Genomic DNA, 56,061 nt, shown 5'->3' on the forward strand with positions numbered 1-56,061 from the left:
AGCGGCACCGGGAGCACCGCGACCGCGGGATCGTGCTGGAGGGCTACAGCCCGTTCAAGACCAGCGACCTGGCGGACCCGGTGCTGACCCGGATCGCGGCGGCGCACGACGTCTCGCCGGCCCAGGTGGTCCTCCGCTGGCACATCGACCACGAGACAGTGGTGATCCCGAAGAGCGTCACGCCGGACCGGATCCGGGCCAACGCCGACGTCTTCGAGTTCTCGCTGACCGCGGAGGAGATGCGCGACATCGACGCGCTCGCCTCCGCCTGACCCGTCCCGCCGCCGTATCCGGTGGCGGACGCGCGCCGTCGATGGCGAAAACCTTCAGAGTAGAGAAACCATCCGAAGGGTATCGACATTGACGAAGATGACAGGGTAGCGTCACGGCCATTAATCGATCCTCGTATCTATTTGGAGGACGCCATGGCCCCTGCCCGTCCCGTCCGTCTGCGCCGCCGAGGTCTGCTCGGCGTGCCGGCGCTGGTGGCCGCCGCCGCGGTCGCCGTGGCTGCCCGGCCGGCGCCCGCCGCGGCGGCGCCCGCCGCGTCGAGCCCCGAGTGCCTCGCCGACCTGCTCCACGCCGACGCCAACCTGCTCCAGGAGTCCTGATGGCCACCATTCCCTGGCTCGTGGACGTGCTGCGGGGCGCGGGCGTCCAGGTCGTGACCCACGGCGACTGGCTCAACCGCATGCGACCGGGAAGCTTCAGTCCGATCGGCGTGCTCTGGCACCACACCGCCGCCACCTCGAGCGCCAGCAACCCCCACCCGGCGCTCAACGTCTGCATCAACGGGCGGTCCGACCTGCCCGGCCCGCTCTGTCAGGCGCTTGTCGACTACCACGGCGTGTTCCACGTCATCTCCGCCGGCCGGTGCAACCACGCGGGCACCGCCCGCGCGAGCGGACCGATCCCCGCCGGCGACGGCAACACGATGCTCATCGGCTGGGAGATCGACTACAACGGGGTCAGTCAGCAGATGACGTCGGCGCAGTACAACGCCTCCGTCGCGGCCACCGCCGCCGTGCTCAAGCGGCTGGGCAAGGATTCGAGCTACGCCCGCGGGCACCGCGAGACAAGCACCACCGGCAAGATCGACCCGTCCTTCATCGACCTCAACGTCATGCGCTCCGACGTGGCGGCGAAGATGGCCGGTGGCGGCTCGACGTGGAGCCAGATCGTCGACAACAGCACCGCCGGACGGTTCACCGCCAGCGCGAACTGGGGCACCTCGTCGTACTCCGCGCAGCGGTACGGATCCGACTACCGCTTCGCGAACCCGGTCGCCGCCAGCGACGCCGCCTGGTACAAGTTCAACGTCCCGGCCACCGCGAGCTACCGGGTGGACGCCTGGTGGCCGGCAGTGTCCGGCTACAACGCCAGCACCCCGTACATCGTCGCGACGACGACCGGCAACCAGACCGTCTACGTCGACCAGCGGGTCAACGGCGGGGCGTGGCGCACCCTCGGCACCTTCACCCTGCCGGCGGGCGACGCGAACCGGGTCGCGGTCAGCCGGTGGAGCGGATCCACGGGCTACGTCATCGCCGACGCGGTCCGGCTGACCCGCCTCTGAACCGGGTAGGGGCGGCCGGCAGCGGGAACGGGCGGGTGCCGGCGGGATGCTCCAGGGAGGAAACGGGGGTGTGACCGCTGCGGTCACACCCCCGCCCGTAGCTCAGGAGCGGGTGCAGGCCGCTCCGTTGAGCGTGAAGCTGGTCGGCGAGGAGTACCCCCCGCTCAACGTTCCCTGGTAGCCGAAGCTGGCCGTACCGCCCGGCGCGATCGAGCCGTTCCAGCTCACGTTGCGCGCGGTCACCGACGACCCGCTCTGGTTCACCGTGGCGTTCCACGAGTTGGTGATGGTCTGCCCGGCGGGCAGCGTGTACGCCAGCGTCCAGCCGTTGATCGTGCTCGACCCGGTGTTGGTGATCCGGACGTCGGCGGTGAAGCCGGTGCCCCACGAGTTCGGCGTGTACGTCACCGCGCACCCGCTGCCACCCGGCGGCGGCGTGGAGGGCGGCGGCGGGGTGGACGGCGGCGGGGTGGTCGGGTTGCCGCCGCCGTTGACCGAGGCGGAGAAGTTGGTGACGGCCAGGCCGACACCGCCCTGCCAGGGCTCGAAGCCGGCCTGGATGCTGGTCAGGTACCACGAGTTGGTGATCGCCCCGCGGTTGCGGACGTCGTTGATGAAGTCCAGCACGCTGAAGCTGAGGCTGGAGATCGCCGACGGCGCGACGTACGAGACGACGTTGTTGGAGCCGTTGCTGCCGCGCCAGACCTCCCAGGTGCGGCCGGCGAGGTTGGCCGAGCCGACCGGCGAGCCGATGGGCTGGATCTGGCCCTGGCGGTTGAGCCAGATCATGATCTCCATCTGGTTCACCCCGTCCCGCTTGGGCGTGGGGTCGAGCCAGATGTCGTACGAGGCGTTGTAGGTCGCCCCGCTCACGTACCGGTAGTTGATGCTGCTGTTGGCACTGCTGATCTGGCTGACCTGGATCGGCAGGTTGGTGCCGGGGGAGCAGTTGGTGTAGTGGCAGCCGATGAAGATCGACGGGTACGCGGTCGGCGCGCCGTTGGTCGGGGCGCTGCCGTCCTGCCGGGTGATCTCGAAGCCGGTGTCGGTCACGTTGATGCACTGCTGGGCGCTGGTGCCCCAGCGGTTGTTCTGCACGACGTACCGGCCCTGAATGGTGGTCGAGCCGTACTGCTCGCAGATCTGGGTGTCGGCGGAGGCGGGACCGCCGAGGGCCACGGCGACGATCGACCCGGCGGCCAGCAGGGTCGCGGCCGCGAGGGCCCGGAGTGGACGTTTCATGGTGCTCCTCGGGTGCCGGCGCCGGGCGGCGCCGGACTGGCTCGGTGGGGTCAGGGGCGAGTTCGGGAGCGCTCCCACGCTTGCTCGACACATTTACATCCCTGAAACCCTCGCGCAACTACCCGGCGGCAATCGACCGGAAAGTGAGGTTTGTCACGCCAGCGACGCGCGGACCGCAGGTGATCGTCCGGGCGAACCGGCGAGGTGCGCGAAGGGGTGCCCCGAGGCGGCCGATCGACTCTGGTGTGTCCTGATTGCACCGAGTAGTGTCTTGCCTCCAACGCGTGCCGAACCCCTCCGGAGGCGTACACCACCATGGGTGGCTCTCCCCTGCGCATCCTCGTCGTCGGCGCGGGCATCGCCGGCCTCGCCGTGGCCCGGGCGCTGCGGATGGCGGGCTTCCGGCCCGATGTCACCGAGCGGCTCCCGCCCGGGGAGCTCGCGGACACCGGTCTCTACCTTCCCGGCAACGCGGCCCGGGCACTGCGCCGGCTCGACCTGGACGGTCCGGTCCGTCCCCTCGGCCAGGTGATCCACCGGCAGCTCTTCCTCGACGCCGCGGGCGCGCCGCTCTGCGAGGTCGACCTCGACGCGCTGTGGGCCGGCGTCGGCGAATGCCGGGCGCTGCTCCGCGCCGAACTGCACCGCGTCCTGCTCACCGGCGCCGGCGGAGCCGTCCGGCACGGCGCCGAGGTCCGCGGCATCGACCTGCTCCCGGATGGCGTCGGGGTCACGTTCGTCGACGGCACCGCCACCGAGTACGACCTGGTGATCGGCGCGGACGGCCCGCGCTCGTCGATCCGGGCGCTCGCCGCGCTCGGCGGCCCGCCCCGCCCCACCGGGCAGGTCGTCTACCGGGCGCTGGTACGCGACGGCCCCGCCGTCACCGAGTGGACCGCGCTGCTCGGGCACCGGGCCGGCTTCCTCGTCGTCCCGATCGGGGCGGGCCGGCTGCACTGCTACGCGGACGAGACCGACGACGTCCCGCCGGACGACCCGGTGGCCCGGCTCCGCGAGCTGTTCGGCGACTACGGCGGGCCGGTGCCCGAGGTGCTGGACTGCCTGGAGCAGGTGCACGTCGGCGTCACCGACGAGGTGGAACTGGGCCGCTGGTACCGGGGGCGGGTGCTGCTGGTCGGCGACGCGGCGCACGCCACCGCGCCGACCCTCTCCCAGGGTGCGGCGATGGCCCTGGAGGACGCCGTCGTGCTCGCCGAGTCGCTCAAGGCGGCCAGCAGCGTCGACGCCGCCCTGACGGCGTACGAGAGCCGCCGCCGCCCGCGTACCCGATGGGTGCGGGACCGGACCCGCGACCGCAACCGGACCCGGGACGTGCCGCCGGCGCTGCGCGACCCGCTGCTGCGCGGGCGCGGCGGCCGCATCTTCGGCGAGCACTACCGGCTGTTGCTGGGCCCCCTGTGACCCCGGCCGGCCCGGCGTCCGGGAAGCGCGGGGCGGCCCGGACGCGACGGGTGCGGCAGGTTACCCGACCACCCCGATCGGCGTGGCCACCTGCCGGGGACTATCCTCCTTGCGGATGACGGCCCGCAGAGAACAACGCGTGCCGAGCGGGACAACCCAGAACCGGAGGCCACTCGTGACCACCGTCGCACCCAAGCCGGTCGTGACCCGGCCCTGGCCGGTCCGAGAGCCGGTCAAGGGGTCGGCCATCGCGCGGCTGCTGCGTACCACGGACGCGAAGCAGATCGGGATCATGTACATGGTCACGGCGTTCGCGTTCTTCATGATCGGTGGCCTGATGGCGCTGATCATGCGGGCCGAGCTGGCCCGGCCCGGGCTGCAGTTCCTGTCGCCCGAGCAGTTCAACCAGCTCTTCACCATGCACGGCACGATCATGCTGCTGTTCTTCGCGACGCCGATCGTGTTCGCCTTCGCCAACTACGTCGTGCCGATCCAGATCGGCGCGCCGGACGTCTCGTTCCCGCGGCTGAACAGCTTCGCCTACTGGCTCTACCTGTTCGGCGGCACGATGGCCACCGCCGGCTTCATCACCCCGGGCGGCGCCGCCGACTTCGGCTGGTTCGCCTACGCCCCGCTGAGCAACGTGGAGCACTCCCCCGGCGTCGGCGCCAACATGTGGATCATGGGTCTGGCCATCTCCGGCCTCGGCACCATCCTCGGCGCGGTCAACATGATCACCACGATCCTGACCCTGCGCGCGCCCGGCATGACCATGTTCCGGATGCCGATCTTCACGTGGAACATCCTGGTCACCAGCCTCCTGGTGATCCTGGTCTTCCCGCTGCTGGCCGCCGCGCTCTTCGCGCTCGCCGCCGACCGGCTCATGGGCGCCCACGTGTACGACCCCGCGACCGGCGGGCCGATGCTCTGGCAGCACCTGTTCTGGTTCTTCGGCCACCCCGAGGTCTACATCGTCGCGCTGCCGTTCTTCGGCATCATCTCCGAGATCATCCCGGTCTTCTCCCGTAAGCCGATCTTCGGCTACAAGGGCCTGGTCGCCGCGACCATCGCCATCGCCGCCCTGTCGATGAGCGTCTGGGCGCACCACATGTTCGCCACCGGCCAGGTGCTGCTGCCGTTCTTCAGTTTCCTGAGCTTCCTCATCGCCGTACCCACCGGCATGAAGTTCTTCAACTGGATCGGCACCATGTGGCGGGGCCAGATCAGCTTCGAGTCGCCGATGCTGTTCGCGATCGGCTTCCTGGTGACCTTCCTCTTCGGCGGTCTCACCGGCGTGCTGCTGGCCAGCCCGCCCCTGGACTTCCACGTGTCCGACTCGTACTTCGTGGTGGCCCACTTCCACTACGTGCTGTTCGGCACCATCGTGTTCGCCGTCTTCGCCGGCATCTACTTCTGGTTCCCGAAGATGTTCGGCCGGATGCTCGACGAGCGGCTCGGCAAGGTGCACTTCTGGCTGACCATGATCGGCTTCCACACCACGTTCCTGGTGCAGCACTGGCTGGGCAGCGAGGGCATGCCGCGGCGGTACGCCGACTACCTGCCGGACGACGGCTTCACCACGCTGAACATGATCTCCACGGTCGGCGCCTTCATCACCGGTGTCTCCACGCTGCCGTTCATCTACAACTGCTGGAAGTCGTACAAGGCCGGCCCGGTGGTCGAGGTCGAGGACCCGTGGGGCCACGGCAACTCGCTGGAGTGGGCGACCAGCTCGCCGCCTCCGCTGCGGAACTTCGACCGGATGCCGCGGATCCGCTCCGAGCGGCCGGCCTTCGACTACAAGTTCCCTGAGCTGGCCGCCGGCGGCCAGTCGCTGGCCGGCCCGCCCGAGGGCGGTGCCAAGCCGCTGACCAGCGAGTCCGACGGTGGCGCGAGCTACCAGGAGGACGTGGCGAGCGACGTCGACCGCCGCTGACGCCCTCCACGACGTACGACGGGCGCCGTTCCCCCCGGGGGGAGCGGCGCCCGTCGCCGTTCCTGCCGGTGGGCGACCCGGGGTACGGCATCCCGCGCCGTCGACAGCCGGAGACAGCACGAGATGCCGCAAGCCGAGTCGATCAACGGGTGCGGTGTGGCCCCCCCCGGGTCCCGCTCCCGCAGCCCAGGGGTGCGGGAGCCGGCGTCAGGCGGCCGGGGTCAGCTCGGGCTCGGGTGCCGGCTCCGCGGCCGCGACCGTCCGGCGGCGGCGCAGCTGCACCGGGATCACGGCCAGGGCGACCAGGCCGCCGATCACACCGGTCACCGCGAAGCCCCACGCCGGGGCGGACGCGTCGATGACCGCTCCGGCCAGCGGGGCGCCGACCGCGATGCCGACCGTGATCGCCGAGGCGTGCAGGCCCATCGCCTCGCCCCGCGCGTCGGCGGGCGCCAGCCTGCTCACCGCGTCCGAGGTGGCGGCGAGGGTCGGGGCGCAGAGCAGGCCGGCCGGGATCAGGGCCAGGCAGAGCAGCCACCAGCTCGCGCCGCCCAGCCCCACCGGGATCGTGCACAGGCTCAACGCCGCCATCAGCGCCAGCGGCGACCAGGACCGGGTGACCGCCCCGTACGCGAAGCCACCGACAAGTGAGGCGACCGCCCACATCGCGAGCACGGCGCCGGTGAAGCCGACGTCGCCGTTGTCCCGTAGCACCGCGATCACCGCCACGTCGGCGCCGCCCAGCACGAGCGTGGCGGCGGTGCTGACGGCGAGCACGGCGAGCATCCGGGGCGTGAGCCACTCCCGCCGCGGCACCTTCCGTCGTGGGCCGGTCGGCTCGACCGCGTCGCGGATCGGGGGGTTGAGCAGGAAGAGCCCGACGCCGGCGGCGACGATGCCGGCCCCCACCAGGTAGAGGGTGGTGCGGGCGGAGATGGCGGTGACCGCGGCGGTGGCGAGGGCCGGCCCGATCATGAACGACAGCTCCACCGACATCGAGTCCAGCGCGTACGCGGGCCGGCGGCGCTCCGCCGGCACCATGGCCGCGATGGACTGGCGGATCACCGAGAAGATCGGCAGCGCCAGCGAGCCGGCGAGAAAGGCGGCCGGGAGGAGCAGCGGGTACGGCAGCATCGGCGCGGTGGACCAGAACACCGCCTCGGCGACACCGGTCAGCACGAGCACCGGGCGCAGGCCGCGCCGGTCGACCAGGCGGCCCAGCAGCGGGCCGCCGATGGCCGCGCCGACGGTGATCGCGGCACCGACCAGCCCGGCGGCGCCGTACCCCCGGCCGAGGTCCTGGACGACGTAGAACGTCAGGGTCACGCCGGTCGCGGTGAGCGGGACGCGGGCGAGGACCGCCACGAGCAGCAGCGTCCGGAGACCGGGCAGGGCGAGCGCCTCCCGGTAAGGCTTCATGTTCACGTGGGTCCGTACCTCCGCCGGACATCCTCGACCGGAGGTACGACACCCGCCAACGAATCACGACCTCATGCGGCCCTGATCACAGGCTCCCCGTGGGTCGTGACCCCGGCACCCTCGAGCGCCCGCAGCGCCACGTCGGTCGTGTCCGGCGCGACGGCGGCCGTCAGGTCCAGCAGCACCGTGGTGTCGAACCCCTCGCGGGCGGCGTCGAGGGCGGTCGCCCGGACGCAGTGGTCGGTCGCGATCCCGACGATCTCCACCCGGTCCACCCCGTGCCGCCGCAGCCAGTCGGCCAGGCACTCGCCGTCGTCGGCGTGCCCCTCGAAACCGGAGTACGCGGCGGCGTGCTCGCCCTTGTGAAAGATCGCCTCGATCCGGTCGGTGGCCAGCTCGGGGTGGAACTCCGAGCCCGGTGTGCCCACCACGCAGTGCCGGGGCCACGAGTCGACGAAGTCCGGCGGATCGCCGAAGTGCGAGCCCGGGTCGATGTGGTAGTCCTTCGTCGCGACCACGTGGTCCCAGCGGTCCGGCTCGGCGGCGAGCAGCCGGCTGACGCCGGCCGCGACACCGGCCCCACCGGCGACGGCCAGCGACCCGCCCTCGCAGAAGTCGTTCTGCACGTCCACGATGATCAACGCGTTGCCCATGTGACGCCCTTTCAGTCGGCCGGCACGACGGTGACCGGAATGGCCGGGTCGCCGGCGGAGAGCTTCAACCCCTCCCAGGGGATCGAGATCAGGCACTGCCGCAGGTGCTCCCGCGACTCGTCAAGCGTCGGCGGCGTCACCGGCTCGCCGTCGACCACGTACGACCGCTGCAGCAGCCGGTCGTTCGGCTGCCGGTCCGGCACGCCCTGCGGCACGATGATCTCCTCGGTGGCGGTGCCGGTCGGCTTGTGCCGGCGGACCGCCACCTTGCGACCGCCGATGGTGGCCTTGCGTTCGGAGCGCTTGACGACGGCACGCCCCTCGACCTCGACGAGCTTGTAGACCAGGCCGGCGGTGGGGGCGCCGGAGCCGGTCACCACGGCGGTGCCGGCGCCGTACATGTCCACCGGCTCGGCGGCGAGCGCGGCGATCGCGTACTCGTCCAGGTCGCCGGAGACGATGATCTTCGTCTCGGTGGCGCCGAGCGAGTCGAGCAGCTCGCGGGACTGCTGCGCCATGACCGCCAGGTCGCCGGAGTCGATCCGGACGGCCCGCAGGTCGGGCCCGGCCACCGCGATGGCGTTGCGGATGCCCTCGCTGATGTCGTACGTGTCGACCAGCAGCGTGGTCTGCTTGCCCAGCGTGGCCACCTGCGAGGCGAACGCCGCCCGTTCGTCGTCGTGCAGCAGGGTGAACGCGTGCGCGGCGGTGCCCGCCGTGGGGATGCCGTAGCGCTGGCCGGCGGCCAGGTTGGAGGTGAACCGGAACCCGGCCAGGTACGCCGCCCGGGCCGCCGCGACCGCCGCCTCCTCGTGCGCCCGCCGGGAACCCATCTCGATCAGGGCGCGTCCGCGGGCCGCGGTGACCATCCGCGCGGCGGCCGCGGCGACGGCGCAGTCGTGGTTGAGCACCGACAGCACGAGCGTCTCCAGCACCACACACTCGGCGAAGGTGCCGGAGACGGTGAGGATCGGCGAACTGGGGAAGAACAGCTCACCCTCGGCGTAGCCGTCGACGTCGCCGGTGAAGCGGTAGTTCGCGAGCCACTCCGCGGCGGTGTCGTCCACCACGCCGGTACGCCGCAGGAAGTCGACCTCGGCCACGTCGAACCGGAAGTCCCGGATCAGGTCCACCAGCCGGCCGGTGCCGGCGACGACGCCGTACCGGCGGCCGGTGGGGAGCCGGCGGCCGAACACCTCGAACACGCAGCGGCGGTCCGCGGTGCCGTCGCGGAGGGCGGCACTGACCATTGTCAGCTCGTAGTGGTCGGTCAGCAGCGCGGGGCGGAGGTTGCTCACCGACTCAGCCTAGAACCTGCCCCGCGTCACGTTCCGGCCGCGCCGGGACTTCGACGCCCGGTGCTACGCCGCGGCGGGTCCGCCTCCTTCGTGGCCCGGGATCGCCCGCAGCGCCGCGCCCAGCTCCGCGCGCCCGGCGACGCCGAGCTTGCTGTAGATGCGCTGGAGGTGGTTCTCGACGGTGCGCGCGGACAGGTAGAGCTGGTCGGCGATCGCCCGGCTGGTCGCCCCGGCGGCCGCGAGCCGGGCCACCTGCCACTCGCGGTGGGTGAGCGTCGGCGACCCGGCCCGCAGCGCCGGCGTGTGGACCTGGCCGCAGCGCCCGAGCAGCGTGGCGAGCCGCTCCCGGGCACGGCCCGCCAGCGGCGAGCGCCGCTCCCGCAGCAACTGCAGTGCCGTCGCGGTGGCCTCGGCGGCCCACACGGTGAGGTCGTGCTCCGCGAAGTCGTCGGCGACGGCCAGCAGGTCCTCGGCGGCGCCGTCGGCCAGCGCCCGTGCGTGCCGGGCCAGCAGCGGCGGCAGCACCCCGTCGACCTGTTCGGAGAGTTCGCTGAGGCGCTGGGCGACCGTGCGCCGGCTCCCGTCGGAGCAGGTCGGACCGACCGGCGCGCCGGCCTGACCGAGCCGGACCAGGTCGTGCAGCACGTGCACCTCGTGCCCGGCGAAACCGTCGGCGCGCAGCCGCTCGGCGACCTCGGTCAGGTGCTTGACCGCGCCGGGCAGGTCGCCGCCGGCCGCGAGGACCGCGCCCCGGGCCTGCTCCAGCCACGGGTACAGCACCGCCATGCCGTGTGCGTGGGTGCGGTCGGCCTCGGCCATCGCCTCGGCCGCCTGGTCGGCGTCGCCGCGCAACGCCGCCGCCTGGGCCCGCTCGGCCTGGGCCAGGCCCGCGTAGACCCGGCTGGTGGCGAGCACGGCGCACGCGCTCAGGCTGGTCCGCAGCGCGCTGTCGGTCTCGCCGCGCAGCCGCGCCGCGTACGCCTGCAGGATCGCCAGGTAGCCGGTGCCGAGCCGGAAGTCACCGGCGCCGGCCAGGTCGGCGAACTCGTCGGCCACGATGGCGTCGATGCCGACCAGGTCGCCGGCGAGGGCGAGCCGGGTCCCCCGGGCGAGTTCCAGCGCCAGTTGCAGGTACGGCATGTCGGCGCGCCAGTGGGCCGCGGCCGCCTGCACCAGGTCGATGGCGGCGGCGCTGCGACGCAGCTGCCCCTGGACGGTGTGCAGGTACGCGATGGTGCACCGGGCCAGCTCGCGCGAGGCGACGCTGGCGGCGGGCCGGTCCAGCACGGTCTGCCCGAGCCGGAGCGCGGCGGTGGTGTCGAGCCCGTGCAGCCGCATGATCGCCTCGAAGGCGAGGAGCCGGGCCTGCGCGGCCGAGTCCCGCAGCTCCGCCGCCTGCGCCGCGATCTCCTCCACCGTGGACTCCCGGCTCAGTCCCCAGTAGCTGACCATCCCGCGTACGGTGAGCCAGCGGCTGCGCCGCCGGTCGTCGCCCAGGTCCGCGGCGACCGCGTCGAGCACCTCGATGGCCTCGTCCGGGCGGTCGGCGAACATCAGGATGGTGGCCAGCAGTTCGGCCGCGTCGAAACCGCCGCCGGCGTCGAGCGCCGCGCGGGCCAGCCGGGTCGCGAGCGGCACGTCGTAGCGGGTGAACGCCTGGACGGCGGCGCCGAGCAGCATCGTCTCGTCCTGGGCGGTGCCCGACTCCAGCCGCCACACGGCCACCCGCAGCAGGTCGTCGCGGCGCCGGGTGCCGACCTCCTCGAGCAGCTGGGCGAGGCGCGCCTGCAGGCGGCGGGTGCGGCTGACCGGGCACTGCCGGCGGATCACCTCGCCGTACAGCGGGTGGGCCAGCCGGACGTCGAGCCGGCGGTCGTCGCGGACCACGGTGATCAGGCCGCGCTCCTCGGCGGTCTCCACGTCCGCCGGCTCCACCGCCTGCTGGAGCAGGTGCAGGCCGAGCGGCTCGCCGAACGCGGCCAGCTCCACCGCCGACCGCACGCCCGGGGTGAGCTGCCCGATCCGGGTGTCGATGAGGTCGGTGAGGCTCGGCGCCAGCTCCAGCCGGCCGGTCCACTTCCACACGCCGTACGTGCTGGTCAGCTCGCCGGTGCCGGAGGCGGCGTGGACCAGCTCGCGCAGCAGCAGCGGGTTGCCGGCGGAGAGCCGCCACAGCCGGTCGGCGGAGCCGGCGTCCACCGGCCCCTCGAGGATGGCCGCGAGGAGCCCGGCGGTGTCGTCCGGGTCCATGGGGCTCAGCTCGGCGTGGTCCACCAGGTCGTCGGTCCAGAGTGCCCGGATCGGCAGCGGTATCTGTTCGCCGTTGCGCAGGGTGCCGACCACGATGGCGTTCTCCGAGCGGGCGACGAGGTGCACGAGCGCGGCGGACGGCGGGTCCAGCAGGTGCGCGTCGTCGACGGCGAGCACGATGCGGCGGCCGGCGGCCTGTTGCTGCAGCACGTCCACCGCCCAGCGCAGGATCCCGGCGGGCGACAGGCCCTGCGGCTGGTCGGCCGGGAGCACCTGGACCAGCCCGCCGAACGGCAGCGCCGCCGTGGTGGCGCTGGCGGCGACGAACCACACCGCGTACCGGTCGCGGGGCAGCGCCTCCACCCCCTCCCGGAGGAGGCGGCTCTTGCCGATCCCGGCGCTGCCGCTGAAGAAGAGTCCCCGCCCTTCGGCACCCGTGACCGCCGCCGACAGACGGTTGAGCTCGTGGGTACGACCGACGAATCTCCACCGACTCATTCGCGCAGCATATCGACGTGATTCCGTATGTGCACGGTCCGTCACGCACCGAAGTTGAGTAGTGTCGTCATTACCCGTGAGTAGACCGGGTGTTCCGATCGCGTCCCGGTTCGCCCGTACTCTTCCGGCATCCGGGTCCGCACACCGGGAGTTCCACGTGGCCGGCACCGCCGACCACCAGCACTGGGAGGCCGCCTGTGACGTCGGGTCCACTCCCTGCGGTAGACGTGTCGGGCGAGCCGGCCGACAGCGCCGACCTGCCGCACGGCCGACCGCTGCCGGCCCGGTCGGGCGCGCCGGCGCCGGGCGCCGAGGAGCCGCTGGGTGTGGTGGCCGCCGGTCCCGCCGGCGCCGGTCGAGCCGGGCTGCTCGCCGCCCTGCTCCAGCTGGATCCCGCCATGCTCGCGGTGCCGGCCGGCAGCTGGCTGCTGGTCCGCCACCACCGGGTGCCGCGCCGGGCCGCGTACGTGCCCGGCTACCGGCAGCCGCACTCCTACGGCGCCGACCGCCTCGCCGCGGGGCCGGCGCTCGCCCGCCCACCACGCCGGGTCGAGCTGAGCGTGCCGGAGCCGTTGCTGAGGCACTTCACACTTGTCGACACGCCGGACACCGGCGCCCTGGGCGCGGCCGGCGGGCGGGTGCTGCTGGACGCGGCGGGCCGGGCCGGCGCGGTGCTGTTCGTGATCGCGGCCGACCAGGCGTTCACCGCGGCCGAGCTGCACCTGCTCGGCGATCTCGCCGGGGCGCGGGTAGAGGTCTTCTTCGCCGTGACCCCAGCCGCGGGCGGCTGGGCGCCCGACGGCCCGCCGACGGAGGACACGGGGGCGTCCGTCCGCGCGGCTGACGCCGGGTCCAGCGGAGTCGCGCCCGCCGACGCCGTGGACCCGGCCGCCGTCGCCGTGGCGGCGCACCGCGCCGCGCTGCTCGCCGCCGTTCCCGGCCTCGCCGCCGCCCGCTGGTACCCGGTCGGTCCGGACGGCGTCGACGACCTGCGGCGGGGCCTGGTGGGCTGGGCCGCCGACGAGGGGCTGCGCCGGGGCAGCGCCACACCTCCGGTGCTGCCCGGCCAGCACGGCCGGGTGCCGGTGCTGCCCGAGCCCGGCCCCTGGGCCGACCAGCTCGAGCGGCAGGCCCGACTGGCCGCCCGGCGGATCCGTCAGCACCTGGCCCTGGAGCTCGCCAACACCCACCTGCGCGTGGTGCAGGAGATCGTCTTCGGTGTCGGCTGCGCCGGCCTGCCGCAGCTGCTGGACCGCGAGATGGAGGCGCTGTCGCTGCTGGCGACCGCCGAGTGCGACGACGCCGTCCGGGCCCTCATCGCCGAGGCGGCGGGCCGGGTGTTCGGCGTGCCGGTGGCGGCCGGCGTCCGTCGGCGTATCGCCAACGCGGTGCACTGGGGACTCGCCGACCATCCCTCCGGCGAGGAACTGGACCGGGTGTTCCTGGTGACCAGCACCGGCGGCGTGGCCGGGCTGACCGGCGTCGGCGCGACCGACGCACTGACCGGCTACCCGGGCGCCGTACGGGACGAGGTGCTCCCGCCGGTGGCGGTGGCCCTCTCCGGCGGCTGCTGGCAGCACTGGCGCATTCCGGGCAACGACGACCCGAACGTCGCCCGGGCCTGGGCCCAACGGGCGCTACGGGAGGTCGAGCTGGAGTTGACCCGCGAGGTTTCCCGACGCTTCGAGGTGATCCGGCTCTCGCTGGGCGCGGTGCTCGCCGATGCGGTCGACCACGGCATCCTCCTCGCCTGAGGCCGGGGTGGCCGGCACGGGCGCCGGTGGTGGCGGTGCCGATCCGCGACCGGCCGGCGTTCCGGTTCCTCGGTTCGCCGGATCCGGTGGCACGATGGGGGGCATGGCGGCTCCGCAGGTTGCACCGGTCGAGACGCCGGACACCGACGAGGTGCCGGCTGCCGACCGGCCGTGGGTGACGATCGTGTGGGACGACCCGGTCAACCTGATGACGTACGTGACCTGGGTCTTCCAGAAGCTCTTCGGCTACAGCCGCGAGAAGGCCGAGCAGCTCATGCTTGACGTGCACCACAAGGGCAAGGCGGTCGTCTCCACCGGTGCCCGGGAACGGATGGAGCACGACGCGTCCCAGCTGCACGCGTACGGCCTCTGGGCGACGGTGGACCGGGCGTGAGCGGGCGTCAGCGAGTGAACAGTCAATCCAGCGCGGTGGTGCCTCAGGGCGGCACGGAGCGCAGCGGAGTGCCGTCATGAGCATGTTCCGGCGGCAGGGGGACCGCTACGTCGCCACGTTCGCGGTGGACGAGGTCCGGGTCCTGCGCAAGGTCGCCTCCGAGGTCGTCGGTCTGCTCACCGACGGGTTCGACCACTCCGACCCGGTGGTCGTACGGCTCTTCCCCGACGCCTATCCGGAGGACGCCGCGGGCACCGCCGAGTTCCGCCGGTACACCGAGGGCGACCTGAAGACGGCGAAGATCGACCAGGCGGGTGCGATCCTCGCGGCACTGCCCGGCGAGGCCGGCGGGGAGGTCCGCCTCGACGCCGAGGCGGCCGAGGCGTGGCTGCGGGCGCTCAACGACGCCCGGCTGGCGATGGGTGTCCGGTTGGAGATCAAGGACGGCACCGATCTCGGCGCCGAGCTGGACGACGCGGTGGCCGAGGACCCGACGTCCAGCCGGGTGTTCCAGCTGTCGGTCTACGCGTACCTGGGATATCTCCAGGAATCCCTGCTCAACGCCCTGATCGACTGATCCGTGACGGCCGCCACCTCGCCGGGCCGCGCGGGCAGGCGCTAGGCTTGTCGGCGTGCTGAGCATCGACCGGTCGATCGTTGACGCGATCGTCGCCCACGCGCGTCGGGACCACCCCGACGAGGCGTGCGGCGTGGTCGCCGGTCCCGCCGGCAGTGACCTGCCCACTCGGCACATCCCGATGGAGAACGCCGCCCGCTCCATGACGTTCTACGAGTTCGACTCGATGGAGCAGCTGCGGGTGTGGCGGGAGATGGACGACCGGGACGAGGAGCCCGTCGTCATCTACCACTCGCACACCGCCACGGAGGCGTACCCGTCGCGCACCGACATCTCCTTCGCCGGTGAGCCCAACGCGCACTACCTGCTCGTCTCCACCCGTGAGCCCGACACCGAGGAGATCCGCTCCTTCCGGATCGTCGACGGCGTGGTGACCGAGGAGCCGGTCCGCATCCTGGACGCCGGGGTGGACCCGCACGCCGTGCAGTCCTACATGTTCGGGCAGAGCCCGGCGACGGTCGACTACGAGTGTTCCGGCCGCTGACCCCAGCGCCGTAACACCCCGCCACGTCCCGTCACCATCCCGGCACACCCGATCAAGGAGCACCGCACCATGGCCATCGAGGTTCGCATCCCCACCATCCTGCGCAGCTACACCGGCGGCGCGAAGGTCGTCGAGGGCACCGGCGACACGCTGGGTGACCTGCTCACCGATCTGGACGCCCGGCATGCCGGCCTGAAGGCGCGGCTGGTCACCGACGCCGGCGCGCTGCACCGCTTCGTCAACGTCTACGTCAACGACGAGGACGTCCGCTTCCTCGGCGCGCTGGACGCCAAGCTCAACGACGGCGACAGCGTGACCATCCTGCCGGCCGTCGCCGGCGGCGCGTTCGGCTTCGCGGCGGCGGCCGCGATCGCCCAGCACGGTGCGGCGGCAGCCGCGGCGCGCGGCGCGTCGGTCGCCGCTCGCTGAGGGCGGGCCGACATGGCGAGGTACGACAGCCTCCTGGACGCCTGCGGCGGCACGCCCCTGGTCGGGCTGCCCCGGCTCTCGCCGACGGTGCCCCACGGGGCGCCGCCGGTGCGGCTGTGGGCGAAGCTGGAGGACCGGAACCCGACCGGCAGCATCAAGGACCGGGCCGCCCTGTTCATGGTCCGGGCGGCCGAGGAGTCCGGCCGGCTCCGGCCGGGCGACACGATCCTGGAGCCGACCAGCGGCAACACCGGCATCTCGCTGGCCATGGTCGCGAAGCTGCGCGGCTATCGGCTGGTCTGCGTGATGCCGGAGAACGTCTCCACCGAGCGGGTGCAGTTGCTCCGCATGTACGGCGCGGAGATCATCTTCTCGCCGGCGGCGGGCGGCTCCAACCAGGCGGTGGCCACCGCCAAGCAGATCGCCGCCGAGCACCCCGACTGGGTGATGCTCTACCAGTACGGCAACGACGCGAACGCCCGCGCCCACTACGAGACCACCGGCCCCGAGCTGCTGCACGACCTGCCCACGATCACGCACTTCGTGGCCGGGCTCGGCACCACGGGCACGCTGATGGGCACCGGGCGGTACCTGCGGGAGAAGGTCGACGGCATCCAGGTCGTCGCTGCCGAACCGCGCTACGGCGAGCTGGTGTACGGGCTGCGCAACATCGACGAGGGGTACGTGCCGGAGCTGTACGACGCGAGCGTGCTGACCCGGCGTTTCTCCGTCGGCACGCGCGACGCCGTGCTGCGTACCCGGCAACTGGTCGAGGTGGAGGGGATCTTCGCGGGCTTCTCCACCGGGGCGATCCTGCACGCCGCCCTGGCGGTGGCGCACGAGGCGGTCCGGGAGGGGCGCCGCGCCGACGTGGCCTTCGTGGTCGCCGACGGCGGCTGGAAGTACCTGTCGACCGGGGCGTACGGCGGCACCCTCGCCGACGCCGAGGACGCCCTGGAGGGGCAGCTCTGGGCCTGACCGGGACCGGGAGAGGGTGTCACGTTCGTGACATCTTCCCGTGGATGATTCATGCGCTCCCGTGACCGCGCGTAGGCTGCGCAGCGTGGCGTACGCGGCGGTGGAGATCATGCTTCGCGGTGCGACGGCCGGCGCGGACACTACGCATCGCGACAGCGAGATGACTCGATGCGACTGACCGTTCTGGGCTGTGCCGGGAGCTTCCCCGGGCCCGAGGCCCCCTGTTCGGCGTACCTGGTGGAGGCCGAGGGTTTCCGGCTCCTGGTCGACTTCGGATCGGGGTCGCTGTCCACCCTCCAGCGGTACGTGGGGCTGCACGCCCCGGACGCCATCCTCCTCACCCACCTGCACTGCGACCACATCTTCGACGCCGCTCTGTACGTGGTGGCGCGCCGGTACGCCCCCGAAGGCCCGTACCCGCCGCTGCCGGTGTACGCCCCGTCCGGTGCGCCGGACCGGCTCGCCGCCGCGTACGGGCAGGAGGACGGGACCGTCGAGGACGTGTACCAGTTCTACGCCCTCGAGCCGGGTACCTTCCCGATCGGCCCGCTGACCGTCACCGTCGACCGGGTCAACCACCCGGTGGAGACGTACGGCGTCCGGCTGGAGCACGGCGGCCGGGTGCTCTGCTACTCGTCGGACACGGCGCCGTGCGACGCCCTGCTCCGGCTGGCTCAGGACGCCGACGTGTTCCTCTGCGAGGCGAGCTACCTCGACGGGGTGGAGAACCCGCCGGACCTGCACCTGACCGGCCGGGAGGCCGGCGAGGCGGCCACCAAGGCGGGCGTCGGCCGGCTCCTGCTGACCCACCTGATCGCGGCCTGGGGCAGCGAGGCGCACACCGTCGCGTCCGCCGCCGCCGCGTACGCGGGCCCGCTCGACGTGGTCCGGCCGGGCGCGAGCTACGAGATCTGAGCCCGCCGTAGCCGGCTCTTGCCGAACTGTTTCCCCGACGGTCAGAAGGCCGTCGTCCGCCGCACCCGCGGCACCCGCACGGTGGGGGCATGCGGATCGCCATCGTGACCGAGTCGTTCCCGCCGGACGTGAACGGCGTCGCGCACTCGGTGGTCCGGGCGGCCGAGCACCTCGTCGCACGCGGCCACGAGCCGGTGGTCATCGCGCCCGCCCCGCCCGGTGCCCACCGGCACGAGCCGGACCGCTACCCGTACCCGGTGGTCCGGATCCCCAGCGTCCCGCTTCCGCGCTACGACGGCTTCCGGCTGGGTGTGCCGACGTCGGCCCGGCTGACGAACGCGCTGCTGTCGGCCGCCCCCGATGTCGTCCACCTGGCCAGCCCGTTCGTACTTGGTGCACGGGCCGCGGCACTGGCCGCGCGGCACGGGCTGCCGACCGTCGCCGTGTACCAGACCGACGTCGCCTCGTACGCCCGCGCGTACCGGGTCGGCTGGGGCGAGGCAGCGGCCTGGCGACGGCTGCGCGAGATCCACAACTCCGCCCGCCGTACGCTCGCGCCCTCCACCCGGGCCGCCGCGGACCTCATCGCCAACGGTGTGCAGCGCATCTGGCTCTGGCGCCGCGGTGTCGACGCCGAGCGCTTCCACCCCGCCAACCGCTGCCCGGTGCTGCGGCGTGCCCTGGCACCCGGCGGCGAGCTGCTCGTCGGCTACGTGGGGCGGCTGGCCCCGGAGAAGCGGGTCGACCTGCTCCACGCCACCACCCGGCTGCCCGGCGTGCGGGTCGTGGTGGTCGGCGACGGCCCGGCGCGCCGCCAACTGGAGCGCGCCCTGCCCGATGCCACGTTCCTCGGCGTGCGGCGCGGTGCGGACCTCGCCCGCCTCTACGCGAGCTTGGACGTCTTCGTGCACACCGGCCCGCACGAGACGTTCGGGCAGACCCTCCAGGAGGCCCTCGCCAGCGGCGTACCGGTGGTGGCACCGGCGGCCGGTGGCCCGATCGACCTGGTCGAGACCGGGGTGACCGGGACGCTGGTGCCGGCCGGTGACGCGGCGGCGCTGGCCGGCGCCGTGGCGGACCTCGCCGCCGACCGGCCGCGCCGGCTGGCGTACGGGCTCGCGGCGCGCGCCGCGGTCAGCCGGCGGAGCTGGGCGACCGTCGGCGACGAGTTGATCGGCCACTACCGGGCGGTCCGGTCCGCCGGGGCGCTCGACCTGCCGACCGCGTCGTGAGCGGCCTGCGGATCGTCCGGCTGGCCAACTTCGTCACCGGCCGCTCGGGCGGGCTGCGCACGGCGCTGCGCAGTCTCGGCGTGGCGTACCGGGCCGCCGGGCACGACCCGGTGCTGGTCGTGCCCGGTGCGCGCGACACCGACGAGCGGCACCCGTGGGGGCGGGTGATCACGCTCGCCGGCCCCCGCGTGCCGGGGACCGGCGGGTACCGGGTGCTCACCGACCGCACCCGGCTGGCCCGCGTGCTGGCCACGCTGCAGCCGGACCGGCTCGAGGTCTCCGACCGGTCGACGCTGCGCTGGACGGGCGACTGGGCCCGGGCGCACGGCGTGCCGTCGCTGATGGTGTCCCACGAGTCCCTGACCGGGCTGCTCGGCGAGTGGCGGGTGCCGGCGGTGCTGGGGCGCCGCATCGCCGACCGGCTCAACCGGGAGACCGCCGGGGCGTACGACCGGATCGTGTGCACGACCCGGTGGGCGGCCGAGGAGTTCGACCGGATCGGCGTGCCGGTCGAGCTGGTGCCGCTCGGCGTCGACCTGGCGACGTTCCGGCCGGAACGGGCCGACCCGACCCTGCGCGAGCGGTACGCCGACCCCACCGAGGTGCTGCTGGTGCACTGCGCCCGGATGTCCGTCGAGAAGCGACCGGAGCTGGCCGTGGAGGCGCTCGTCGAGCTGCGCAACGGCGGGGTGCCGGCGGTGCTCGTGATGGTGGGTGACGGTCCGCTGCGACCGGCCCTGATCCGGCGGGCCGAGGGGCTGCCGGTGGCGTTCACCGGATTCCTGCCCGACCCCGCCGCGGTCGCCGCGCTGCTCGCCAGCGCCGACGTGGTGCTGGCGCCCGGCCCGGTGGAGACCTTCGGCCTGGCCGGGCTGGAGGCGCTGGCCTGCGGCACGCCGGTCGTGGTCAACGCCGCCAGCGCGTTGCCCGAGGTGGTGGGCGCCGCCGGGCTCGCCGCGTACGGCTCGGCGGTGTCGCTGGCCGCGGCGGTGACCCGGCTGCTCGACCGCCCCGAGGCGGAGCGCCGCCGGGCGGCCCGTGCCCGGGCGGAGGAGTTCGGCTGGCCCGCCTCGGCCGCCGGCTTCCTGCGCGCACACGACACCCTGCCTTTCGGCCGGTCGAGCGGGTGCGGCGCACCGCCTGAGCCGGTCAGGACACCCCGGGGCGCTTCGATCACGGCACCACATAGGGTGCAGGCATGGCGCGACCTGACGGGCGGCTGCCCGACCAACTCCGACCGGTGGCCCTGACCCGAGGCTGGAGTACCCATCCCGAAGGCTCCGTGCTTGTGGAGTTCGGGGCCACCCGGGTGCTGTGCACCGCGAGCGTCACCGAGGGGGTGCCCCGCTGGCGCAAGGGCTCCGGGCTCGGCTGGGTGACCGCCGAGTACGCGATGTTGCCGCGCGCCACGAACACCCGCTCGGACCGGGAGAGCGTCCGGGGGAAGGTCGGTGGCCGGACACACGAGATCTCCCGCCTGATCGGCCGCAGCCTGCGGGCGTCGATCGACCTGAAGGCGCTCGGCGAGAACTCCATCGTGCTCGACTGCGACGTCCTCCAGGCCGACGGCGGCACCCGCACGGCGGCGATCACCGGCGCGTACGTGGCGCTGCACGACGCGGTGAGCTGGCTGGCCGCCCGCAAGGCCCTGGCCGGGAAGCCGGAGAAGGTGATGCACCGCTCGGTGGCGGCGGTCAGCGTCGGGGTGATCGCCGGCGAGCCACGGCTGGACCTCAACTACGACGAGGACGTGGCCGCCGAGGTCGACATGAACGTGGTCTGCACCGGCACCGGCGAGTTCGTCGAGGTGCAGGGCACCGGCGAGGCGGGCGTCTTCGCCCGCGAGCAGCTCGACGCCCTGCTCGACCTGGCCGTCGCCGGCTGCGTGGAACTGGCCGAAGCCCAGCGGAAGGCTCTCACATGAACAAGGTCCTGCTCGCCACCCGGAACCGGAAGAAGCTCATCGAGCTGCAGCGCATCCTCGACGGGGCGCTGGGCGCGCACCGCATCGCGCTGATCGGCCTCGACGACGTCGAGGCGTACCCGGAGCTGCCGGAGACCGGCCTTACCTTCGGGGAGAACGCGCTGATCAAGGCGCGGGAGGGGTGCCGCCGGACCGGCCTGCCCACCGTCGCGGACGACTCCGGGCTCGCCGTCGACGCCCTCAACGGCATGCCCGGCGTGTTCAGCGCCCGGTGGGCCGGCAGGCACGGTGACGACCGGGCCAACCTCCAGCTGGTGCTCGACCAGGTCGCCGACGTGCCGGACGAACACCGGGCTGCGTCGTTCGTCTGCACGGTGGCCCTGGTGCTGCCCGGCGGCAAGGAGCACCTGGTCGACGGCCGGCAGCCCGGCCGCCTGCTGCGGGCGCCGCGCGGCGAGGGCGGCTTCGGCTACGATCCGATCTTCCTGGGCGACGGGCAGGACCGCACGAACGCCGAGCTGACACCCGAGGAGAAGGACGCGGTCAGCCACCGCGGCAAGGCGCTCCGCGAACTGGCAAAGCTGATCGCGAAGGTGCTCCCGCCGGCCGCCGGCTGAAGCATACGTCCGCTCGAGAGCCTGTTCGCCGGATTGCCCTGCCGGGTGCGACCATCGCAGGGGGCACCGGCTGGCAATGGTGGAGTCGCCCGGCCGCTGCGGCGTGGTCGGGCGCCGTGGAAGGGACGGGATGAGTCGGTTCTGGATGCGTGGCGCCGTCGCCGCGTTGCTCGCCGTGGCAGTGGTCGTCGTCAGCGCCGGCTTCCTGGCCACGAGGGGGACCGACCGTCCGGCGGAGGGCGCGACGGGTGCCTGGGAAACGGTGGCGGTCGACGCCGGGCCCCTGCCCACCACGCGCGACGGCCGCAGCGGCTTCGTGCATCCCGGCATCCTGGTCAGCGCACCGCAGCTCGATTTCGTGCTGGGCAAGGTCCGGGCCCGGGAGGAGCCGTGGCACTCGGCCTGGCTCGAGGTCGTGCGCAGCCGGTATGCGGACCTGTCCTGGCGTCCCGAGCCTGTCGCCACGGTCGAGTGCGGCTTCTACTCGAATCCCGACCGGGGGTGCACCCGGGAGGCCGAGGACGCGATCGCGGCCTACACCCACGCACTGCTCTGGGTGTTCACGCGCGACGGCCGGTACGCCCAGAAGTCCGTCGAGATCCTGGACGCCTGGTCGGGTGCGCTGAAGCGGCACACCAACTCGAACGCGCCGCTGCAGGCCGGCTGGTCGGGGGCGATGTTCGTCCGGGCGGCCGAGCTGATCAGGCACACCTACCAGGGGTGGGCACCGGACCGGCTCGCCCGGGCGGAGGAGATGTTCCGGACGGCGTTCCTGCCCCTGGTGCTGGGCGAGCTCAAGGGCTACCGGGCGGGCAACTGGGGTCTGATCATGCTGGACGCGGCGGTCGGTATCTCGGTGTTCCTTGACGACCGTCCCTCGTTCCTCAAGGCGGTCGAGACGTGGCGCCTCCGGCTCCGGTCATACGTCTACCTGAGCAGCGACGGAGCGCTCCCCAAGGCGTCGCCGGACGACACGTACACAACACAGCAGCTGGTACGGCAGTGGAGTGGACAGACCCGGTTCGTCGACGGGCTGGCACAGGAGACCTGTCGCGATTTCCTCCACACCGGCTGGGGCCTTTCAGCCGCGGCGCACGTCGCGGAAACCGCCTGGATCCAGGGGCTCGACCTGTACGCCGAGGCCCGTGAGCGGCTCACCGCGGCGCTGGAGCTGCACGCCGGCTTCGACCTCGGCGAGCCGGTCCCGTCGTGGCTGTGCGGGGGCAAGCTGACCCTCGGTATCCACCCGATGCCGGAGGTCGCCTACAACCACTACGTGACGCGGGTGGGACAGCCCCTCCCGAGGACCGAGCAGGTGATCAAGGCGAACCGGCCGGCGGGGCCGGCCTTCTTCTACGCCTGGGAGACCCTGACGCACGCCGCGAACCCGCGCTGAGCCGACCGTCGCCGGCACGGGACGTCGTATGGAAGATCGATTCGGTACGCTCACCGCCGCCATGCCGCTGCGGTCGCAGCGGTCGCAGACCCCTTCCGCACGGCCGTAGCGAGGATCAGTGAACGTCTCCAGGGACACGCCCCGCGGCGCTTTGCGGCCCGAGATCCAGGCACTTCGGGCGCTCGCGGTGCTGCTGGTGCTGCTGTTCCACTTCTGGCCGCACCGCATCCCGGGCGGATATGTCGGCGTCGACGTCTTCTTCGTCATCAGCGGTTTCCTCATCACCGCGCACCTGGTTCGGGAGGTGCAGACGTCGGGCTCGGTACGCCTCGGCATCTTCTGGGCCCGCCGGATCCGCCGTCTGCTACCGGCCTCCCTGCTCGTACTCGTCGCGACCGCGGCGGCCGTCTTCGTCTGGGTGCCGCAGCTCTACTGGCCGCAGATCCTCCGCGAGATAGCGGCGGCGACGCTCTACGTCGAGAACTGGCAGTTGGCCCACGACGCCGTCGACTACTTGGCTGCGGAGAACGTCCGGTCTCCGGTGCAGCACTACTGGTCGCTCTCCGTGGAGGAGCAGTTCTACCTGGTCTGGCCGTTGCTGATCGTGGCCGCGGTCGTCCTCGCGCGCCGGCTCCGGCGGACGGATCCGATGCCCGCGATCCGCGCCACGCTGGCCGTCCTGGTACTGGCCTCGTTCGTGTACTCGGTCTACCAGACGTCGGCGAACAGCGCCGCCGCCTACTTCGTCACGCCGACCCGGGCCTGGGAGTTCGGGGCGGGGGCCCTGCTGGCGACGCTGCCGATGTTCGGTCGCGCAGCCGGCGACCGCACCCGAGCCGCCGTCTCCTGGCTGGGACTGCTGCTGATCGGCGTGGCGGCGTTCGTCCTCAGCGCCGGCACCCCGTTCCCCGGCTACGCGGCGGCGCTGCCGGTCGTCGGCACGCTCTGCGCCATCTGGGCAGGCGCTCCCGATCTGCGGTGGGCACCGTCGGGGTGGATGGGACTCGCGCCGGTGCAGCGGCTCGGTGACTGGTCGTACTCCGTCTACCTCTGGCACTGGCCGCCCATCGTGGTCTTCGGCTTGGCTACCGGTGACGTGATGCGATGGCCGGTGAAGCTCGCCGTCATCGCCGGCGTCATCGTGCTGGCAGCGCTGACCAAGCGCCTCGTGGAGGACCCGGTCCGGTTCCGCGCGTTCGCCGGTGCGCGCCGGCTGTGGCCGCAGTACGCCGCTGCCGCCGTGTCGATGGTGATGGTCATGTCCGTCGTCGTGCTCGGAAACCGGCAGATCGAGCAGAGCAACCAGGCGACCAGTTCGCGCTTCGAGCAGTTGCTGGCCGTCGGCAGGCCCTGCCTCGGGGCGGACGCCCGGTTGTCCGCCGCACGCTGCCCGGAGGGCGGCCTCGGTGGCGAGGTGTTCCCCGAGATGTCGATGTTGACCAAGGACACCGGCTTCGCGTACCGCTGCTACGACCAGCAGCCGGGGGCCCAGTTGACCTCCTGCCGAATCGGCTCTCAACGGCCCGACGCAACGCGGGTCGCGCTCGTCGGTGATTCGCACGCGGCGATGCTCATTCCGGCGATCGAGGGGCACCTCGACACCCGCAACTGGGCCGTCGACACGTACGTCGCCCGCGGGTGCATCTGGGCGAAGGTGGACGCCGGTGACGAGGCTGACCCGTGCTACGCGCGGCGACACGCCATGATGCAGCGGCTGGGCGGCGACCCCCGGTACGACCTCGTGATCGTCAGCGGGCGGCGCAACGCCAGCGGGGACCGGCGAACGGCGGAGGGGCAGATCCGCGCGTACCTGGAGGCGTGGCAGCCGGTGCTGGCGCGGGGGACCAGCATCGTCGTGGTGGTGGACAACCCGCGGCTCGGTGAGGACGACCTGGGCTGCCTTGTCGACGATGCCGCCAATGGCGGGGATTCCACCCGCTGCGCTGTCGACCGCAAGGTCGGCCTCGGTATCCGTGACGCGCTACAGGAGGCCGCGCGGCGTACCGAGGGCCGGGTTCGCGCGGTGGACCTCAGCGACCTGTACTGCACCGAGACCCGGTGTCCGCTGGTGATCGGCAACGTGATCGTCTACCGGGACTCCCATCACATCACCGCGTCCTACGCGCGAACCCTCGGTCCGCATCTCGTCGAGCGAGTCGCCGCCGCCCGCGAGTCTTGACTTCCGCCGTCAACGGGCGCGCGATTCGGGCCGAAAGGGTTCTCGAAGTCGCCTGTGTGACGGTGGCGTTGCTGCGCCAGAATCCGCGGCCCACTGCATGATCACCGGCTGGCTGAGAGGGCCGTCGGTCGTTCTGACCTTCCCGTATAGTGCCCCGAGAAGTAGCGCGAGGAGATCGTGAAATGGACAATTGCCTCAGAATTCGGCGGCCTGGGTACTGCATGATGGCCGACGCCTGATGAGTGACACCGCATCGTTCTCCGCCCGCGCCGGGCACCGTCTCTCCGGTGGCGAGCCGGCCGGTCGCTCCCGATGGTCGTCGGCTGCAGAGTTCATGGCGATCCTCGCCCTCGCGCTGATCGGCGTGAAACCGTTCTTCGACCTGTTCGGCAAGAAGGTCCCCGAGGACACCGTGGACTCCGGCATGGTGGCGACGGCGATCGGGGCCCTTCTCATGGTGGGCTCGTACGTCGCGGTCGCCGTGGTATCGAGGCGACTTCCGAAGCCGTTGGCCCCGGGGCTCGTAGCGCTGATCCTCCTCGGCCTGTTCTCCGTCTTCGGCCTGCTCGCCGTACCTGGCCGGGAAAACTTCCTGGAGGTCTTCACCACCGCCAACGTGGACCAGATCTTCGGGCCGTACATCCGGCCGGAGAACGGGGTCGTCACGCAGGCCGCGCAACTCGCCGTCGGGTTCGCTCCGCTGGCGTTGCTGGCGGTCCTGTTCGTCAAACCGGCCTGGTTCTCCACCAGCCGGCTGCGTTGGATCCTCCTGTTGGTGGTCCTCGGCGCCGTCGCGCACTGCGTCGTCGCCTGGCTGCAGGTCGCCGGTGTCGTGCCGTACACGTACTTCTTCAACGAGCCGACCGGCAAGATCGGGCGGGCGTCGGGCGGCTACTTCCACCCGGCGTCTCTGGGCCGCCTGCTCATTTTCGCGGTGTTCATCCTCTACGCCGCCGGTGACCGGCTGCGACTCAGGACGTCGGTCCGCTACCTTCTCCTCGCCATCATGGTCGCCACGGCGGTCGTCAGCACCCACCGGATGACCGTCGTCAGCATCGCGATCGTGATCGTGGCGTTCGAGGCGCGCCGGCTCCCCGAGCTCGTCGAAACGATTTCCAACCTGCCGTTCCGTACCGCCGTTTGGGGGGCGGTCGGCCTTCTCGCGCTGGTGCTCTTCGCCGCGGTCCGATGGGGGTCGTTCGTGCTCGACCGGGTGCTCTACGTCGCCACCCGGGTCGGTTCACTGAATCCGACCAACGACCAGTTCCTGCACGGTCGAGGGCAGATCTGGTTCCGCATAGCGGAGGCGTGGCAGGACGCCACACCGGACATCTGGCTCTTCGGGCTCGGCTACGAGCCGTGGAACACGCACAGCGATCCGCTACGGATCTTCGTGGTCTGGGGGCTGTTCGGGGTCGCCCTGATGGCCCTGATCTTCGTCAACCTCTGGCGGGTGACGAGGCGTGTGGTGGCCGTCGAGGCGCGTTGGCTGCTGACGCTGCTGTACGTCCTGCTGGGGGTTGCCGCCCTCACCCAGAAGCCGACGTCCTACTCGTACTTCATGTGGTTGTTCTTCCTCTGCGTAATGTTGATCGTCGTGTCCTTTCCCCGGATGGACACGCCGGCCGTTACGGCAACCGAAACGGTTGGTGAGCACAAATGAGCAGGCCGTTGTTCATTTCCTGGAAGCGTTACCAGCGTCGTTCCGACGTGCTCGCCGAGGCGCTTGGTGCCGAGATTGTGTGGCGTCCGCACCGGGCGTCCGGAAAGCTCCTCCGTCCCTACGACTACTTTGCGCACGCCACGGAGGATCTGAAGCTGCTCCGGGCCCGCCGGCCGCCGTTCGTGGTCGTCCAGGCCCAGCCGCACCTGCCCGCCCTGGCGCCGAACCTCGCCCGGGTTCCGTACGTCGTCGACGCGCACAACGGGCAGTTCCAGTCGTGGTGGCGCAAGGTGCCCGGCACCGAAGCGATCCTGCGCGGGGCCCGACTGGTCCTGACCCACACCAGGGAGGCCGACGAGATCGCCCACGACGTGTTTCCGGGCCTGCGCACCCTGGTCGTGCACGACCCGCTCCGGGAGATCCCGCCGGCGCCACCGCGCGACTGGGTGTTCGTCGTCGCCACCGCCGCGCCGGACGAGCCGATGGAGGTCCTGTTCGACGCGATCGAGGCGCTGCCCGAGGTGACCTTCGCGACCACCGCGCCCCTGCACCGGCTGTCCGCGCCGCTGCGCGAGCGCGCCGAACGCCTTCCCAACCTCACCACCTTCGGTTTCCTCGACCTGCCCGACTACGAAGCGACCGTCGCCGCGGCGCGCGCCGTCGTCGTGCTGACCACCCGGGAGGCCACTCAGCCGAGCGGCGCGTGCGAGGCCCTGAGCGCGGGGCGTCCGCTGGTCCTCTCCCACACGCGCACGACCGAGGCCCTGTTCGGGAGTTTCGCCACGCTCGTCGACAACCGGGCCGACACCTTGGCGGCCGGGGTTCGGAAGGCGCTCGAGGAGGATGCCGGAATGGCGGGGCGGCTCGCGGCAGCGCGCCGGGCCTGGCTGGACCGGACAGAGGTCGAGCTGGCGGCGCTGAGATCGCACATGTCGGCCGGAGCGGCCCGATGACGTGCGCACCGTGCACCGGCGGCGGCGTCCGGTGATCGGAGTCGAGCCGCCCACCGGCACGCGGCCGGCGGCCCGGTCCGGCGGCGGGATGGCGCGGCGGCTCCGGCAGCTGGGAATGCTCGCCGCCAGCCAGGCGGGTGTCACCGTGATCGCCTTTGCCACGCAGGTGCTGCTCGCCCGTAGTTTGCCGCAGGCCGAGTTCGGCGCGTTCATGTCGGTCATCTCGCTGGTGACCCTGGCGGCACCGCTGGCGATCTTCGGGGTCGCCGACTTCTGGTTGCAGTGTTTCGGACGCGAAGGGCCCGAAGCGTTCCGCTGGGTGCGGCCGTCCATCGTCCTGGTCATGGTCAGCTCCGGCCTGCTGGTGGCCGCGCTCGTCGTCTGGGGGCTGGTCGAACGGGACGATTCCGTGAGCGGTGGCCTACGGATCGCGCTCGCCCCGGTCGTTCTGGCGCTCGTCGCCATGGCTCTGTCCGGTGCCGCTCTGCAACTTCAGGGCGCCTACGGGAAACTTTCGACGCTGCAGCTGGCGCCGCAGGTCGGTCGACTCGTCGTGGCCCTGCTGACTGGCCTGTTCGGGCTGTCGGCGCTGATGGCGGCGCTGGGCTACGCCCTGGTGGCGACCGTGACGGTGGTCATGGGTGCGCTGGTGATCGCGCCGTTGTGGCATGGCCGGGCGGCCCTGGAGGGCCACGGGACGGCGCTGCCACGTCCGGCGCCCCCGCCGCGGGCAAAGGAACTCGTCACCGGTACCGGCCTGTTCCTGCTCGGCAGCCTTTTCTACCAGCTGGGCATGAACCTCGGCGTCGTCGCGTCCGCCGAGTTCCTGAGCACGGAGGCCGCGGCCGTACTGGCGGTGCCGATGACGCTGTTGACCGCGATCTACCTCCTGCCACGCATCGTCTACCAGCAGTACTTCTTGGCGAAGCTGCACCGCTGGTCCCGATCCAACCGTGCCGCCGTGCTCATCGCGTACCGGGCTGGCACGATCGGGATGATAGGTCTCGGGCTGCTGATCGGCGTACTGGTCGCGATCGTCGGCCGGTACGCCATTCCGTTGGTCTTCGGTGCGGAGTACCGCACCTCGGTCCCGGTGATGGCCGTCCTCGCGCTCGCGATCCCCCTCCGCTTCGGCGCGGCCAGCGTCGAGTCGCTGCTGACCAGTAGCGGGCTGGTGCGGCAGAAGGTGCGGTACCAGGCGCTGGGCGCGGCCGCGTACCTCGCCGCGCTCGCCACCGCGATCCCCCTGTTCGGCGTCGCCGGCGCCGCCTGGGCGACGGTGCTGTCCGAGGCGATCCTGCTGCTCCTGTTCTGGTCCACGGTGAGGCGGAGGGTCGTGGCCGGTGCGGCACTGCCGTCCTGGGCGGAGATCCGGCGGACGTTCGCGGGAGGCTGAGTCAGCGGGAGCGGACGGGCCGGCCCCTCCGGGCCACCACCGGTCAGGCCAGCGGGCCGACCTCGCGCTCGATTGCGGCCCGCAGGTCGGGGCCGGCGACCACCGCGCGGGCGGCCTCCAGCACCGGGGCGAGGAAGACGTCCGGACCCGGCTCGCCGGCGGCCCCGCCCAGCGCGGCGATGGCCGCCCGGCCGGCCGGGGACGGGGTGAGCGGCGCCCGCAGCTGGAGCCCGCGCACCGCGGCGAGCAGCTCCACCGCGAGCAGGCTGGTCAGGTTGTCCAGGACGGTGCGCAGCTTCTTCGTCGCCGCCCAGCCCATCGACACGTGGTCCTCCTGCATGCCGCTCGTGGGCAGCGAGTCCACCGAGGCGGGCGCGGCGAGGCGGCGGTTCTCCGCGACGATGCCCGCCGCCGTGTACTGGGCGATCATCAGCCCGGAGTTGACCCCGGCATCGGGGGAGAGGAACGCCGGCAGGTCGCGGGACCGGGTCACGTCGAGCAGCCGGTCGACCCGCCGCTCGGCGATCGCCCCGACCTCGGCGGCGGCGACGGCCAAAAAGTCGGCGGCGAAGCCCAGGGGCGCGCCGTGGAAGTTGCCGGTCGACTCGACCCGGCCGTCGGGCAGCACCACCGGGTTGTCGACCACCGAGACCAGCTCCCGGCCGGCCACCTGGCGGACGAAGTCCAGGGTGTCCCGGGCCGCGCCGGCAACCTGCGGCGCGCACCGCATCGAGTACGCGTCCTGCACCGCGTGCGCCAGGTCGTCGCGGTGCGAGTCCATCACCGCCGAGTTCTGCAGCAGCCGGTGGATGTTCGCCGCCGAGGCGGACTGGCCGGGGTGCGGACGGATCGCGTGCAACTCGGGGAGGAACGGGCGCTCCGACCCGAGCATCGCCTCGATGGCCAGGGCGGCGGTGACGTCGGCCATCGCGAACAGGTGCGCGGCGTCGTCCGCGGCCAGCAGCAGCATGCCGAGCATGCCGTCGGTGCCGTTGATCAGCGCGAGCCCTTCCTTGGCGGCCAGCTCGACCGGCGCGAGCCCGGCCCGGCGCAGCGCCTCGGCGGCCGGGACCCGCTCACCGGCCGGCCCGAGCACCCAACCCTCGCCCAGCAGCACCATCGCGCAGTGCGCCAGCGGCGCCAGGTCACCGGAGGCGCCCAGCGAGCCGTGCTCGGGCACCCACGGGGTCACGTCGTGGTTGAGCAGGTCCACAAGCGCCTCCGCGACCAGCGGCCGGACCCCGGACCGGCCGAGGGCCAGGGAGCGTACGCGCAGCAGCATCATCGCCCGGACCACCTCGCGCGGCATCGGGGCGCCCACGCCGGCGGCGTGCGAGCGGATCAACGCGTGCTGGAGTTCGGCGCGCCGCTCGGGGGCCACGAACGTGTTCGCGAGGGCGCCGAAGCCGGTGCTGACGCCGTAGACCGGGCGGCCCGCGGCCTCGATGCCGTCCACGATGGACCGGCTGGTGGCCATCGTCTCGATCGCGGCCGGGTCGATGACGACCTTGGCGCTGCCGCGGGCCACGGCGGGCACGTCGGCGGCGGAGATCCCGGTGGGCTGGATTACTACGGTCATTGCGGTACTCCGTTGTGCAGGACCTGGCGGATCAGTGGAACCCCCGGCCGGTAGGCCAGGTGCAGGTGGGACGGCGCGTCGAGGATCATCAGGTCGGCGCGCGCGCCCGGCGTCAGCCGCCCCACGTCGGTGCGGCGCAGCGCCGCGGCACCGCCGGCGGTCGCGGCCCACACGGCCTCCGCCGGGGTCATCCGCATCTCGCGTACGGCCAGCGCGACGCAGAACGGCATCGACGACGTGTACGACGACCCGGGGTTGCAGTCCGTGGCCAGCGCCACGGTCACGCCCGCGTCGAGCAGCCGACGCGCGTCCGGGTACGGCGACCGGGTGGAGAACTCCGCGCCGGGCAGCAGCGTGGCCACCGTCGCGGTGTGGCCGCCCTCGGCGCACATGCAGTCGACCCGGGTGGCCGCCAGCGCGTCGACGTCGGCGTCGGTCAGGTGCGTGCAGTGGTCGACGCTTGCCGCACCCAGCTCCACGCCGAGCCGCACGCCGGGGCCGGGACCGAGCTGATTGGCGTGCACCCGCACGCCCAGCCCGACCGCCTGCCCGCAGGCCAGGATCGCCCGTGCGTGGTCGACGTCGAAGGCGCCCCGCTCGCAGAACACGTCGATCCAGCGGGCGTACGGCGCGGCCGCGGCGAGCATCGGCCCGCAGACCAGGCCCACGTAGTCGTCGGGCCGGTCGGCGTACTCGCCGGGAACGACGTGCGCCCCGAGGAACGTGGTGTCCTCGCTGAACTCGCCGGCGATCCGCAGCGAGCGGGCCTCGTCGGCGACGGTGAGGCCGTACCCGCTCTTGATCTCGATCGTGGTGGTGCCCTGCCGCAGCGCCTCGCCGCGCAGCCGGCGCACGGTGTCGCGCAGCTCGTCGTCGGAGGCGGCTCGGGTCGCGCCGACGGTGGTCCGGATGCCGCCGCCGGTGTACGGCTCGCCGGCCATCCGGGCGGCGAACTCGGCGGCCCGGTCCCCGGCGAACACCAGGTGGGCGTGGCTGTCCACGAAGCCGGGCAGCACCGCCGCCTGACCGGCGTCGATCCGCCGGTCGGCGGCCGGCGCGTCCCGGGCCGGCCCGACCCAGGCCACCAGCCCGTCCTCGACCAGCAGCGCGGCGTTCCGCCGCACGCCCAGGGCTCCCGGTCCGTCCGGGGCGTTGGTCACCAGCTCCCCGATGTTGTCGACAAGCAGGCTGCCCGTCATGAGGTGACCTCCTTGACGGCGTCGTGCAGCTCGGCCGGCACGTCGACGGTGAGGTGCCGGCCGTCGCGCACCACGACCCGGCCGTCCACCACGACCTGGGTGACGTCCGCCGCGGTGGCCGCGAAGAAGGCGCCGACCGCGGGTACGCCGGCGGTCCGGACACCGTCCAGCCGTACGGTCACCAGGTCGGCCCGGTCACCGACGGAGAGCCGGCCCGCGTCGCCCCAGCCGAGCGCGGCGTGCCCGGCGACGGTGGCGGCGGTGACCAGCTCGTCGGGGGCGAAGTGGCCCCGGCGGCGGGTACGCAGCCGCTCGTCCAGCTCCACCGCCCGCGCCTCCTCGAACAGGTCGACCACGGCGTGGCTGTCGCTGCCCAGGCTGAGCGGGCTGCCCGCCTCGGCCAACCGGCGCGCCGGCCCGATCCCGTCGGCAAGGTCCCGTTCGGTGGTGGGGCAGAGGCAGACGCCGGTGCGGCTGTCGCCGAGCAGCGTCACGTCGGCGCCGGTCGGGTGGGTGGCGTGGACGGCGGTGGTGTGCCGGCCGAGGACCCCCCGGTCGGCCAGCAGGCGGGTCGGGGTGCAGCCGTGCGCGGCCCGGCAGGCGTCGTTCTCGGCCGGCTGCTCGGAGAGGTGGACGTGCAGCGGTACGCCCCGGCGGTCCGCCCAGCCGGCGACCGTGGCCAACTGCCCGGCCGGCACCGCGCGGACCGAGTGGATCGCCGCGCCGACCCGCGCGTGCGTGTCGTCCGGCGCGAACCCGTCCACCCGCTCGGCCCAGCGCAGCGCGTCGCCGTCACCGAACCGGGTCTGCGGCCCGACCAGCGGCTCGCCGTCCACCGTGGCGGTCAGGTAGCAGGTGTCCAGCAGGGTGATCCGGATGCCGGCGTGCGCGGCCGCCTCGACCAGTGCCGCGCCCATGGCGTTCGGGTCGGCGTACGGGATGCCGCCCGGGCCGTGGTGCAGGTAGTGGAACTCGCCGACGCAGGTGATCCCGGCCAGCGCCATCTCGGCGTACGCGGCGCGGGCGAGCGCGAGGTAACTGTCCGGGTCCAGCCGCGCCGCGACCTCGTACATCCGGTCGCGCCAGGTCCAGAAGTCGCCGCGCCCATCGTGGGTGCGGCCACGCAGCGCCCGGTGGAAGGCGTGCGAGTGGGCGTTGGCGAGCCCGGGCAGGGTGAGCCCCGGCAGGCGTACGGCGTCGTGCAGCACCTCCACCCCGGCGGCGGGGGCGGATCCGCCGACCAGCGGCGTGACGGCCGTGATCCGGCCGTCCTGCGTCTCGATCAGCACGTCGGGGGTCGGTTCGGCGTGGTCGGGCAGCCAGGCGTACTCGGCGAGCCAGCGGGTCGCGGTCATGCTGACAGCGTCCCCGGGAACGGCGCCGTCCGCTCGGAGCGCCGGGTCACCGGCATGTCAGCTCCTCCAGCACCCGGGCAAGCGCGGTCACCCCGGCTGCGCAGTCCTCGTCGGTCGCCGACTCGGCGGGGGAGTGCGACACCCCGGTCGGGTTGCGCACGAAGAGCATCGCGGTGGGCAGGTGTCCGGCCAGCACCCCGGCGTCGTGGCCCGCCCCGGTGGGCAGCACGGGGGCGTCGAGCAGCGTGGCGAGCCGGTCGGCGAGCCCACCGTCGAACGCCACAAGCGGGGTCGCCGACTCCTCGGTCAGGGTGACCGCCGTACCGTCGCGCCGCGCCCGCTCCGCGGCCTTGTCCCGGACCGCCCCGACGAGACCGGCGAGGGTCTCCGGTTCGGCCGCGCGGGCGTCCAGCCAGCCGGTCACCTTCGCCGGGATCGCGTTTGTGGCGTTCGGTTCCACGGCCACCCGGCCGACCGTGGCGTGCGCGCCGCGCAGCCGGGCCTCCTTGTTGGCGGCGAGCACCGTGAACGCGTAGGTGAGCATCGGGTCGCGGCGGTCGGCCATCCGGGTCGTACCCGCGTGGTTGCCCTCGCCGGTGAAGTCGAACCGCCAGCGGCCGTGCGGCCAGATCGCGCTGGCCACCGCGACCGGCGCGTCCCGCTCGACAAGCGCGCGACCCTGCTCGACGTGCAGTTCGGCGAAGGCCGCGAAGCGGCCGAGCAGCTCCGGCCGCGCACCCGCCGGCCGGTCACCCAGCGCCTCGGCGAAGCTCACGCCGTTCACGTCACGCAGCCCGGCCGCGCGGTCGACGTCGAGCGCGCCGGTGAGCAGCCGCGACCCCAGGCACGGTACGCCGAACCGGGCACCCTCCTCCTCGACGAACGCCGCCACCGCGAGCGGCCGGACCGGCGCGACGCCCGCCGCGCGCAGCTCGTCCACCGCGAGGAAGGCGCTGACGATGCCGAGCGGCCCGTCGTACGCCCCGCCGTGCGGCACGGAGTCGAAGTGGCTGCCGGTCAGCACCGCGTCGCCGGCCGTCGGGTCGCCCCACCAGGCGAACAGGTTGCCGTTGCCGTCGTCGGTCACCGGCATGTCGCGCCGGTCGGCCTGGGCGCGGAACCACGACCGCAGTTCCAGCTCCGGTTCGGTGAGCGCGTAGCGCAGGTAGCCGCCACTGCGTCCGTCCCGGCCGATCGGGGCGATCTCGTTCCACAGGGCCCGGAACCTGTTAAGAGGGGACCCTTCCTCTACCGGATGCGTTAACAAGGGGCCCTTCCTTACGCCTCGGTCATCGGGACGCGGACGTTTGTGCGCTCGGCGACGTCGCGGGCGGCGTCGTAACCGGCGTCGACGTGGCGGATCACGCCCATCGCCGGGTCGTTGGTGAGCACCCGCTCGATCTTCTGCCCGGCCAGCGCGCTGCCGTCGGCGACGCAGACCTGGCCGGCGTGGATGGACCGGCCGATGCCGACGCCGCCGCCGTGGTGGATGGACACCCAGGAGGCCCCGCTCGCGGTGTTGACAAGCGCGTTGAGCAGCGGCCAGTCGGCGATCGCGTCGGAGCCGTCGGCCATCGCCTCGGTCTCCCGGTAGGGGCTGGCGACGCTGCCGCAGTCCAGGTGGTCCCGGCCGATCACCACCGGGGCGGACAGCTCACCGGAGGCGACCATCTCGTTGAACCGGACGCCTGCGGCGTCCCGCTCGCCGTACCCGAGCCAGCAGATCCGCGCCGGCAGGCCCTGGAACGCGACCCGCTCGCCGGCCATCCGGATCCACCGGGCCAGCGACTCGTTCTCCGGGAACAGGTCGAGGATCGCCCGGTCGGTGGCGGCGATGTCGGCCGGGTCGCCGGAGAGCGCCGCCCAGCGGAACGGGCCCTTGCCCTCGCAGAACAGCGGCCGGATGTACGCGGGGACGAAGCCGGGGAAGTCGAAGGCGCGCTCGTATCCGCCCAGCTTCGCCTCGCCGCGGATCGAGTTGCCGTAGTCGAAGACCTCCGCGCCCGCGTCGAGGAAGCCGACCATCGCCTCGACGTGCTTCGCCATCGACGCGCGGGCCCGGTCGGTGAACTCGGCCGGCTTCGCCGCGGCGTAGTCCCGCGCGTCGGCCAGCTCGACCCCCTCCGGCAGGTACGACAGCGGGTCGTGCGCGCTGGTCTGGTCGGTGACGATGTCGATCTCGACGCCGCGGGCCAGCAGTTCGGGGAAGACCGTCGCGGCGTTGCCGACCACGCCGACGCTCAGCGCCCGCCGGTCGCGCTTCGCGGCGAGCACCCGCCGCACCGCGTCGTCGAGGGAGTCGGCGACCTCGTCCAGGTAGCGGTCGTGTACCCGGCGATCGAGCCGGGAGCGGTCCACGTCCACGATCAGGCAGGCGCCGCCGTTCATGGTGACGGCGAGGGGCTGCGCCCCGCCCATCCCGCCGCAGCCGCCGGTGAGGGTCAGCGTGCCGGCCAGCGAGCCCCCGAAGCGCTTCGCGGCGACCGCCGCGAAGGTCTCGTACGTGCCCTGGAGGATGCCCTGGGTGCCGATGTAGATCCAGGAGCCGGCGGTCATCTGCCCGTACATGGTCAGTCCGAGCTGCTCGAGGCGGCGGAACTCCGGCCAGGTCGCCCAGTCGCCGACCAGGTTCGAGTTGGCCAGCAGCACCCGGGGCGCCCACTCGTGGGTCCGCAGGACCCCGACCGGGCGGCCGGACTGCACAAGCATCGTCTCGTCGTCGCGCAGGTCGGTCAGCGTCCGCACCAGGGCGTGGTACGACGGCCAGTCGCGTGCCGCCTTCCCGGTGCCGCCGTAGACCACCAGGTCCTCTGGGCGCTCGGCCACCTCCGGGTCGAGGTTGTTCATCAACATCCGCAGGGCGGCCTCCTGCGGCCAGCCACGGGCGGTGCGCTCCGGGCCGCGTGCGGCCCGGACCGGCCCGGCGCCGCGGACTGCTTGATTGGGCTGCGTCACGGACTCTCCTCCTAACCGAGGAACAACTGACGACGGGCGGCGGAGGCTTCGAACGCCTCGAGCCGGCGTTGGGTCTCGGCGGGCGCGGCGTCGCAGATCGCCTGGAGCAGCACCATGGCCAGGGTCATCGGGGCGGTGTGCAGGTCGAACACGAGCTGCGCGCCGACGGCGGCGGGCAGCACCACGTCGGCGAGCTCGCCGGCCGGGCTGACCGGCGAGTCGGTGATGGCCACGACGGTCAGGCCCGCGTCGCGGGCCTCGCGCAGGGCGTCCAGGGTCTCCCGGGGGTAGCGGGGCAGCACGAACGCGAGCAGCGCGCTCGCGCCGGCCTGGGCCGCCTGTTCGAGGCGGTCGGTGAGCAGGCTGCCGCCGTCGTCGAGGACCCGCACGTCCGGGTGCACCTTCGCGGCGAAGTACGCGAAGTACGCGGCCAGCGGCGCGGCGGCCCGCAGGCCGAGCACCGGCAGCGGGCGGCTGGCCGCGAGCAGCTTGCCGGTGTCCGCGATCCGCTCCCGGTCGGCGAGCCGGTCGGCGAGCCGGTCCAGGTTGCCGATCTCGGCGCGTACCGCCTGCTGCAGTTCGTTGCCCACGTCGGGCCGGCCGCCCGGCGCGGTGGCGGTCAGCTCGCGCAGGCGGCGGCGCAGGGCGGGGTAGCCGTCGTGGCCGAGCGCGATCGCGAACCGGGTGACCGACGGCTGGCTCACTCCGGCCAGCTCGGCCACCTCGGCCGCCGACAGGTACGCGACGGTCGGCCCGTGCTGGACGAGGCAGTGCGCGATGCGCCGCTGGGTGGGGGTGAGCCGGACCCCCTGGAACAGGCCCAGCACCCGGTCAGCGGGTGCCGCGACAGTTCCGTCATTCATGTCATGACTCTATGCATGAAAACTTTCACGAAGCAACCGGTCCGTCCGGATGCCGGCCGCCGTACGGCCGGTGGCCGATGCGCTCGCCGACGGCCGGTACTATCCCGCACGGCGGTTCAACGGAGGAGTGCTCATGCAGCCGGAAGGCCCCTACAGGTTCACCCATTCGCTGGGCGGATCTCCGGTGGGAAAGGCGTGGGCCGCCATCGACGACCAAGGCCGCTTCGTGACCGTCGCGGTGCTGGACGCCGCCGTGGCCGCGTCTCCCGGCTGGCGTGAGGCCTTCACCGGGGTCGCGGATTCGCTGGCGCAGGCCCCGGACGGACTTGCCTACACGTACGCCGACTTCTCGGCCGAGAGCCCCTGGGTCGCCTACCCGGCTGAGGCGGGACCCGGCGCGGAGAAGCTCTTCCGCGCGCTCGGTGTGGAGTACACGCCGGTCCCGACGGCCGTGTCGCCCACCTCGGCCCCGCCGCGGCCGGTGTCCGGCGCACCGCAACCCGTGTCCGGTCCGCCTCAGCTGCCCTGGGCGATGCAGGCCGGGACGATCCCGGCCCAGCTGTCGGCGCCGCAGCCGGTCTCGCCCGCGGCGGGTCCGGTGCGGCCCACCGTGAGCCCGTCGTCCGGACCGCCGTCGGACCCCCCTCCGTACGAACCGTTCACCGCCCCGGTCCGTCGCATCCAACCGTCTGCGGTGCCCAAGCGGCGAACCGGTCTGTGGGTCGGCGTCGCCACGGCGGTCCTCGTGCTCGTCGCCGCCGGCGGCGGCCTGGTCTACCTGGCCGGGTCCTCGGACGACCAGCCCGACCCGTCGGCGGCCGCCGTCCCCACCGCCTTCCCGACCGTCGAACCGGTGAACGCGGCCATCAAGCCTTGGGCCTCCGTCCCCCCGTACAGCGCCCAGGAGCGGGCACTGGCCGTTGCCTCGCCGTCGCTGGTGTTCCTCGAGGTGGTCGTCACCGGATACCTCCGGGATCGGACCACGAACGCGCCGCTGCGCGACGCGCCCGTCAGCTTCAACCGCCGGTGCAGCGGCTTCGCAGTGACGCCGAACGGTCACGTCGTCACCAGCGCCTCCTGCGCCAAGCCGGACGAGGCGACCGCTCGCCAGGCCGCGCTCGACGCGCACGCGCACGCCCTGGTCCGGGAGAACAAGCTGGCCGCGAACCAGATCGGCGGCTTCGTCCAGGCGAACCTGGCCAAGACCCGTTTCACCGGCACCGATCCCGCCGCCGAGCCGGCCAGCAAGGTCAACGGGCAGTCGAACTATGCCAAGGGGGGTGCCGTCCAGCCGCAGGCGATCCCGGGCGAGGTCGTCGGCGCCAGCGCACCGGACGCGGGCAACACGGCTCTGGTCAAGCTGTCCCGGGAGGGCCTGCCGGCGGTGGAACTGACTGACTCGGCCACCATCGAGGTCGGGGGTTCCCTGCTCATCGTCGGTTACGACAGCGCCGACGCCGACGTCTACTGGCCACGGGCCCGACTGGTCGTCGTCACCGACACCGAGCGTCGGGGCTCGTCGCCGGTCTACCGGATCAACGGCGACGCAGGTCGCGCCGCCTACGGCGGGGTGGCGCTGGACCCGACCGGACGCGTCGTCGGCATGCTCGACGTGGACCCGTCGCGGGCCGACAAGGCCAGTCGGCTGGTGGTGCCCGTCGCTGCGGCGCTCGGCACGCTGGGCGAGTCCGGGGTGAAGAGTCAGATCAGCGACTCCGACCGGCGTTACCGCGCTGGGCTGGACGCCTACTTCTCCGGCGACGAGGCGGCCGCCGTCTCGCACTTCGATCAGGTCGTCACGGCGGCGCCGGCCAACGTGCTCGCTCAGGCCTACCGTCAGAACGCCGTGGAGCGTCAGCGGTTGAAGGGGGACGACACGTCGACCGGATCCTCCGGCCCGGGCCTCCTCCTGGCCGGGCTCGTCGGGGCTCTGATCGTCGCGCTGCCTCTCCTGGTGGTCGTGTTGCTGCGGCGGCGTCGGTACGGCCGATGAGTCGGGGAACGGGCGCCCCTAGCGGCGACCGGAGTGGGCCGGCCATCGCGTGGAATCGCCCGCCTGGACATTTATTGCAGGAACTGTCCCGACCCGGAGCGTCCGCCGTACGCAATTGCGGCGAGTGGGATTGGAGCCGCCTTCACCGCACGGTTCTCCGCTGATCAGGAATCGATCCTTCGGTGCGTATCGGACGGGCCGAAGCGGCGCGCACTGTGGATGGTGGTGCGCACATCTTTCGTGTCCTATACTCCTGGCTGTTGCGTAACGGTGTCGATTTGTGTCAATTCTGTGACGCTGATCCGCGCGCTCCGTCGGCAGCTGGATGTGCAGTGCGTGACCTTAAACGGGGGTAGTCGAATGACCGACTTGTCGGATCACTCTGGAACGCCGACGCCGAGGTCGGGTTCCTCCATTCGTCGTCACGTCGCGACAAGAACTGGCATCTCGCTTTCATCCGTTCGGTTGTCCGGACGTCGTCTGAATGGATCCCGCCGCGTGCCGAACGGCGCTCGTCGCTGATGAACAACCACCCATTCTGGACCCGGCCGTCCCCAGCGATCGACCCCGTCGGGGTGGTCGAGGGGGAAGGCTCCAGCATCGACGCTCCCACCGTGCCGGCCATGGCGCCGGTCGTCCCGGCCATCTCCGTGTGCATCGCCGTCCGGGACAGGCCGGAGCTGCTGGTGAAGTCGATCCGGAGCGCGCTGTCCGGCACCTTCCAGAACTTCGAGGTCGTCGTCGTGGACGACGGCTCGGCCACGCCCGTCCGAGGCGCTCTGGTCGAGGCGGGGCTGCTCGCCGACTCGCGGGTCCGGTTGATGAGTCAGGCACCTTCCGGCATCAGCGCGGCACGCAACGTGGCGCTGCGGGCCGCGCGTGGCAGGATCGTCACCGTCCTCGACTCGGACGACGAGCTGACCACGGACGGGCTCGCGCGGATCGACGAGTTCGTCGGCCGGACGGGTGCCGTCTGGGTCTACACCGACTACGAGGAACTTGCCGGCAGCATCCGGCGGATCATCCGCCTTCCGGAATATCCCAGCCCTCGGCGGATGCTCTGGTCGGTGCTCGTCCGGCCTCGCCTGCCCTTCAAGCACTCGGGTATGTCGATCGACCGGGAACTGCTGTTGAAGCTCGGCGGGTACGACGAGCGGATGCCCATAAAGGTGGACGTCGAACTGGTCCTGCGGGCCTTGAGTAGAGGCGTGCACCTGCAGCGGCTGTCGTACCCGGTCGTCCGCTTCCACCGGCACGACAGCAACATCAGCCGCCGGCGGCTCGCCGGCCTGGTCGCGTGGCGGAAGATGATCCGGAAGTACCGCCCGTCGCGGGTGCCCGGGCTGGCGTTCGGACTCGTCGTGGTACGCGCGGTCAGCGAGATCGGCAAGTGGCTCGTGACGGCGGCCGGGCGGTAACGCTGTGCTCGCCGCAGTCTGACCGTTGGTGACGGACGCGGTGGTTTCGCGACCGGCCTCCACTCTCGACCGCTCCGCTACTAGGCAGCGCACGTGTTAACGCTTATCGTGCTCGTCGCGATCTCCGCCGGGGGCACTGTGTGAAAGGGAAGGTCGTGTCCGCACACACGCAGTTACTCTCCACCGTCGTGCCGCAGCAGTCGCGGTACGACCCGGACCTGGGCGTCATCACGCCCCCGTCCAACGGCATGGCCCGGTCGGTGTTCGCCCGGCCCGTGGCACCGCGCGCCCGGTGGCGTCGTCGGTACCTGGCCTGCCTGCTGCTTGTCGACTTCGTCACCGCCCTGGCCGCCAGCCACACCGTGGCCACGCTCTCCGACAAGGCCGACGCCGGCTTCTGGGACCAGCGGGTCCTGGGCGGCGCGGTGAGCGCCTTCGCGCTGGTGGTGAACGTCGTCGTGCCGCTGTTGTGGATGACGATGCTCCTGGCCGCCGGCGCGTACGACCGGCGCGCGCTCGGCCGCGGCACGGAGGAGCTCAAGCGGGTGGCCCGCGCCAACGTCGCGATGGCCGCCAGCGTGTCGTTCCTCGCGCTCGGCTTCAAGAAGGACGTCTCCCGCACGACCGTCGCCGCGATCATCCTCGCGCTCCTGCTCTACACGCTTGTCACCCGGGCGGCCGCGCGGGTCGTGCTGCGCCGCATCCGGCGCCGCACCCATCGGGCGTCGCAGAAGGTGATGCTTGTCGGGCGGCTCTCGGACGCGCTGGCGCTGCACGAGGTGATGACCCGCAACCCGGGCGCCGGCCTGCACCCGATCGCGATCCACCTGCCGCACCATCCGAGGCCGGGGGAGCGGGTCACCGCTCCGGTGCCCGTCTACGTCGGATGGGACCTGGTGCCCCTGGTGCAGCAGCTCGGCGCCGACACGATCGCCGTCTGCGGCCCGGCCAGCCTCGAGTCCTACGAGCTGCGCCGACTGGCCTGGCAACTGGAGGGCAGCGGCCTGGACCTCGTCGTCGTTCCGCAGGTCACCGACGTCACCGGCCCGCGCATCCACGTCCGGCCGATCGAGGGCCTGCCCCTGCTGAACGTCGAGGAGCCGAAGATCTCCGGCCTCTCGCTGCTCGCCAAGAGCCTCATGGACTCGCTGTCGGCACTTGTCGGCCTGGTGCTGCTGAGCCCCCTGCTGCTCGGCATCGCGGTGGCCATCAAGCTGACCGACCGCGGGCCGGTGCTGTTCCGGCAGACCCGGATCGGTCACCAGGGGCGGGCCTTCAAGGTCTGGAAGTTCCGCACCATGTACACCGACGCCGAGCAGCGGCTGGAGGCGTTGCGGGAGTTGAACGAGAGCGACGGCCTGCTGTTCAAGATCAAGGAGGACCCCCGGGTCACCCCGATCGGCCGGCACCTGCGCGCGCTGTCCCTCGACGAGCTTCCGCAGCTGGTCAACGTGCTGCTGGGCCAGATGTCGCTGGTCGGCCCGCGGCCACTTCCCACGGAGGACGACGACTACCGGGGCGACGTGCGGCGGCGGTTGCTCGTCCGGCCCGGCATCACCGGGCTCTGGCAGATCTCCGGCCGGTCCGATCTGACCTGGGAGGACGCCGTCCGCCTGGACCTGCACTACGTCGACAACTGGTCGCTCGTCTACGACCTGGCGATCCTCTGGCGGACGGCAAGCGTCGTGCTCGCCCGCCGCGGCGCCTACTGAGGCGCCTGCCGATCGGTGTTCCGGCGGCGGGGCCTCACCCGCCGCCGGTCCCGTCGAACGTCCGTCACTTGCCGGCGGCGAGGATCTCCCCGACCGCGTCGCGGCGGACGGCGTCGTAGAACGACTCGGCCTTCTGCGGATTGGCGAACACGACGCTCTCGCTGCCCACCCGGCCGGTGCCCTTCGTCGGGCTGGTCAGGAACGTCAGGTTGCTGCCCCGCAGGCCCCGCAGGTCGGTCGCCATGCCCACCAGGGACATGCTCTCGTCCACCGACACCGCGCTGGACGTCGCCTTGACGAAGGAGTTCAGCCGACCCGGGTTCGTGACGATGCCACCGGAGACCGCCTTGTCGAGGATCGCCTTGATGACCTGCTGCTGGTGCCGGATGCGGGCGAAGTCACCGTCGGCGAACTGCTTGCGTTGCCGCGAGTAGTCAAGCGCCGCCTCGCCGTCCATGTGCTGCGTGCCCTTCTGGAAGTTGCGGAAGGGCGGGTGGATCGAGGTGAAGTTCTTGTCCACGTTGATGTCGACACCGCCGAGCGCGTCGATGATCTCTTTGAAGCCGGCGAAGTCGACGATCATCACGTGGTCGACCCTGACCTTGGTGAACGCCTCGACGGTCTGGACCATCAGCGGCACGCCGCCCCACGCGTACGCGGCATTGATCTTGGCGTCCCGGCCGCCGTGCCGACCGTCCTTCGACCGCGGGACCGTCACCCAGGTGTCGCGGGGGATGGAGACGAGCTGGGCGCTCGACCGGTCCTTGGGGATGTGCGCCAGGATGATGGTGTCGGTGCGGGAGCCGCCGGTGTTCTCCGGGTCCCGCGAGTCGCTGCCCAGGATCAGCATGTTCAACGCGCCCTTGGTGACCGCCTGTGGCCGCCCCTCCTCCGGCACGTCGGCGAACGCGTCCACCCGCTCGATGCCGGACTCCACCGACCGCAGGTACAGGCCACCCGCGACGAGACCGCCGCCTCCGACCAGCGCCAGCACCAGGAAGCTGATGAGGAGGACCTTCTGCCAACGCGGGCGCCGCTTGCGAGGCTTGCCGATGGGTCCCTGATTCCGGTCGGAGTCGAGAACCTGGGTCTCGGGCTCCGCGTACGACTCGCGATATGGCATGGCGTGATGCTACTGACTGCGCCTCGCGCCCACGTACCCCCGTCCGGGCCCGGATCGGTCGCCTGATGAATGAAAACCTTCCCACCAGCGGCCGCCCGCCGATCACCGGTACACGGGGGACGGTGTCGGCGTGGCATCGTAGGCCGGTGCGACTGAGCGCGATCCACACGTACCCGGTCAAGGGCTGTCACCGGCGCGACCACGACGACGCCCAGGTGCGGCCCTGGGGCCTGGCCGGCGACCGGCGCTGGATGATCGTCGACGCCGCCGGCACCGGTGTAACCCAGCGTGAGGTGGCCGGCCTCGTCGCGCTGCGGGCGGAGACCCGCGACGGCGGGCTCCGCCTGCACGCCGCCGGCCACCCCGACCTCGACGTCGCTGAGCCCGCTGGCGGCCAGCCGGTCCCGGTGCGCACCTTCCGCAGCCGCAAACTGCCGGTCCCGGCGCTCCCCGCCGGACCGGCCGCCGACGCGTGGGTCAGCGCCCTGCTCGACCGGCCGGTCCGCCTGGTGTGGCTGGCCCGGCCGACCCGCCACATCCCCGCCGGCGACCGCGAGCACGACACGGGCGACCAGGTCAGCTTCGCCGACGCGTACCCGGTGCTGCTCGCCAGCACCGCCTCCCTCGGCGCGCTCAACGGCTGGCTCGCCGAGGCCGGCGAGCCACCGGTGCCGATGGCGCGATTCCGCCCCAACCTCGTCGTCGACGGCGCGCCCGCCTGGGCCGAGGACGCGTGGGTCGGGCGGCCGCTGCGCATCGGCGGCGTCCGCTTCCGCGCCGCCGGCCCGTGCGACCGCTGCGTCGTCACCACCACCGACCAGGAGACCGGGGTACGCGGGAAGGAGCCGCTGCGCACCCTCGGCCGGCACCGCAACGTGCGGCAGAAGCTCCTGTTCGGACTGCACCTCGTACCGGTCGACACCGGCCGGGTGGCGGTCGGCGACGAGGTGGTCGTCACCGCGTGACGCCCGGTTCAACATTCCCTTAGCACCCTTGCCCGCCGGCTCGGCGGTGCGGCAGCATCGACCGCCGTGACCGACGCCAGCACCCACCCGCCCGCCACCGGCAGGCCCCTCCGCCGGTCGCGGCGTGGCCGCTGGCTCGCCGCGGTGGGCGCCGCCCTGCTCGCCGGTGCCCTCGGCCTGACGCTCACCCTGCGGGCCGGTGCCGTTCCCGCCTGCGCCGCCCCGCTCCGCGACGGTCTCGCGCCGCCCGCGGCGGGAGTGCCGAACAAGGGCAAGGCGACGTTCTACGACTCGAAGGGCGCCGGCGGGAACTGCTCCTACCCGGCCGCGCCGGCCGACCGCCGCTACGTCGCGCTCGGTCCGAGCGAGTACGCCGCCGGTGCCGCCTGCGGCGGCCACCTCGACGTCACCGGGCCGAAGGGCACGGTCCGGGTGCTCGTCATGGACCAGTGCCCCGAGTGCCCGCCCGGACACATCGACCTGTCCCGGGAGGCGTTCGCCCGGATCGCCGACCCCGTCCAAGGCGTCGTGCCGGTCACCTACCGCGCGGTGGCGGACCCGCCGCTGCCCGGCCCGCTCACCTTCCGGATCAAGGAGGGCTCGTCGCGGTGGTGGTTCGCCGTGCTGGTCGCCGACCACGGAAACCCGCTGCGCGCCGTCGAGGTGCGGCAGGGCGGCCGGTGGCGGGCGGCGGACCGGCAGGACTACAACTACTGGGTCGTTCCGGACGGGGCCGGCCCCGGCCCGTACACGATCCGGGTCACCGACACCCGCGGTCACCGGGTCACCGCCGCCGGGATCCGGCTGGCGCCGGGAAAGGTCCAGCGCGCCGACGTCCGGATGTACGGTCGCAGCTCGGCGACGCGCTCGCCGGCCGCTTCACGCCCCTCGACGCCACGGCCGACTGTGGTCAGCGCCGCGCCGACCCCGTCCGCGGTAGCCACCACGACCGGGAGCGCGGCGCTCGCTCCCGCGGCCGCGTCCACCCCGGGCTGCGGGGACTGACCGGGCATCCACGCGTGGCCCGACCTAGCCGCCGGTCAGGTCGAGCCACATGAAGATCTCGTCCCGGTCGTCCCCGGGGCCGACCCGGAGCGCGCCGGGCAGCCGCCCGACCTCGCGGTAGCCCAGCCCTCGGTAGAACCCGTCCAGGCCCAGCCCGTCCCGGACGGTGACCTGCAGCGCCGCCAGCCCCATCCGGCGGCCGATCCGCTCCGCCTCGCGCATCAGGTCCAGGCCGTAGCCGTGGCCCTGCGTGTCCGGATGGACCATCACCCGGGTCAGCACCCGGTAGTGGGTCTTCAGGTGGAACCGGTTTTCGGTGAAGATCGCCATCGCGACCAGCCGCTCGCCCGCGAAGCCGAGCAGCAGCCGGTCCGGACCGTCGGCGATCCCCGCGAGAGTCGGGTCGGCGATGGTACGGACGTCGGCGGCGGTCACCGGTGCGACGAAGCCGACCGCGCCACCGGCGTTGGTGACGTCGACCCAGAGCGCGACGATCGCCTCGCGCAGCTCCGGCGTCAGGTCGGGGTCGAGGACGAAACGCAGGCTCACGCCGGCCATCCTGGTCGGTGGGGGCAGTTCGGGGCTCGCGATCGTGACGAGACCGACAAGGTTCGACGGGTCAGCGGGGCGTCACCTACGTGTTGAGGCGCGCAAGGCCGAGCACGGCCGGATCGAGGGCAGTTCTTGGTGCGGGAGAGGGGATTCGAACCCCCACGTCCTTTCGGGACAATAGGACCTAAACCTATCGCGTCTGCCGAGTTTCGCCACTCCCGCGGGTCTGTGTGAGTCTAGAGCGTCGCGCCGCAACGGTGTTCAGCCCTGCCGATCGCAGTATGGCTGCCACCCTTCCGTAGCCGAGGTCGTAGGCGCCGTCCGTTGCTGCGCGAACCAGATTGGCCAACCGTCGTGCACCCAGGTCCGGGTGTGCCAGAGCGCTCTGGATGACGATGCGGGCCTCCGGCGAGGGCTGGGACGGGCGACGTCCGCGTTGCGGCGCGGCGGTTCCGGTTGTTCCTTGGCGTCGCACCAGCCGATAGAGGCTGTTGCGGTGGCAGCCGATCAGCCGGGCTGCCTCCGCCCCGGTCAACTCGCCTGCGCCGAATCGGGAAACGATCCTGTTGAGGTCGGCCTCGTTGAGTTGGTTCGTCCGGAGCGGAACAGCGACAGGCGTCGCTTCCGCCGTTGCCGGCTGGTTGCGGCCGGCGTAGGTGTCCGTCTGGCTGTGGCAGTTGGGGCAGAGAAACCGCAGGTTGGGCGGACGGTTGTCGAGGAAGTCCCCGTTCACGTGGTCCACGTGCAGCGTCAGTGGCCGCCCTTGCCAAACGGGTCCGACCTCGCAGACCTCGCATTCCTCGGAAAGGCCGATGAAGGCGAGCGCCCGCCTGAGGCGCGCTCCCGGAATGCGTCGCGCGTTCGGCGGAAGCCGGACGAGCACCTCGTGCGATGGGCGCGACCGGCCGGGCCGGCCCCGGCTGTGGGCCTGGCCGGTGAAGTGTGTCGTGTCGATGCCGAAGTGTTTGAGCCGTCGGCTGATGTGGGCGTGCGAGCCGCCGCTTACGCGTACGCCGAGCAGCCGCATCACCTCGGTGACGCTGTGCGCGGCGGCGGCAGCCTCGGCAAGCACCTCAGGGGTGTACCGGTACCGGACCATGCACGCACCGTAGTGGCCCGGTATGACAGGTCAGTCCAGGCCGAGGTCGCGGCGGAGCTTGGCGACGTGACCGGTCGCCTTGACGTTGTAGAGCGCGCGTTCGATCTTTCCGTCGGCGTCGATGACGAAGGTCGAACGGATCACGCCGGTGACCGTCCGGCCGTACGACTGCTTCTCGCCGTACGCCCCGTACGCGGTGAGCACCGACCGGTCGGTGTCGGAGACCAGCGGGAACGTGATGGCGTCGCGCTCGCGGAACTTCGCCAGCTTCTCCGGCTTGTCCGGTGAGATGCCAATCACCTCGTAGCCTGCGGCCTGGAGCGAGGCGAGCGAGTCGCGGAAGTCGCAGGCCTGCTTGGTGCAGCCGGGGGTCATCGCGGCGGGGTACGCGTACAGCACGACCTTGCGGCCGCGCAGATCGGCAAGGGAGAGCGTGTCGCCGGAGTCGGTGGGGAGGGTGAACTCGGGGGCGGGGTCGCCGGGCGAGAGTCGGGCAGGCGCGGTCATGACCCCGACCCTACCGCCGTCCCAGCCGCCCCGATCGGCGCCCGCACGGTGGTGCCGCAGGGGATCGTGCGGCGGGGTGTGCCGTGACCAACACCGCCCCTTGTTGCCAGATATTGGCAACAGCGATCCACTTCCAATAGGCTGACCGAGCCGGCGTGGACGGGCCCGCCGACCCGTGGGAGGTCACGTGGAAACCCTGGCGATGCACATCTCGAACGGGATCATCAACGGTCCCGTGGCCGCGGTCTTCGCCGCGATCGCGCTGGCCGCGATGGCGTTCGCCGTGCTCCGCGGCCGGCAGGACCTGGACGACCGCCTGGCGCCGATGGCCGGTCTGGTCGCGGCGTTCATCTTCGCCGTGCAGATGCTGAACTTCCCGATCTTCACCGCCGGGGTCAGCGGCCACCTGCTGGGCGGCGCGCTCGCCGCGCTGCTTGTCGGCCCGTGGGTCGGTGCCCTCTGCGTGGCGGTGGTGCTGGTCGTGCAGGCGCTGGTCTTCGGTGACGGCGGGGTGGCGATGCTCGGCCTGAACATCACCAACATGGCGGTCCTCGGCACCGCCGTCGCGTACCTGCTGATCGCCGCCCTGCTGCGCGTCCTGCCGCGCACGCCGGCCGGCCTCGCGGTGACGGCCTTCGTCTCCGCGCTGGTAAGCGTCGTGGTGGCCGCGATGGGCTTCGTCCTGCAGTACCAGCTCGGCGGCACCACCGACCTCGGCGGCAACCTGGCCGGCCTGGCCGGGACGATGGCCGTCTCCCACCTGCTGATCGGCATCGGCGAGGGCCTGATCACCGCGACCACCGTGGTGACGGTCGCGAAGGTCCGGCCCGATCTCGTGTACGCGCTACGCGCCCTCAAGCCGGCCGCGCCGGCGCCCGTCCCGGCTGTCGGAGGTGTCCGGTGAAGAAGCGGTCCTGGGGTTTCCTCGTCGGCGGGCTGCTGGTCGCCCTGCTGCTGGCCGGTGTGGTGAGCAACTTCGCCTCGTCGCACCCGGACGGGTTGGACTCGTCGCTGCGGGAGGGCTGCACGTTCGACGCCGAGGACAACATCACCGGCGGTAACTGCCCGGCGCAGCAGGAGAAGGAGCACGAGATCGGCGGCCCGCTGGCCGACTACGGCATCGCCGGGGTCGACAACGACTTCCTCTCCACCGGGCTCTCCGGCGTCCTGGGCGTACTGCTGACCTTCGCCGTGGCCGGCGGCGCGTTCTGGCTGGTCCGCCGCCGAGGCACGCCGGCCGCCGAGGCCGAGGCGCCGGAGCGCGCCCCGGCCGGCCGGGCGTCCTGAGGGTACGGCGATGGGCGCCGGGCACACCCACGTGCTCTACCGGGAGTCCGACTCGCCGGTGCACCGGCTCCCGCCCGAGGTGAAGATCGCCGCGATGGTGGCGTTCACGCTCGCCGTGGTCGCCACCCCCCGCGAGGCGCTCTGGGCCTTCGGGGTGTACGCGGTGCTGGTCGCGGTCGTCGCCGCGGCGGCCCGGGTCGGCCCCGGTTGGCTGCTGCGCCGGTCGCTGATCGAGCTGCCGTTCGTGCTGTTCGCGTTCGCCCTGCCGTTCCTGGGTACGGGCGAGCGGGTGGCGGTGCTGGGCCTGCGGCTGTCCGAGGACGGGCTGTACGGCGCTTGGAACATCCTCGCCAAGGGCACCCTCGGCGTCCTGGCGTCGCTGCTGCTCGCCGCGACCACCACGACCCGTGACCTGATCGTCGGGCTGGACCGGCTGCGCTGCCCGCAGGTGCTGACCCAGATCGCCACCTTCATGCTGCGCTACCTGGAGGTGCTGGTCGGCGAGGCCCGGCGGATGCGGGTGGCGCGCGTTTCCCGGGGCGACGACCCGCGCTTCGTGTGGCAGCTGCGGGGCTTCGCCGCCGGGGTCGGCGCCCTGTTCCTCCGCGCGTACGAGCGGGGGGAGCGGGTGTACCTGGCGATGCTGTCGCGCGGCTACACCGGGCGGATGCCGGTGGTGTGGCAGGGCGCGGGCACGGCGACGGCCGGGCAGTGGCTGGCCGGGGCGGCCGTGCCGGTCGTGGCGGCCGGCGTCGCCGCCACCGCGCTCGCCCTGACATGATCGGAGGCGTGCGGCCGACGACTCCCAGCCTCGAGGTCCGTGGTGTGCGGTACGCGTACCCGGACGGGCACGTGGCGCTGCACGGCGTGGACCTGACGGTGCCGCGCGGCGACCGGGTGGCGCTGCTGGGCCCGAACGGCGCCGGCAAGACCACGCTTGTGCTGCACCTCAACGGGATCCTCACCCCCACCGAGGGGAGCGTGACCGTCGGCGGGCTGACGGTCAGCCCGGACCGGGCCACCCTGGCCGAGGTGCGCCGCCGGGTCGGCATCGTCTTCCAGGACCCGGACGACCAGCTCTTCCTGCCCACCGTCGCCGAGGACGTGGCGTTCGGCCCGGCGAACCTGGGCCTGCGCGGCGCCGAGCTGGCGGCCCGGGTGGACGAGGCGCTCGCCGCCGTCGGCATGGGCGAACACCGGGACCGCGCGCCGCACCACCTGTCGTTCGGGCAGCGCCGCCGGGTGGCGGTGGCGACCGTGCTCGCCATGCGCCCGGAGATCCTGGTGCTCGACGAGCCCTCCTCGAACCTCGACCCGGCCGCCCGCCGGGAACTGGCCGAGATCCTGCGCGGCCTGCCGGTGACGCTGCTGATGGTCACCCACGACCTGCCGTACGCGCTGGAGCTGTGCGACCGCTCGGTCATCCTGGACGCCGGTCGCATCGTCGCCGACGCCCGCACCGCGGACCTCCTCTCCGACGAGGCCCTGCTGACCCGCCACCGCCTGGAGCTCCCCTACGGCTTCACCCCCCGCCCCACCCCCCGCTGACCTGCTCAGGGTCGATCATGGAGTCATGGTGCCCGGTAGGAGCCGATTCAGCCGCGTTCGTTCCCCACCACAACTCCATGATCGACGGCGGCGCTCCGGGCGCTCCGGGACGTGGCGTGGAGGCGGAGGGTGCCGGCGGCCAGGGCGCCGGCTCCGGTGGCCAGGGCCGCGGCGACCAGGATCCGCCCCGTCGTCGCGGGCCAGGGGAGCGGGGCGACCGAGCGGGCGAAGACCGCCGCGTTGGCGACGCCGGCGAACAGGGCGAGGCACGCACCGGCGAGCGCGACCGCGAAGTCGGCCGCCGGCCGGCGGGCCAGCGCGTACACCCCGGCGGCGATCGCGCCGAGACCGGTCAGCAGCGGCCACACCTGGCCGCCGAGCAGCCCGGTCAGCAGCCCGCCGACCCCGTCCGCCCCGGCGTCCAACTCGCGCCCCACGGCGTACGCGACGGCCGCGCCGCCACCCGCCACCAGCAGCACGCCGACCGCGGCCAGTGCCCGCGCGCCCGGTGCCGACGCGGCGCGGAGCAGCCCCAGCGCCCCGACCGCCAGCAGGCCGAGGGTGGTGGCCACCCACCAGGTGTACGCGTCCGGCGGAGGCACCCAGTCGAGCGTGCCGCGGACCTCCACCACCTGAGCGTCGACCCGCAGCGGCACCGTCCAGTCCCGGACCCGGTGCTCCCGGTCCGGCGCGGCCCGCACCTGCGGCGGCGGCGCGGACTCGCGCCACAGCGCCCGTTGGTCGTGCCAGCGGACCGTCGTCGAGCCGTCGACCCGCCGCCAGTCCGGTGGGGCGGCCGGGTCCGCCTCGGCGGGGATCCGGGTGTCCCCGGCGAGGGTGCGGTTCAGGTACGTCGCCGGGGAGCGCCGGTTCTCGTACACCCCGTCCGGGCCGACCCGCAGGTACGGCTCGCCCGAGTAACCGATCACCTCGACCGGCCGGTCCCCGGTGTTGGTCAGCTCCAGCCGTGCGCCGGCCTCGACCGCGCGTACCGTCAGCCCGGGCCGGGCCGGCGTGACGGCGGTGACCTCGGTGCGGTAGTCGGTGCCGGCGGGGGCGTCGGCGCCGTGCGCGGCGGCCGGCGCGGCCAGCGCGAGCGTCGCGACGATCGCGCCGGCGAGCGCCGTGCCGGCCCGGACGACCAGGGTACGGATCAACTCGCGGCCTCCACCGCCGCCCGGATGCCCTCCGGGGAGCGGTCGGCGACGGGCTGCCCGTTCACCAGGATGGTCGGCGTGCCGGTGATGTTCGCCCGGCTGGCCTCCTCGGTGACGTGCTCGGTCCACGGCAGGTAGGTGCCGTCGCGGACGCAGGAGCCGAAGCTGTCGCGGTTCAGGCCGAGCTCCACTCCGATGTCGATCAACTGGTCGTTGCTGAGCTGGGCGCCCCCCTCGGGCGGCTGCCGCTCGAACAGCACCTCGGTGAACTCGCGGAACTTCCCGCCCGCCGCCGCGCAGCCCGAGGCGGCCGACGCGCGGGTCGGGTACTCGGTGGTGGAGAAGCGGTTCAGGTAGGCGACCGGGTGGAAGACCACCCGCGCCTTGCCCTCGTCGGCGAGCTGGTCGATCGTGTCGCCGCTGGCCTGCTGGAACTGGGCGCAGGCCGGGCAGAGGTAGTCCTCGTAGAGGTCGATCGTGACCGGCCCGGAGCCGTAGACGATGCCGGTGCCGGCGTCGTTGGCGCCCGGTGGCGCGGTGAACTCGTCCGAGCGCTGGCTGGAGTAGAGGCTCCAGCCGATCCCACCGGCGATCACCAGCACGAGGACAGCCGCCACCGACACCCACAGCGTCCGCTTGCGGCGCCGCTCCCGGGCCAGTTGCTCGCGGACGACCCGGGCGGCGTCCTTGCGTCCCTTCCGACTACTCATCCTCGTCCTCCACGGCGGGATCGCCCGTCAACCAGCCGTCCACCGAGAACGGGGTGCGGGGCCAGATCAGCAGGAACCCGGCCAGCGCCAGGAATCCCAGGTCCCGGAGGATCTCCGGGAGGTAGCTCGGGGCCTGCCCCTCGGCGAGCTGGCCGCCGCTGCCGAAGCAGCCGCAGTCGATGGCCAGGCCGCGCGACCAGGCCGAGACGATGCCGGCGATGAAGACCACGAGCAGCGCCGCGGAGACGCCGGCGGTCAGTCGCGTCGCCAGCCCGAGCAGCAGGAGTACGCCGAGCGCCAGCTCGACGAACGGCAGCGCGGCGCCGATCACGGTCGCCACGTCGTACGGGAAGATCTGGTACGCGTTCACCGCTCGACCGGACGCCGCCAGGTCACCGACCTTGGAAGCGCCCGCGAGGAGCCACACGGCGGCCAGACCGAGGCGGGCGGCGATGCCGATCCAGGGGCGTACGGCAGGCCAGCGGGGGGTTCGGGTGCTCGGCAGGGTCACGCTCATTTGTCGCTCCCCGGCGCGCTGAGGTTCCCGTTCCGCCCCCGGGTCGCGGGCGCGGCACGGCGGAGCTGCGGCCTCGTCACGGTCCTACCCGGCCAGGGCGCCGTCGACCGCCTCGACCAGGTCGGCGCGGGCCCGGGCCACCCGGGACCGGATGGTGCCGACCGGCACCCCCTCCACGGCGGCGGCCTCCGCGTACGACAGGCCGAGCAGTTGGGTGAGCACGAACGCGCCGCGCCGCTCGGCGGGCAGCCGGCGCAGCAGGTCGGCGGCGCCGAGCTGGCCGGCCGGGTCGGGGTGCGGCCGGCCGGTCCACGCGTCCGCGGCGAGCCGGGCGTCGAGGCGGCGGCGCCGCACCACCGTGCGCAGGTGATCGGCGCAGGTCCGGCGGGCGATGCCGAGCAGCCACGTCCGCGCCGAGGAGCGGCCCTCGAAGGCGGGCAGGGCCCGGAACGCCCGCAGGTACGTCTCCTGGGTCAGGTCGTCCGCGGTCTCCGGGTCGACGAGCGCCGCCACGAAACGCCGTACCTCGGCCTGGGTGAGCCGGACGAACGCGGCCTGGGCGACCGGATCCCCGGAGCGGGCGGCGAGCGCCTGCTCGGTGGCGCGGGCAGGCCCGTCGACGCCGCCGGCCGGGCCGGCGGGTGCGGTGTCGCGCGGGGCGGGGATCACGACAGACCAGGTTACGCCGCGTAAACTCCCGCGGGAGGGTCCTTCGGCCCTTCCATGGCCTGCGCCACGTCGGGAACTTTTCTCGGCCACCGGCCGACTACCCGCTCGTGAACTGCGACGACGTACGCGAGGTGCGGTCGGCGTACCGGTCCTGGCCGGCCCGCGCCGCGCAGGTGACCCGGTCGGCCCGGGTGCGGCCGACCGTGCCGGACCTGACCGCCGCGGCCTTCGTGCCGGTGCGGCCCGGGCTGGGCACGGCCGGGCGTTCTGGGCGAGCATGACCGGCATGACTGCCGCCCTCCGTCGTTGGCTCGCCCGGCTCACCACCGCCGCCGGTCTCCTGGTCGTCCTCGTCGCCCTGCTGGTCGCCCCCGCCGGCCCCGCCAGTGCCCACGCGGTGCTGGTGAGCAGCAGTCCGGCCTCCTCGGCCGTGGTGCCGGACGCGCCCTCCGAGGTCGTGCTCACCTTCAGTGAGTCGGTCCGCAAGGTGCCGGGCAAGATCCGGGTCATCGCGCCGGACGGCTCGCGGGCCGACCGGGGCGAGCCCTCCTTCGAGGGCAGCGTCGTCGCGATCCCGGTCGACCCGGGCGGTGACCGGGGCACCTACCTGGTCAGCTACCGGGTGATCTCGGCCGACAGCCACCCGGTCTCGGGAGCGTTCACCTACTCCGTCGGCGCCCCGTCGACCCCGCCGGTCGACACCGGCGACGACAGCCGCGCCGACCCCGTGGTCGCCAACGGGATCAAGGTCGCCAAGTTCGTCGGCTACGCCGGCCTGCTGCTCCTCGTCGGCCCGGTACTGGTGCTCGCGGCGCTCTGGCCGCGCCGGCTGTCCCGCCGCGGTCCCGCCCGGGTGGCGTGGGCCGGTCTGGGGCTGGTGGCGCTGTCCACGCTTGCGACGCTCTGGCTCCAGGTCCCCTACACCAACGGCGGCGGCGTGACCGACGTCACCGGCACGGGCTTCAGCACGGTGCTGGGCAGCGCCTTCGGGGCCGCCCACCTGGTCCGGCTCGGCCTGCTCGCGGCGGCGGTGTTCCTGCTCCGCCCGCTGCTGGCCGGGCCGGTCGGCCGTACCGACCAGCTGATCCTGGGCATCCTCGGTGGCGCGGCGCTGCTGACCTGGCCGCTGTCCGGGCATCCGGCCGCCTCGCCGGCCCCCGCGGTCTCCGTGGTCGTCGACGCGGTGCACCTGGGCAGCATGGCGGTCTGGCTCGGCGGGCTGGTGATGCTCGTCGGTTTCCTGCTCCGCCGGGCCGACGAACGCGAGCTGACAGCCATCCTGCCGATCTGGTCCCGCTGGGCGGCGCTTGCGGTGTCCGCGCTGCTGCTGGCCGGCATCGTGCAGGCACTGATCGAGGTGGCCACCCCGGCCGCCCTCGTCGACACCACGTACGGGCGGCTGCTGCTCGGCAAGATCGGGCTGTTCGCGCTGGTGATCGCCGTGGCCGCGTACTCCAGGGCGCTGGTGCGCCGGCGCACCGCGGCCGGCCGGCCCACGCCGATGCGGCGCGCGGTCCTGGCCGAACTGGCGATCACCGCGGTGATCCTGGGTCTGACGGCGTCCCTGGTGCAGACCACCCCCGCCCGGACGGCCGCGACCGACACCGCCGGAACCGGCGCCGGCTACTTCTCGACCACGCTGACCAGCTCGCTGGGCTCCGTGCAGGTGGAGGTGGACCCGGCGAAACGGGGGAACAACACGGTCCACTTCTACGCTTACACGCCCGAGAACCGGCCCCAGCCGGTGGTGGAGTGGCGGGCCACCGCCGCGCTGCCGTCCGCCGGCATCGAACCGATCGAGGTGCCGCTGCTGCCGCTGACCGACAACCACGCCACCGGCGAGATCAACCTGCCGGCGTCGGGGGAGTGGCAGCTCCGCGTCACCGTCCGCACGTCCGACATCGACCAGGCCACGGTGACCGCCACCGTGCCCGTCCGTTAGGGAAGGTACTCACTCCATGATCCGTCTCCGGCGTACCGCAACCGCCGCCGCCACCCTCGCCCTCGGCGCCGTCACCGCCGCCGTCCTCGGTTTCGCCACCCCCGCGTCGGCGCACGTCACGGTGAACCCGAAGGAGGCGACCCAGGGCGGTTACGGCCGGTTCGCGTTCCGGGTGCCGAACGAGAGCGACACGGCGTCCACCACCAAGGTGGAGGTCTTCCTGCCGGAGAACGCCCCGGTCGGCTCGGTCTCCACCATGCCGGTTCCGGGCTGGACGGTGGCGGTGGAGAAGCGCAAGCTCGACCAGCCCGTCGAGGTGCACGGCAGTCAGCTCACCGAGGTCGTGTCGAAGCTCACCTGGACCGCGGGCCCGGACGCGGCGATCAAGCCGAGCACCTTCCAGGAGTTCCCGGTGTCCATGGGGCCGCTGCCCGAGGTGGACCAGATGGTCTTCAAGTCACTCCAGACGTACTCGGACGGCAACGTCGTGCGCTGGATCGAGGAGCCGACCGCCGGCGGCGCGGAGCCGGACAGCCCGGCGCCGGTCCTCAAGCTGACCGCCGCCTCGCCGTCGGCCGCCCCGGCGGCGAACTCCGACGCCAGGGTCGAGGCCGACGACGACGACGAGGCCGAGGGCAACGGCCTGGCCGTCGGTCTCGGC

At 72.9% G+C, this 56,061-nt stretch carries 52 protein-coding genes and 1 tRNA gene (2 of these 53 running past the window's edge); 33 read left to right on the forward strand and 20 right to left on the reverse strand.

Annotation, left to right across the window (positions count from 1 at the left end; all coding sequences use genetic code 11):
• The 3 genes from ABTW87_RS11145 to ABTW87_RS11155 all read left to right on the forward strand — a co-directional run.
• Nucleotides 1-272 carry the 3' portion of an aldo/keto reductase gene (locus tag ABTW87_RS11145; protein WP_350650659.1) on the forward strand. It extends 514 nt beyond the left edge of the window, so the window shows 272 of its 786 coding nt (coding positions 515-786); its start codon lies off the left edge, out of view; it ends in the stop codon at nucleotides 270-272.
• A 153-nt stretch (nucleotides 273-425) separates the two neighbouring features.
• Nucleotides 426-611 (forward strand): hypothetical protein, encoded by a 186-nt coding sequence (locus ABTW87_RS11150; protein ID WP_350650660.1) that lies wholly within the window; start codon nucleotides 426-428, stop codon nucleotides 609-611.
• Entirely contained in the window at nucleotides 611-1,576 is a 966-nt protein-coding gene (locus tag ABTW87_RS11155) for a golvesin C-terminal-like domain-containing protein (protein WP_350650661.1), read from the forward strand. Before ABTW87_RS11150 ends, ABTW87_RS11155 begins: the two co-directional genes overlap by 1 nt.
• Before the next feature lie 102 nt (nucleotides 1,577-1,678).
• Here ABTW87_RS11155 and ABTW87_RS11160 read toward each other — a convergent pair whose 3' ends face one another.
• Entirely contained in the window at nucleotides 1,679-2,818 is a 1,140-nt protein-coding gene (locus tag ABTW87_RS11160) for a glycoside hydrolase family 12 protein (RefSeq protein ID WP_350650662.1), read from the reverse strand.
• A 315-nt stretch (nucleotides 2,819-3,133) separates the two neighbouring features.
• On the opposite strand from ABTW87_RS11160, the gene ABTW87_RS11165 reads away from it, so the two are divergent.
• Both ABTW87_RS11165 and ctaD read left to right on the forward strand, forming a co-directional pair.
• Nucleotides 3,134-4,240 carry an FAD-dependent monooxygenase gene (locus ABTW87_RS11165; protein ID WP_350650663.1) on the forward strand — a complete coding sequence of 369 codons (1,107 nt, stop codon included), beginning with the start codon at nucleotides 3,134-3,136 and terminating at the stop codon, nucleotides 4,238-4,240.
• 175 nt (nucleotides 4,241-4,415) lie between these two features.
• Entirely contained in the window at nucleotides 4,416-6,176 is a 1,761-nt protein-coding gene (ctaD, locus tag ABTW87_RS11170; RefSeq protein WP_350650664.1) for an aa3-type cytochrome oxidase subunit I, read from the forward strand.
• A 207-nt stretch (nucleotides 6,177-6,383) separates the two neighbouring features.
• On the opposite strand, the gene ABTW87_RS11175 is transcribed toward ctaD, so the two are convergent.
• From ABTW87_RS11175 to ABTW87_RS11190, 4 genes are all read right to left on the reverse strand, one after another.
• Nucleotides 6,384-7,595, reverse strand: coding sequence for an MFS transporter (locus ABTW87_RS11175; protein WP_350650738.1), 1,212 nt, complete (start codon nucleotides 7,593-7,595; stop codon nucleotides 6,384-6,386).
• 71 nt (nucleotides 7,596-7,666) lie between these two features.
• On the reverse strand, nucleotides 7,667-8,248 hold the full coding sequence (locus ABTW87_RS11180) for an isochorismatase family protein (RefSeq protein WP_350650665.1): 582 nt from the start codon (nucleotides 8,246-8,248) through the stop codon (nucleotides 7,667-7,669).
• Nucleotides 8,249-8,259: 11 nt separating this feature from the next.
• A complete protein-coding gene (locus ABTW87_RS11185) occupies nucleotides 8,260-9,546 on the reverse strand; it encodes a nicotinate phosphoribosyltransferase (RefSeq protein ID WP_350650666.1) in 1,287 nt (428 codons plus the stop codon).
• Nucleotides 9,547-9,609: 63 nt separating this feature from the next.
• Entirely contained in the window at nucleotides 9,610-12,294 is a 2,685-nt protein-coding gene (locus tag ABTW87_RS11190) for an ATP-binding protein (RefSeq protein WP_350650667.1), read from the reverse strand.
• Between the two features lie 227 nt (nucleotides 12,295-12,521).
• On the opposite strand from ABTW87_RS11190, the gene ABTW87_RS11195 reads away from it, so the two are divergent.
• From ABTW87_RS11195 to ABTW87_RS11270, 16 genes are all read left to right on the forward strand, one after another.
• Nucleotides 12,522-14,048, forward strand: coding sequence for a hypothetical protein (locus ABTW87_RS11195; protein WP_350650668.1), 1,527 nt, complete (start codon nucleotides 12,522-12,524; stop codon nucleotides 14,046-14,048).
• A 103-nt stretch (nucleotides 14,049-14,151) separates the two neighbouring features.
• A complete protein-coding gene (gene clpS, locus ABTW87_RS11200) occupies nucleotides 14,152-14,442 on the forward strand; it encodes an ATP-dependent Clp protease adapter ClpS (protein ID WP_130322227.1) in 291 nt (96 codons plus the stop codon).
• Nucleotides 14,443-14,518: 76 nt separating this feature from the next.
• A complete protein-coding gene (locus ABTW87_RS11205; RefSeq protein ID WP_350650669.1) occupies nucleotides 14,519-15,019 on the forward strand; it encodes a DUF2017 domain-containing protein in 501 nt (166 codons plus the stop codon).
• 55 nt (nucleotides 15,020-15,074) lie between these two features.
• On the forward strand, nucleotides 15,075-15,563 hold the full coding sequence (locus ABTW87_RS11210) for a M67 family metallopeptidase (protein ID WP_350650670.1): 489 nt from the start codon (nucleotides 15,075-15,077) through the stop codon (nucleotides 15,561-15,563).
• Nucleotides 15,564-15,632: 69 nt separating this feature from the next.
• Nucleotides 15,633-15,992, forward strand: coding sequence for a MoaD family protein (locus tag ABTW87_RS11215; protein ID WP_350650671.1), 360 nt, complete (start codon nucleotides 15,633-15,635; stop codon nucleotides 15,990-15,992).
• 12 nt (nucleotides 15,993-16,004) lie between these two features.
• Entirely contained in the window at nucleotides 16,005-16,970 is a 966-nt protein-coding gene (locus tag ABTW87_RS11220; protein WP_350650672.1) for a PLP-dependent cysteine synthase family protein, read from the forward strand.
• 168 nt (nucleotides 16,971-17,138) lie between these two features.
• Nucleotides 17,139-17,885, forward strand: a complete 747-nt coding sequence (locus ABTW87_RS11225) for an MBL fold metallo-hydrolase (protein ID WP_350650673.1) — start codon at nucleotides 17,139-17,141, stop codon at nucleotides 17,883-17,885.
• An 89-nt stretch (nucleotides 17,886-17,974) separates the two neighbouring features.
• Nucleotides 17,975-19,117, forward strand: a complete 1,143-nt coding sequence (locus ABTW87_RS11230; RefSeq protein WP_350650674.1) for a glycosyltransferase family 4 protein — start codon at nucleotides 17,975-17,977, stop codon at nucleotides 19,115-19,117.
• Nucleotides 19,114-20,367, forward strand: a complete 1,254-nt coding sequence (locus ABTW87_RS11235; protein ID WP_502891567.1) for a glycosyltransferase — start codon at nucleotides 19,114-19,116, stop codon at nucleotides 20,365-20,367. Before ABTW87_RS11230 ends, ABTW87_RS11235 begins: the two co-directional genes overlap by 4 nt.
• Entirely contained in the window at nucleotides 20,316-21,041 is a 726-nt protein-coding gene (rph, locus tag ABTW87_RS11240; RefSeq protein WP_350650675.1) for a ribonuclease PH, read from the forward strand. The genes ABTW87_RS11235 and rph overlap by 52 nt, the downstream gene beginning before the upstream one ends.
• Nucleotides 21,038-21,658: an RdgB/HAM1 family non-canonical purine NTP pyrophosphatase gene (gene rdgB, locus ABTW87_RS11245; RefSeq protein WP_350650676.1), complete on the forward strand. Its 621-nt coding sequence runs from the start codon at nucleotides 21,038-21,040 to the stop codon at nucleotides 21,656-21,658. The genes rph and rdgB overlap by 4 nt, the downstream gene beginning before the upstream one ends.
• A 130-nt stretch (nucleotides 21,659-21,788) precedes the next feature.
• Nucleotides 21,789-23,054 (forward strand): alginate lyase family protein, encoded by a 1,266-nt coding sequence (locus ABTW87_RS11250; RefSeq protein WP_350650677.1) that lies wholly within the window; start codon nucleotides 21,789-21,791, stop codon nucleotides 23,052-23,054.
• Between the two features lie 118 nt (nucleotides 23,055-23,172).
• Nucleotides 23,173-25,233, forward strand: coding sequence for an acyltransferase family protein (locus ABTW87_RS11255; protein WP_350650678.1), 2,061 nt, complete (start codon nucleotides 23,173-23,175; stop codon nucleotides 25,231-25,233).
• Between the two features lie 238 nt (nucleotides 25,234-25,471).
• On the forward strand, nucleotides 25,472-26,896 hold the full coding sequence (locus ABTW87_RS11260; RefSeq protein WP_350650679.1) for an O-antigen ligase family protein: 1,425 nt from the start codon (nucleotides 25,472-25,474) through the stop codon (nucleotides 26,894-26,896).
• Entirely contained in the window at nucleotides 26,893-27,849 is a 957-nt protein-coding gene (locus tag ABTW87_RS11265) for a hypothetical protein (protein ID WP_350650680.1), read from the forward strand. Before ABTW87_RS11260 ends, ABTW87_RS11265 begins: the two co-directional genes overlap by 4 nt.
• Before the next feature lie 31 nt (nucleotides 27,850-27,880).
• Nucleotides 27,881-29,245, forward strand: a complete 1,365-nt coding sequence (locus ABTW87_RS11270) for a lipopolysaccharide biosynthesis protein (protein ID WP_350650681.1) — start codon at nucleotides 27,881-27,883, stop codon at nucleotides 29,243-29,245.
• A gap of 43 nt (nucleotides 29,246-29,288) precedes the next feature.
• On the opposite strand, the gene hutH is transcribed toward ABTW87_RS11270, so the two are convergent.
• The 6 genes from hutH to ABTW87_RS11300 are packed head-to-tail and all read right to left on the reverse strand — an operon-like array spanning nucleotide 29,289 to nucleotide 37,196.
• Nucleotides 29,289-30,824 (reverse strand): histidine ammonia-lyase, encoded by a 1,536-nt coding sequence (gene hutH, locus ABTW87_RS11275; RefSeq protein WP_350650682.1) that lies wholly within the window; start codon nucleotides 30,822-30,824, stop codon nucleotides 29,289-29,291.
• Nucleotides 30,821-32,023, reverse strand: coding sequence for an imidazolonepropionase (gene hutI, locus ABTW87_RS11280; RefSeq protein WP_350650683.1), 1,203 nt, complete (start codon nucleotides 32,021-32,023; stop codon nucleotides 30,821-30,823). The genes hutH and hutI overlap by 4 nt, the downstream gene beginning before the upstream one ends.
• Nucleotides 32,020-33,378 carry a formimidoylglutamate deiminase gene (locus tag ABTW87_RS11285; RefSeq protein ID WP_350650684.1) on the reverse strand — a complete coding sequence of 453 codons (1,359 nt, stop codon included), beginning with the start codon at nucleotides 33,376-33,378 and terminating at the stop codon, nucleotides 32,020-32,022. Before ABTW87_RS11285 ends, hutI begins: the two co-directional genes overlap by 4 nt.
• A 46-nt stretch (nucleotides 33,379-33,424) precedes the next feature.
• Nucleotides 33,425-34,645 (reverse strand): allantoate amidohydrolase, encoded by a 1,221-nt coding sequence (locus ABTW87_RS11290; RefSeq protein ID WP_350650685.1) that lies wholly within the window; start codon nucleotides 34,643-34,645, stop codon nucleotides 33,425-33,427.
• An 11-nt stretch (nucleotides 34,646-34,656) separates the two neighbouring features.
• The gene (hutU, locus tag ABTW87_RS11295; RefSeq protein ID WP_350650686.1) at nucleotides 34,657-36,333 is read right to left on the reverse strand and encodes a urocanate hydratase; all 1,677 of its coding nucleotides are present in this window, start codon (nucleotides 36,331-36,333) and stop codon (nucleotides 34,657-34,659) included.
• 11 nt (nucleotides 36,334-36,344) lie between these two features.
• On the reverse strand, nucleotides 36,345-37,196 hold the full coding sequence (locus tag ABTW87_RS11300) for a MurR/RpiR family transcriptional regulator (protein ID WP_350650687.1): 852 nt from the start codon (nucleotides 37,194-37,196) through the stop codon (nucleotides 36,345-36,347).
• Between the two features lie 184 nt (nucleotides 37,197-37,380).
• On the opposite strand from ABTW87_RS11300, the gene ABTW87_RS11305 reads away from it, so the two are divergent.
• The 3 genes from ABTW87_RS11305 to ABTW87_RS11315 all read left to right on the forward strand — a co-directional run bounded on the left by ABTW87_RS11305 (nucleotide 37,381) and on the right by ABTW87_RS11315 (nucleotide 42,319).
• Complete coding sequence (locus ABTW87_RS11305; RefSeq protein WP_350650688.1) at nucleotides 37,381-39,189, forward strand: trypsin-like peptidase domain-containing protein; 1,809 nt, start codon at nucleotides 37,381-37,383, stop codon at nucleotides 39,187-39,189.
• Between the two features lie 521 nt (nucleotides 39,190-39,710).
• Entirely contained in the window at nucleotides 39,711-40,607 is an 897-nt protein-coding gene (locus ABTW87_RS11310; protein WP_350650689.1) for a glycosyltransferase family 2 protein, read from the forward strand.
• Between the two features lie 248 nt (nucleotides 40,608-40,855).
• Nucleotides 40,856-42,319: a sugar transferase gene (locus ABTW87_RS11315; RefSeq protein WP_350650740.1), complete on the forward strand. Its 1,464-nt coding sequence runs from the start codon at nucleotides 40,856-40,858 to the stop codon at nucleotides 42,317-42,319.
• A gap of 64 nt (nucleotides 42,320-42,383) precedes the next feature.
• On the opposite strand, the gene ABTW87_RS11320 is transcribed toward ABTW87_RS11315, so the two are convergent.
• Nucleotides 42,384-43,442: an LCP family protein gene (locus tag ABTW87_RS11320; protein WP_350650690.1), complete on the reverse strand. Its 1,059-nt coding sequence runs from the start codon at nucleotides 43,440-43,442 to the stop codon at nucleotides 42,384-42,386.
• Nucleotides 43,443-43,588: 146 nt separating this feature from the next.
• Here ABTW87_RS11320 and ABTW87_RS11325 point away from each other — a divergent pair, with 146 nt between their 5' ends.
• The gene (locus ABTW87_RS11325) at nucleotides 43,589-44,407 is read left to right on the forward strand and encodes an MOSC domain-containing protein (RefSeq protein WP_350650691.1); all 819 of its coding nucleotides are present in this window, start codon (nucleotides 43,589-43,591) and stop codon (nucleotides 44,405-44,407) included.
• Between the two features lie 66 nt (nucleotides 44,408-44,473).
• Nucleotides 44,474-45,412: an expansin EXLX1 family cellulose-binding protein gene (locus tag ABTW87_RS11330; RefSeq protein WP_350650692.1), complete on the forward strand. Its 939-nt coding sequence runs from the start codon at nucleotides 44,474-44,476 to the stop codon at nucleotides 45,410-45,412.
• Nucleotides 45,413-45,436: 24 nt separating this feature from the next.
• On the opposite strand, the gene ABTW87_RS11335 is transcribed toward ABTW87_RS11330, so the two are convergent.
• The 4 genes from ABTW87_RS11335 to bcp all read right to left on the reverse strand — a co-directional run bounded on the left by ABTW87_RS11335 (nucleotide 45,437) and on the right by bcp (nucleotide 47,570).
• Entirely contained in the window at nucleotides 45,437-45,961 is a 525-nt protein-coding gene (locus ABTW87_RS11335) for a GNAT family N-acetyltransferase (protein ID WP_350650693.1), read from the reverse strand.
• Nucleotides 45,962-46,097: 136 nt separating this feature from the next.
• A tRNA-Leu gene (locus ABTW87_RS11340) sits at nucleotides 46,098-46,186 on the reverse strand.
• Entirely contained in the window at nucleotides 46,155-47,063 is a 909-nt protein-coding gene (locus tag ABTW87_RS11345; protein ID WP_350650694.1) for a hypothetical protein, read from the reverse strand. The genes ABTW87_RS11340 and ABTW87_RS11345 overlap by 32 nt, the downstream gene beginning before the upstream one ends.
• 30 nt (nucleotides 47,064-47,093) lie before the next feature.
• Nucleotides 47,094-47,570 carry a thioredoxin-dependent thiol peroxidase gene (gene bcp, locus ABTW87_RS11350; protein WP_350650695.1) on the reverse strand — a complete coding sequence of 159 codons (477 nt, stop codon included), beginning with the start codon at nucleotides 47,568-47,570 and terminating at the stop codon, nucleotides 47,094-47,096.
• A 187-nt stretch (nucleotides 47,571-47,757) separates the two neighbouring features.
• Here bcp and ABTW87_RS11355 point away from each other — a divergent pair, with 187 nt between their 5' ends.
• The 4 genes from ABTW87_RS11355 to ABTW87_RS11370 are packed head-to-tail and all read left to right on the forward strand — an operon-like array spanning nucleotide 47,758 to nucleotide 50,405.
• Nucleotides 47,758-48,474, forward strand: coding sequence for an energy-coupling factor ABC transporter permease (locus tag ABTW87_RS11355; RefSeq protein WP_350650696.1), 717 nt, complete (start codon nucleotides 47,758-47,760; stop codon nucleotides 48,472-48,474).
• Nucleotides 48,471-48,857 carry a PDGLE domain-containing protein gene (locus ABTW87_RS11360; protein ID WP_350650697.1) on the forward strand — a complete coding sequence of 129 codons (387 nt, stop codon included), beginning with the start codon at nucleotides 48,471-48,473 and terminating at the stop codon, nucleotides 48,855-48,857. Before ABTW87_RS11355 ends, ABTW87_RS11360 begins: the two co-directional genes overlap by 4 nt.
• A 10-nt stretch (nucleotides 48,858-48,867) precedes the next feature.
• Complete coding sequence (gene cbiQ, locus ABTW87_RS11365) at nucleotides 48,868-49,638, forward strand: cobalt ECF transporter T component CbiQ (protein WP_350650698.1); 771 nt, start codon at nucleotides 48,868-48,870, stop codon at nucleotides 49,636-49,638.
• Nucleotides 49,635-50,405 (forward strand): energy-coupling factor ABC transporter ATP-binding protein, encoded by a 771-nt coding sequence (locus tag ABTW87_RS11370; RefSeq protein WP_350650699.1) that lies wholly within the window; start codon nucleotides 49,635-49,637, stop codon nucleotides 50,403-50,405. The genes cbiQ and ABTW87_RS11370 overlap by 4 nt, the downstream gene beginning before the upstream one ends.
• 47 nt (nucleotides 50,406-50,452) lie before the next feature.
• Here the strand turns inward: ABTW87_RS11370 and ABTW87_RS11375 are convergent, their stop codons facing one another.
• The 4 genes from ABTW87_RS11375 to ABTW87_RS11390 form a co-directional block, all read right to left on the reverse strand.
• Nucleotides 50,453-51,562 (reverse strand): hypothetical protein, encoded by a 1,110-nt coding sequence (locus tag ABTW87_RS11375; protein WP_350650700.1) that lies wholly within the window; start codon nucleotides 51,560-51,562, stop codon nucleotides 50,453-50,455.
• Nucleotides 51,559-52,272, reverse strand: coding sequence for a DsbA family protein (locus ABTW87_RS11380; protein WP_350650701.1), 714 nt, complete (start codon nucleotides 52,270-52,272; stop codon nucleotides 51,559-51,561). Before ABTW87_RS11380 ends, ABTW87_RS11375 begins: the two co-directional genes overlap by 4 nt.
• Nucleotides 52,265-52,789 carry a MauE/DoxX family redox-associated membrane protein gene (locus ABTW87_RS11385; RefSeq protein WP_350650702.1) on the reverse strand — a complete coding sequence of 175 codons (525 nt, stop codon included), beginning with the start codon at nucleotides 52,787-52,789 and terminating at the stop codon, nucleotides 52,265-52,267. The genes ABTW87_RS11380 and ABTW87_RS11385 overlap by 8 nt, the downstream gene beginning before the upstream one ends.
• A gap of 84 nt (nucleotides 52,790-52,873) precedes the next feature.
• Nucleotides 52,874-53,458 carry a sigma factor gene (locus ABTW87_RS11390; protein WP_350650703.1) on the reverse strand — a complete coding sequence of 195 codons (585 nt, stop codon included), beginning with the start codon at nucleotides 53,456-53,458 and terminating at the stop codon, nucleotides 52,874-52,876.
• A gap of 107 nt (nucleotides 53,459-53,565) precedes the next feature.
• On the opposite strand from ABTW87_RS11390, the gene ABTW87_RS11395 reads away from it, so the two are divergent.
• The 3 genes in view from ABTW87_RS11395 to ABTW87_RS11405 are tightly spaced (at most 16 nt apart) and all read left to right on the forward strand, a layout consistent with a single transcriptional unit that may run on beyond the window.
• Nucleotides 53,566-53,739: a hypothetical protein gene (locus tag ABTW87_RS11395; RefSeq protein ID WP_350650704.1), complete on the forward strand. Its 174-nt coding sequence runs from the start codon at nucleotides 53,566-53,568 to the stop codon at nucleotides 53,737-53,739.
• Entirely contained in the window at nucleotides 53,736-55,400 is a 1,665-nt protein-coding gene (locus tag ABTW87_RS11400) for a copper resistance CopC/CopD family protein (protein ID WP_350650705.1), read from the forward strand. The genes ABTW87_RS11395 and ABTW87_RS11400 overlap by 4 nt, the downstream gene beginning before the upstream one ends.
• Nucleotides 55,401-55,416: 16 nt before the next feature.
• On the forward strand, nucleotides 55,417-56,061 hold the 5' portion of the coding sequence (locus ABTW87_RS11405; protein WP_350650706.1) for a YcnI family copper-binding membrane protein. It continues 84 nt past the right edge of the window; the window shows 645 of its 729 coding nt (coding positions 1-645); the start codon lies at nucleotides 55,417-55,419; the stop codon falls past the right edge of the window.

Source organism: Micromonospora sp. NPDC126480, assembly GCF_040302465.1.
Lineage (GTDB): Bacteria > Actinomycetota > Actinomycetes > Mycobacteriales > Micromonosporaceae > Micromonospora.

What these genes read in the sequence shown, in the direction of transcription:
- ABTW87_RS11220 (WP_350650672.1), top strand. Translation starts at nt 16,005, where the DNA reads ATGGCGAGGTACGACAGCCTCCTGGACGCCTGCGGCGGCACGCCCCTG.
- hutI (WP_350650683.1), bottom strand. Translation starts at nt 32,023, where the DNA reads ATGACGGGCAGCCTGCTTGTCGACAACATCGGGGAGCTGGTGACCAAC.
- hutH (WP_350650682.1), bottom strand. Translation starts at nt 30,824, where the DNA reads ATGACCGTAGTAATCCAGCCCACCGGGATCTCCGCCGCCGACGTGCCC.
- ABTW87_RS11205 (WP_350650669.1), top strand. Translation starts at nt 14,519, where the DNA reads ATGAGCATGTTCCGGCGGCAGGGGGACCGCTACGTCGCCACGTTCGCG.
- bcp (WP_350650695.1), bottom strand. Translation starts at nt 47,570, where the DNA reads ATGACCGCGCCTGCCCGACTCTCGCCCGGCGACCCCGCCCCCGAGTTC.
- ABTW87_RS11370 (WP_350650699.1), top strand. Translation starts at nt 49,635, where the DNA reads ATGATCGGAGGCGTGCGGCCGACGACTCCCAGCCTCGAGGTCCGTGGT.
- ABTW87_RS11320 (WP_350650690.1), bottom strand. Translation starts at nt 43,442, where the DNA reads ATGCCATATCGCGAGTCGTACGCGGAGCCCGAGACCCAGGTTCTCGAC.
- ABTW87_RS11400 (WP_350650705.1), top strand. Translation starts at nt 53,736, where the DNA reads ATGACCGGCATGACTGCCGCCCTCCGTCGTTGGCTCGCCCGGCTCACC.
- cbiQ (WP_350650698.1), top strand. Translation starts at nt 48,868, where the DNA reads ATGGGCGCCGGGCACACCCACGTGCTCTACCGGGAGTCCGACTCGCCG.
- ABTW87_RS11175 (WP_350650738.1), bottom strand. Translation starts at nt 7,595, where the DNA reads ATGAAGCCTTACCGGGAGGCGCTCGCCCTGCCCGGTCTCCGGACGCTG.
- ABTW87_RS11385 (WP_350650702.1), bottom strand. Translation starts at nt 52,789, where the DNA reads ATGAGCGTGACCCTGCCGAGCACCCGAACCCCCCGCTGGCCTGCCGTA.
- ABTW87_RS11260 (WP_350650679.1), top strand. Translation starts at nt 25,472, where the DNA reads ATGAGTGACACCGCATCGTTCTCCGCCCGCGCCGGGCACCGTCTCTCC.
- ABTW87_RS11155 (WP_350650661.1), top strand. Translation starts at nt 611, where the DNA reads ATGGCCACCATTCCCTGGCTCGTGGACGTGCTGCGGGGCGCGGGCGTC.
- ABTW87_RS11250 (WP_350650677.1), top strand. Translation starts at nt 21,789, where the DNA reads ATGAGTCGGTTCTGGATGCGTGGCGCCGTCGCCGCGTTGCTCGCCGTG.
- ABTW87_RS11215 (WP_350650671.1), top strand. Translation starts at nt 15,633, where the DNA reads ATGGCCATCGAGGTTCGCATCCCCACCATCCTGCGCAGCTACACCGGC.
- ABTW87_RS11380 (WP_350650701.1), bottom strand. Translation starts at nt 52,272, where the DNA reads ATGAGTAGTCGGAAGGGACGCAAGGACGCCGCCCGGGTCGTCCGCGAG.
- ABTW87_RS11165 (WP_350650663.1), top strand. Translation starts at nt 3,134, where the DNA reads ATGGGTGGCTCTCCCCTGCGCATCCTCGTCGTCGGCGCGGGCATCGCC.
- ABTW87_RS11180 (WP_350650665.1), bottom strand. Translation starts at nt 8,248, where the DNA reads ATGGGCAACGCGTTGATCATCGTGGACGTGCAGAACGACTTCTGCGAG.
- ABTW87_RS11345 (WP_350650694.1), bottom strand. Translation starts at nt 47,063, where the DNA reads ATGGTCCGGTACCGGTACACCCCTGAGGTGCTTGCCGAGGCTGCCGCC.
- ABTW87_RS11285 (WP_350650684.1), bottom strand. Translation starts at nt 33,378, where the DNA reads ATGACCGCGACCCGCTGGCTCGCCGAGTACGCCTGGCTGCCCGACCAC.
- rph (WP_350650675.1), top strand. Translation starts at nt 20,316, where the DNA reads ATGGCGCGACCTGACGGGCGGCTGCCCGACCAACTCCGACCGGTGGCC.
- ABTW87_RS11315 (WP_350650740.1), top strand. Translation starts at nt 40,856, where the DNA reads ATGGCCCGGTCGGTGTTCGCCCGGCCCGTGGCACCGCGCGCCCGGTGG.
- ABTW87_RS11230 (WP_350650674.1), top strand. Translation starts at nt 17,975, where the DNA reads ATGCGGATCGCCATCGTGACCGAGTCGTTCCCGCCGGACGTGAACGGC.
- ABTW87_RS11225 (WP_350650673.1), top strand. Translation starts at nt 17,139, where the DNA reads ATGCGACTGACCGTTCTGGGCTGTGCCGGGAGCTTCCCCGGGCCCGAG.
- ABTW87_RS11310 (WP_350650689.1), top strand. Translation starts at nt 39,711, where the DNA reads ATGAACAACCACCCATTCTGGACCCGGCCGTCCCCAGCGATCGACCCC.
- ABTW87_RS11300 (WP_350650687.1), bottom strand. Translation starts at nt 37,196, where the DNA reads ATGAATGACGGAACTGTCGCGGCACCCGCTGACCGGGTGCTGGGCCTG.
- ABTW87_RS11265 (WP_350650680.1), top strand. Translation starts at nt 26,893, where the DNA reads ATGAGCAGGCCGTTGTTCATTTCCTGGAAGCGTTACCAGCGTCGTTCC.
- clpS (WP_130322227.1), top strand. Translation starts at nt 14,152, where the DNA reads ATGGCGGCTCCGCAGGTTGCACCGGTCGAGACGCCGGACACCGACGAG.
- ABTW87_RS11190 (WP_350650667.1), bottom strand. Translation starts at nt 12,294, where the DNA reads ATGAGTCGGTGGAGATTCGTCGGTCGTACCCACGAGCTCAACCGTCTG.
- ABTW87_RS11160 (WP_350650662.1), bottom strand. Translation starts at nt 2,818, where the DNA reads ATGAAACGTCCACTCCGGGCCCTCGCGGCCGCGACCCTGCTGGCCGCC.
- rdgB (WP_350650676.1), top strand. Translation starts at nt 21,038, where the DNA reads ATGAACAAGGTCCTGCTCGCCACCCGGAACCGGAAGAAGCTCATCGAG.
- ABTW87_RS11150 (WP_350650660.1), top strand. Translation starts at nt 426, where the DNA reads ATGGCCCCTGCCCGTCCCGTCCGTCTGCGCCGCCGAGGTCTGCTCGGC.